The sequence below is a fragment of the Streptomyces sp. NPDC047043 genome (assembly GCF_040644055.1).
Classification (GTDB): Bacteria; Actinomycetota; Actinomycetes; order Streptomycetales; family Streptomycetaceae; genus Streptomyces.
The window spans coordinates 113282-169689 of record NZ_JBEYVO010000019.1 but is presented as its reverse complement, the minus strand read 5'-3'; the positions used below and the strand labels follow the sequence as shown (position 1 = coordinate 169689).

Annotated in this window: 49 protein-coding genes and 3 pseudogenes (1 of these 52 cut by a window edge); 23 read left to right on the top strand and 29 right to left on the bottom strand. The window is 70.5% G+C overall.

Features of this window, described 5'->3' with window-relative positions:
* Positions 1 to 22 precede the first annotated feature (22 nt).
* From ABZ880_RS28875 to ABZ880_RS28865, 3 genes and pseudogenes are all read left to right on the top strand, one after another.
* Positions 23 to 769 carry an alpha/beta hydrolase gene (locus ABZ880_RS28875; RefSeq protein ID WP_361268267.1) on the top strand — a complete coding sequence of 249 codons (747 nt, stop codon included), beginning with the start codon at positions 23 to 25 and terminating at the stop codon, positions 767 to 769.
* A gap of 35 nt (positions 770 to 804) precedes the next feature.
* A complete protein-coding gene (locus ABZ880_RS28870) occupies positions 805 to 1797 on the top strand; it encodes an endonuclease/exonuclease/phosphatase family protein (protein WP_361268265.1) in 993 nt (330 codons plus the stop codon).
* Between the two features lie 20 nt (positions 1798 to 1817).
* Positions 1818 to 2123: pseudogene (locus ABZ880_RS28865) on the top strand (FUSC family protein); the annotation flags it as partial.
* Positions 2124 to 2183: 60 nt separating this feature from the next.
* Here ABZ880_RS28865 and snpA read toward each other — a convergent pair.
* A complete protein-coding gene (snpA, locus tag ABZ880_RS28860; RefSeq protein ID WP_361268263.1) occupies positions 2184 to 2867 on the bottom strand; it encodes a snapalysin in 684 nt (227 codons plus the stop codon).
* Between the two features lie 213 nt (positions 2868 to 3080).
* Here snpA and ABZ880_RS28855 point away from each other — a divergent pair, with 213 nt between their 5' ends.
* Complete coding sequence (locus ABZ880_RS28855; RefSeq protein ID WP_361268260.1) at positions 3081 to 4040, top strand: LysR family transcriptional regulator; 960 nt, start codon at positions 3081 to 3083, stop codon at positions 4038 to 4040.
* 16 nt (positions 4041 to 4056) lie between these two features.
* Here the strand turns inward: ABZ880_RS28855 and ABZ880_RS28850 are convergent, their stop codons facing one another.
* The gene (locus ABZ880_RS28850; protein WP_361268258.1) at positions 4057 to 6123 is read right to left on the bottom strand and encodes a PhoX family protein; all 2067 of its coding nucleotides are present in this window, start codon (positions 6121 to 6123) and stop codon (positions 4057 to 4059) included.
* Between the two features lie 232 nt (positions 6124 to 6355).
* Between ABZ880_RS28850 and ABZ880_RS28845 the strand changes: the two genes are divergently transcribed.
* Complete coding sequence (locus ABZ880_RS28845) at positions 6356 to 7900, top strand: VWA domain-containing protein (RefSeq protein ID WP_361268255.1); 1545 nt, start codon at positions 6356 to 6358, stop codon at positions 7898 to 7900.
* 131 nt (positions 7901 to 8031) lie between these two features.
* On the top strand, positions 8032 to 9747 hold the full coding sequence (gene metG / locus ABZ880_RS28840; protein WP_361268252.1) for a methionine--tRNA ligase: 1716 nt from the start codon (positions 8032 to 8034) through the stop codon (positions 9745 to 9747).
* 53 nt (positions 9748 to 9800) lie between these two features.
* Here metG and ABZ880_RS28835 read toward each other — a convergent pair whose 3' ends face one another.
* The 5 genes from ABZ880_RS28835 to aspS form a co-directional block, all read right to left on the bottom strand.
* Positions 9801 to 11150 carry a polysaccharide lyase family 1 protein gene (locus ABZ880_RS28835; protein WP_361268250.1) on the bottom strand — a complete coding sequence of 450 codons (1350 nt, stop codon included), beginning with the start codon at positions 11148 to 11150 and terminating at the stop codon, positions 9801 to 9803.
* Between the two features lie 154 nt (positions 11151 to 11304).
* The gene (locus tag ABZ880_RS28830; RefSeq protein ID WP_361268247.1) at positions 11305 to 12267 is read right to left on the bottom strand and encodes a dioxygenase; all 963 of its coding nucleotides are present in this window, start codon (positions 12265 to 12267) and stop codon (positions 11305 to 11307) included.
* A 65-nt stretch (positions 12268 to 12332) separates the two neighbouring features.
* Positions 12333 to 12818 carry a hypothetical protein gene (locus ABZ880_RS28825; protein WP_361268244.1) on the bottom strand — a complete coding sequence of 162 codons (486 nt, stop codon included), beginning with the start codon at positions 12816 to 12818 and terminating at the stop codon, positions 12333 to 12335.
* A 46-nt stretch (positions 12819 to 12864) separates the two neighbouring features.
* Positions 12865 to 13104, bottom strand: coding sequence for a hypothetical protein (locus ABZ880_RS28820; protein WP_361268241.1), 240 nt, complete (start codon positions 13102 to 13104; stop codon positions 12865 to 12867).
* An 83-nt stretch (positions 13105 to 13187) separates the two neighbouring features.
* Positions 13188 to 14951, bottom strand: coding sequence for an aspartate--tRNA ligase (aspS, locus tag ABZ880_RS28815; RefSeq protein WP_361268239.1), 1764 nt, complete (start codon positions 14949 to 14951; stop codon positions 13188 to 13190).
* Between the two features lie 144 nt (positions 14952 to 15095).
* On the opposite strand from aspS, the gene ABZ880_RS28810 reads away from it, so the two are divergent.
* Entirely contained in the window at positions 15096 to 17231 is a 2136-nt protein-coding gene (locus tag ABZ880_RS28810; RefSeq protein ID WP_361268236.1) for a SpoIIE family protein phosphatase, read from the top strand.
* On the opposite strand, the gene ABZ880_RS28805 is transcribed toward ABZ880_RS28810, so the two are convergent.
* The 4 genes from ABZ880_RS28805 to ABZ880_RS28790 all read right to left on the bottom strand — a co-directional run bounded on the left by ABZ880_RS28805 (position 17195) and on the right by ABZ880_RS28790 (position 20690).
* Positions 17195 to 18247 carry an AI-2E family transporter gene (locus ABZ880_RS28805; RefSeq protein WP_361268233.1) on the bottom strand — a complete coding sequence of 351 codons (1053 nt, stop codon included), beginning with the start codon at positions 18245 to 18247 and terminating at the stop codon, positions 17195 to 17197. The two genes, ABZ880_RS28810 and ABZ880_RS28805, sit on opposite strands and share 37 nt — an antisense overlap.
* Positions 18248 to 18337: 90 nt before the next feature.
* Entirely contained in the window at positions 18338 to 19054 is a 717-nt protein-coding gene (locus ABZ880_RS28800; RefSeq protein ID WP_361268230.1) for a hypothetical protein, read from the bottom strand.
* Between the two features lie 91 nt (positions 19055 to 19145).
* Entirely contained in the window at positions 19146 to 20117 is a 972-nt protein-coding gene (locus ABZ880_RS28795; RefSeq protein WP_361268227.1) for a pirin family protein, read from the bottom strand.
* Between the two features lie 105 nt (positions 20118 to 20222).
* A complete protein-coding gene (locus ABZ880_RS28790; protein ID WP_361268224.1) occupies positions 20223 to 20690 on the bottom strand; it encodes an SseB family protein in 468 nt (155 codons plus the stop codon).
* 156 nt (positions 20691 to 20846) lie between these two features.
* On the opposite strand from ABZ880_RS28790, the gene ABZ880_RS28785 reads away from it, so the two are divergent.
* The 4 genes from ABZ880_RS28785 to ABZ880_RS28770 all read left to right on the top strand — a co-directional run bounded on the left by ABZ880_RS28785 (position 20847) and on the right by ABZ880_RS28770 (position 26177).
* Positions 20847 to 22673: an acyl-CoA dehydrogenase gene (locus ABZ880_RS28785; RefSeq protein WP_361268221.1), complete on the top strand. Its 1827-nt coding sequence runs from the start codon at positions 20847 to 20849 to the stop codon at positions 22671 to 22673.
* Positions 22674 to 22771: 98 nt separating this feature from the next.
* Positions 22772 to 24064, top strand: coding sequence for a M18 family aminopeptidase (locus tag ABZ880_RS28780; RefSeq protein WP_361268218.1), 1293 nt, complete (start codon positions 22772 to 22774; stop codon positions 24062 to 24064).
* Between the two features lie 118 nt (positions 24065 to 24182).
* Positions 24183 to 25814: a hypothetical protein gene (locus ABZ880_RS28775; protein ID WP_361268215.1), complete on the top strand. Its 1632-nt coding sequence runs from the start codon at positions 24183 to 24185 to the stop codon at positions 25812 to 25814.
* 111 nt (positions 25815 to 25925) lie between these two features.
* Complete coding sequence (locus ABZ880_RS28770) at positions 25926 to 26177, top strand: DUF6458 family protein (RefSeq protein ID WP_361268213.1); 252 nt, start codon at positions 25926 to 25928, stop codon at positions 26175 to 26177.
* Here ABZ880_RS28770 and ABZ880_RS28765 read toward each other — a convergent pair.
* The 3 genes from ABZ880_RS28765 to ABZ880_RS28755 form a co-directional block, all read right to left on the bottom strand.
* On the bottom strand, positions 26165 to 28015 hold the full coding sequence (locus ABZ880_RS28765; protein ID WP_361268210.1) for a thioredoxin-like domain-containing protein: 1851 nt from the start codon (positions 28013 to 28015) through the stop codon (positions 26165 to 26167). The genes ABZ880_RS28770 and ABZ880_RS28765 overlap by 13 nt on opposite strands.
* An 82-nt stretch (positions 28016 to 28097) precedes the next feature.
* Entirely contained in the window at positions 28098 to 28958 is an 861-nt protein-coding gene (locus tag ABZ880_RS28760) for a calcium-binding protein (RefSeq protein WP_361268207.1), read from the bottom strand.
* Between the two features lie 148 nt (positions 28959 to 29106).
* Positions 29107 to 29499, bottom strand: coding sequence for a cupin domain-containing protein (locus ABZ880_RS28755; RefSeq protein WP_361268205.1), 393 nt, complete (start codon positions 29497 to 29499; stop codon positions 29107 to 29109).
* A 52-nt stretch (positions 29500 to 29551) separates the two neighbouring features.
* Here ABZ880_RS28755 and ABZ880_RS28750 point away from each other — a divergent pair, with 52 nt between their 5' ends.
* Together ABZ880_RS28750 and ABZ880_RS28745 are read left to right on the top strand one after the other, a co-directional pair.
* Entirely contained in the window at positions 29552 to 30532 is a 981-nt protein-coding gene (locus ABZ880_RS28750) for a helix-turn-helix domain-containing protein (protein ID WP_361268202.1), read from the top strand.
* A 115-nt stretch (positions 30533 to 30647) separates the two neighbouring features.
* Positions 30648 to 31142: an LURP-one-related family protein gene (locus ABZ880_RS28745; RefSeq protein WP_361268200.1), complete on the top strand. Its 495-nt coding sequence runs from the start codon at positions 30648 to 30650 to the stop codon at positions 31140 to 31142.
* Between the two features lie 25 nt (positions 31143 to 31167).
* Here the strand turns inward: ABZ880_RS28745 and ABZ880_RS28740 are convergent, their stop codons facing one another.
* The gene (locus ABZ880_RS28740) at positions 31168 to 31962 is read right to left on the bottom strand and encodes a carbon-nitrogen family hydrolase (protein WP_361268197.1); all 795 of its coding nucleotides are present in this window, start codon (positions 31960 to 31962) and stop codon (positions 31168 to 31170) included.
* Positions 31963 to 32143: 181 nt separating this feature from the next.
* Between ABZ880_RS28740 and ABZ880_RS28735 the strand changes: the two genes are divergently transcribed.
* Entirely contained in the window at positions 32144 to 32968 is an 825-nt protein-coding gene (locus ABZ880_RS28735) for a maleylpyruvate isomerase family mycothiol-dependent enzyme (protein ID WP_361268195.1), read from the top strand.
* A gap of 13 nt (positions 32969 to 32981) precedes the next feature.
* On the opposite strand, the gene ABZ880_RS28730 is transcribed toward ABZ880_RS28735, so the two are convergent.
* From ABZ880_RS28730 to ABZ880_RS28720, 3 genes are all read right to left on the bottom strand, one after another.
* On the bottom strand, positions 32982 to 33758 hold the full coding sequence (locus tag ABZ880_RS28730) for a hypothetical protein (protein ID WP_361268192.1): 777 nt from the start codon (positions 33756 to 33758) through the stop codon (positions 32982 to 32984).
* Positions 33759 to 33914: 156 nt separating this feature from the next.
* Complete coding sequence (locus tag ABZ880_RS28725; RefSeq protein ID WP_361268189.1) at positions 33915 to 35210, bottom strand: MFS transporter; 1296 nt, start codon at positions 35208 to 35210, stop codon at positions 33915 to 33917.
* Complete coding sequence (locus ABZ880_RS28720) at positions 35207 to 35869, bottom strand: GntR family transcriptional regulator (protein WP_361268187.1); 663 nt, start codon at positions 35867 to 35869, stop codon at positions 35207 to 35209. The genes ABZ880_RS28725 and ABZ880_RS28720 overlap by 4 nt, the downstream gene beginning before the upstream one ends.
* Before the next feature lie 208 nt (positions 35870 to 36077).
* On the opposite strand from ABZ880_RS28720, the gene ABZ880_RS28715 reads away from it, so the two are divergent.
* The 4 genes and pseudogenes from ABZ880_RS28715 to ABZ880_RS28700 all read left to right on the top strand — a co-directional run.
* Positions 36078 to 36977, top strand: a complete 900-nt coding sequence (locus tag ABZ880_RS28715) for a serine hydrolase (RefSeq protein WP_361268184.1) — start codon at positions 36078 to 36080, stop codon at positions 36975 to 36977.
* Between the two features lie 275 nt (positions 36978 to 37252).
* Entirely contained in the window at positions 37253 to 37612 is a 360-nt protein-coding gene (locus tag ABZ880_RS28710; protein ID WP_361268181.1) for a GNAT family N-acetyltransferase, read from the top strand.
* Between the two features lie 10 nt (positions 37613 to 37622).
* Positions 37623 to 37766, top strand: a pseudogene (locus ABZ880_RS28705) (SAM-dependent methyltransferase); the annotation flags it as partial.
* A 303-nt stretch (positions 37767 to 38069) separates the two neighbouring features.
* Positions 38070 to 38585 (top strand): annotated as a pseudogene (locus tag ABZ880_RS28700) (class I SAM-dependent methyltransferase); the annotation flags it as partial.
* Between the two features lie 73 nt (positions 38586 to 38658).
* Here the strand turns inward: ABZ880_RS28700 and ABZ880_RS28695 are convergent.
* The 3 genes from ABZ880_RS28695 to pdhA are packed head-to-tail and all read right to left on the bottom strand — an operon-like array spanning position 38659 to position 42236.
* The gene (locus tag ABZ880_RS28695; protein WP_361268178.1) at positions 38659 to 40068 is read right to left on the bottom strand and encodes a dihydrolipoamide acetyltransferase family protein; all 1410 of its coding nucleotides are present in this window, start codon (positions 40066 to 40068) and stop codon (positions 38659 to 38661) included.
* Positions 40069 to 40078: 10 nt separating this feature from the next.
* Positions 40079 to 41056, bottom strand: a complete 978-nt coding sequence (locus tag ABZ880_RS28690; RefSeq protein ID WP_361268175.1) for an alpha-ketoacid dehydrogenase subunit beta — start codon at positions 41054 to 41056, stop codon at positions 40079 to 40081.
* A 1-nt stretch (position 41057) separates the two neighbouring features.
* Complete coding sequence (gene pdhA, locus ABZ880_RS28685; protein ID WP_361268172.1) at positions 41058 to 42236, bottom strand: pyruvate dehydrogenase (acetyl-transferring) E1 component subunit alpha; 1179 nt, start codon at positions 42234 to 42236, stop codon at positions 41058 to 41060.
* A 528-nt stretch (positions 42237 to 42764) separates the two neighbouring features.
* Here pdhA and ABZ880_RS28680 point away from each other — a divergent pair.
* Positions 42765 to 43778 (top strand): phosphotransferase, encoded by a 1014-nt coding sequence (locus ABZ880_RS28680; protein WP_361268420.1) that lies wholly within the window; start codon positions 42765 to 42767, stop codon positions 43776 to 43778.
* 79 nt (positions 43779 to 43857) lie between these two features.
* Here ABZ880_RS28680 and ABZ880_RS28675 read toward each other — a convergent pair whose 3' ends face one another.
* Positions 43858 to 45423 (bottom strand): protein kinase, encoded by a 1566-nt coding sequence (locus ABZ880_RS28675; protein WP_361268170.1) that lies wholly within the window; start codon positions 45421 to 45423, stop codon positions 43858 to 43860.
* A gap of 337 nt (positions 45424 to 45760) precedes the next feature.
* On the opposite strand from ABZ880_RS28675, the gene ABZ880_RS28670 reads away from it, so the two are divergent.
* Complete coding sequence (locus ABZ880_RS28670; protein WP_361268167.1) at positions 45761 to 47383, top strand: protein kinase; 1623 nt, start codon at positions 45761 to 45763, stop codon at positions 47381 to 47383.
* Between the two features lie 88 nt (positions 47384 to 47471).
* Here the strand turns inward: ABZ880_RS28670 and ABZ880_RS28665 are convergent, their stop codons facing one another.
* The gene (locus ABZ880_RS28665) at positions 47472 to 48011 is read right to left on the bottom strand and encodes a bacterial proteasome activator family protein (protein WP_361268165.1); all 540 of its coding nucleotides are present in this window, start codon (positions 48009 to 48011) and stop codon (positions 47472 to 47474) included.
* An 86-nt stretch (positions 48012 to 48097) separates the two neighbouring features.
* Positions 48098 to 48649, bottom strand: coding sequence for a PadR family transcriptional regulator (locus ABZ880_RS28660; protein WP_361268162.1), 552 nt, complete (start codon positions 48647 to 48649; stop codon positions 48098 to 48100).
* A gap of 138 nt (positions 48650 to 48787) precedes the next feature.
* Here ABZ880_RS28660 and ABZ880_RS28655 point away from each other — a divergent pair, with 138 nt between their 5' ends.
* A complete protein-coding gene (locus ABZ880_RS28655; protein ID WP_361268159.1) occupies positions 48788 to 49315 on the top strand; it encodes a hypothetical protein in 528 nt (175 codons plus the stop codon).
* Between the two features lie 133 nt (positions 49316 to 49448).
* Here the strand turns inward: ABZ880_RS28655 and ABZ880_RS28650 are convergent, their stop codons facing one another.
* Positions 49449 to 50429, bottom strand: a complete 981-nt coding sequence (locus tag ABZ880_RS28650) for an NAD(P)H-quinone oxidoreductase (protein WP_361268156.1) — start codon at positions 50427 to 50429, stop codon at positions 49449 to 49451.
* A 163-nt stretch (positions 50430 to 50592) separates the two neighbouring features.
* Between ABZ880_RS28650 and ABZ880_RS28645 the strand changes: the two genes are divergently transcribed.
* Positions 50593 to 51588, top strand: coding sequence for an ATP-binding cassette domain-containing protein (locus ABZ880_RS28645; RefSeq protein ID WP_361268154.1), 996 nt, complete (start codon positions 50593 to 50595; stop codon positions 51586 to 51588).
* Positions 51585 to 52433 carry an ABC transporter permease gene (locus ABZ880_RS28640; protein ID WP_361268151.1) on the top strand — a complete coding sequence of 283 codons (849 nt, stop codon included), beginning with the start codon at positions 51585 to 51587 and terminating at the stop codon, positions 52431 to 52433. Before ABZ880_RS28645 ends, ABZ880_RS28640 begins: the two co-directional genes overlap by 4 nt.
* Positions 52434 to 52436: 3 nt before the next feature.
* Here the strand turns inward: ABZ880_RS28640 and ABZ880_RS28635 are convergent, their stop codons facing one another.
* The 4 genes from ABZ880_RS28635 to ABZ880_RS28620 all read right to left on the bottom strand — a co-directional run.
* Complete coding sequence (locus ABZ880_RS28635; RefSeq protein ID WP_361268147.1) at positions 52437 to 53534, bottom strand: potassium channel family protein; 1098 nt, start codon at positions 53532 to 53534, stop codon at positions 52437 to 52439.
* Entirely contained in the window at positions 53531 to 54904 is a 1374-nt protein-coding gene (locus tag ABZ880_RS28630; RefSeq protein ID WP_361268144.1) for a molybdopterin molybdotransferase MoeA, read from the bottom strand. Before ABZ880_RS28630 ends, ABZ880_RS28635 begins: the two co-directional genes overlap by 4 nt.
* Positions 54901 to 55809, bottom strand: coding sequence for an NTP transferase domain-containing protein (locus ABZ880_RS28625; RefSeq protein WP_361268141.1), 909 nt, complete (start codon positions 55807 to 55809; stop codon positions 54901 to 54903). The genes ABZ880_RS28630 and ABZ880_RS28625 overlap by 4 nt, the downstream gene beginning before the upstream one ends.
* A gap of 63 nt (positions 55810 to 55872) precedes the next feature.
* A protein-coding gene (locus ABZ880_RS28620) for a dihydrolipoamide acetyltransferase family protein (RefSeq protein WP_361268139.1) crosses the window boundary here: on the bottom strand, positions 55873 to 56408 show its 3' portion. It continues 775 nt past the right edge of the window; 536 of the gene's 1311 nt are visible here — the last part of the coding sequence; its start codon lies beyond the right edge, outside the window; the stop codon is at positions 55873 to 55875.

Sequence of the window (56408 nt, the reverse complement as noted above, 5' to 3'; positions counted from 1 at the left end):
GGACCGCCCTAGGGTCGCGTCCATGGCAGCCCCCCTTGTCCTGGTCCACGGCCACCCCTTCGACCACACCATGTGGAACCCGCAGATCGAGGCCTTCTCCCCCGCCCGCCGTGTCATCGCGCCCGACCTGCGCGGCTACGGCGCCTCCCCCGAGGCCCCGCCCGTCGCGGCCTTCGAGCAGTTCGCGCAGGACGTCGTGGCCCTGCTGGACGGCCTCGGTGTGGAGACCTTCGTGCTCGCCGGCCTCTCCATGGGCGGCCAGATCGCGATGGACTGCTGTCGGCAGTTCCCGGACCGCATCCGCGGACTGGTCCTCGCCGACACCTTCCCGGCGGCCGAGACCCCCGAGGGCGTCCGCACCCGCCACGCCATGGCGGACCGCCTGCTGGCGGAGGGCATGCGCGGATACGCCGACGAGGTGCTGGAGAAGATGGTCGCCCCGACCGCGGATCCCCGGGTCAAGGCCCACGTCCACCGCATGATGACGGCCACCCGCCCCGAGTCCGCCGCAGCCGCCCTCCGCGCCCGGGCCGCCCGCCCCGACTACCGCGAACTGCTGACCCGCGTCACGGTCCCGGCCCTGGTGGTCGTGGGCGCCGACGACACCTACACGCCTGTGGCGTATGCCGAGGCCATGCACGCGGCGCTCCCCCACTCGACCCTGCACGTCATCCGGGGCGCCGCCCACATGCCGAACCTGGAGAGGCCGGAGGAGTTCAACGAGGCTCTGGGGAAGTTCCTGGCGGGAATCGACCGCTCCGAGGGATGATTCGGGCATCCCACCCGCGAGTGGAAGGCCGGGACTTGGACACCGCTGCCGCCGAGTGGACCGTCGAGGACGAGCCCGTACGACGGACCGGACGGAGCTTCGCCTCCTGGTGCGCGGGGCTGCTGCTGGCCGGAGTGAGTGCGGTCGTCGGGTGCCGGATCGCCGACAGCGACGGCGTCACACCGATCCCCCAGGTCCTCGCGTTCCTCCCCTGGCTGCTCGCGCCCGCCGGACTGGCGCTGCTGCTCGCTCTGCTCGGGCGGTGGCGGGTCGGGATGGTGTGGTCGCTCGTCGTGCTCGGCCTGCTGGCGTGGTTCATCGAGCCGTACGGGAAGACCGACGAGCCCGGCGGCACTCCGCTCGCCGAGTTCAAGGTGCTGACCTCGAACGTCGAGTTCGGGCGGGGCGCGCCCGCCCTGGTCCCCGTCATCCGCGCCGACAAGCCCGACATCGTGTTTGTGGAGGAGTGCGAGTACACCTGCCAGGACCGGCTGAAGCAGGAGTTCTCCGCCGAGTACCCGTACCGGCAGGCCGTGGAGGCCGGCGGTTCCGAGGGGTCGGTCGTCCTCAGCCGCTTCCCCCTCAAGGGCACGGACGGCGTGCACGGCACCATGGGCATGCCCGGCGCCGTCGCCGACGTGCAGGGTCATGCCGTACGGCTCCAGCTCGCGCACCCCATGCCCCCGCTGCCGGGCCAGGTCGGCGTCTGGCGCCGGGAGCTCGGCCGGCTGCGGGACGCTGCCGCCGCCGCGCGCACGCCGATGATCCTGGCCGGTGACTTCAACGCCTCCCAGGACCACGCCGCCTTCCGCCGCATCCTCGACACCGGCCTGAGCGACGCCGCCCGTCTCGCGGGCCACGACCGCACCCCGAGCTGGCCGGCCCGGACCGCTCCGACGATCGGCGCCCAGATCGACCACGTGCTCGTCTCCCGGGACTTCTCCGCGAGCAGCGCCCGGTTCCTGGACGTGGCCGGCAGCGACCATCGCGCGCTCCTCGTGGACATCACGCTTCACCAGCGCGGATGACAGGAACGCGGGTGAACACGCGCGCCCTGACCGAGCCGCCGCCGACCGCCCGCCGGGCCGCAGCCTGGTGGCCGCTGGTCGTCGCCGTGGAGCGAATGGTCGACGCGACGACGGCGGCCGCGGTGCGGGTACGGCACGGGGCGGCCCCGCCGTCGGGCGCCGAGGTCGGCCACGTCGCCCTGCAGCTCGGCGAGTTGGCCGAGGGTCTGCGGGACACGGAGGTCCTGTACCCGGTCCGCACGGACCTCGCCGGACCGGCCGGCAGCGTGCTGGAGCCGCTGCGACAGGAGGTGGCGGCGGCGCGGGCGATCGCGTCACCGCACTGAACGCAGGTGGGTGCGGGCCGCCTTGTGCAGGAAGGCGACCCGCACCGGTGGGGGGTGGGGTCAGCTCTTGTGGAGCGCCTTGTCGCTCAGCGCCTTGTCGAGGGCCGCGGCGAACCCGTTCGCCCACAACTGGTCCACGCGGGCCCGCTCGTTGGCGTCGGGCTGGGAGTTGGTGCAGGACGTGCCGGGCCCGCCGCCCGACATCAGCTCGCTGCACGGGCCCTCGTAGTGGTCGGGCAGCCCGAGGACGTGCCCGGTCTCGTGGGCGGTCACGCGTGTGGAGTCGTACTCCTTGTTCTGCGCGTAGTCGAGGAAGACGTACCCGCCGCCGTGGCCGTCGGTCGAGGCGTACGAGCCGCGGGAGTCGTTGCCCTCGCGGTAGGAGAAGTCGGCGCCCGACGACCCCGACTGGAGCTTCACGTTCGACACCGAGCTGTTCCATATCTCGGCGCTGCGGGCTATCTGCGCGCTGAACGTGGGCGCACCCGAGGCGTCGTAGGTGACCGTGACGGCGGCCGCGCTGCCGGGGTGGGCGGCGCGCTTCTCGGCGACGGACTTCAGGACCGCCCGGAAGAACGCCTGGTTTGCCTTGGCCTCCGCGGGAGAACCGGTGTAGCCGGAGTACGAGGAGGGAGCCGGGGCCGCGGCGGCGGGCACCGCCGTGCCGAGACCGAAGGCCGCGAGGCTCAGGCCGACCGCGGCCGCGGTGAGGGTGGATGTGGACATGGATGTGCGCTTGCGCATCGATGACTCCTAGGTGGGGGGTGAGTCAGTCGTCATCGGTGAGTGTCGGCGCCTGTGGGACGGCTGTGATGATGGCAACCGGCGATAGCACGGCCCTATCGCCGATCTGCCGCACCAACCGGTGAGCATGTGCGGGGACGGCCCAATTCGCGTGTGCTGGGCAGGGTTTGTGCGTCTGGTGAAACCTTTGATTCCGCTTTACGCTCCGAGGGCATGGACCTCGAGGTGAGACACCTCCGCGCGCTGTGCGCCATAGCCGACACCGGCAGTCTGCACCGCGCGGCGCGCCAACTGGGCGTTGCCCAGCCGTCGTTGAGCACACAGCTGCGCCGTATCGAACAGGAGCTGGGCGGCGCGCTGTTCGTCCGCGCCCGCACCGGCTGCCGCCCCACCCCGCTGGGCAGCCTGGTGCTGAGCCGCGCCCGCCCCCTGGTGGCCGAGATGCGCTCCCTGGTCAGCGAGGCGAGAGCCGCGGCCACCGGCGGCCAGGAACTGCGCGTCGGCTCCACCGCGAGCAAGGCCCTGGCGGGCTGGCTGCGCAGGCTGCGCGCCCGCGGCCAGGACCCCACCCTCCACATGAACGTCTCCCCGAACGCCCTGCTGCGCATGGTCGCCGACGGCCAGCTCGACGTCGCCTTCGTGCACGAGGTCGAGGGCTGCCCGCTGCGCATCCCCGAGGGCCTTCGGCTGCGCACCCTGGTCGAGCGCGAGCCGCAGTTCGTGTACGTGTCGGCCGACCACCCCGCGACGGCGCACCCCGTGGTGCAGGTCTCCGAACTGGCCGACGACCGCTGGATGATCGACCCCACGGTGGACGGCGAATGGGACGCCGTCCAGCGCATGTTCCGCACGGCAGGCATCAACCCCCATGTCCTGCACGGCGATTACCACACGGCCGCGGCCCTCGTCGCGACGGGCGAGGTCGTCACCGTCTGCCAGCCGACCGCCCTCTCCCGCCCCGACATGGCGGTCCGCCGCCTGCACGGCGACCCCCTCGGCGTACGCCTGCTCCTCGCGGCCCGCACCGAGACGGACCTCGACGGCGCACTGCCCGCACTGGAGGAGGCGTACTGGGAGTCGGCGCGACAGTCACCGGCGTACCGGGAGTGGCTGGAACGCGAGGGCGCGCGAGGCGCCCAGGGCACTCGGACCCCGGTTCCAGCCCTCCCGTAGACGACTTTCGGACGTCTCAGACCCCGATGTCGCCGCCGTCCTTCTTCCATACGGCGACGACGGCCGGGCGGGTGATCCTGCCGGGCCCGTCGGGCCAGGTGCTGGCGGGCTTCTCGACGGAGGCCCCGTCGATCTCGCCCGGATGCTGTACGGCGACGAGCACGCGCCGCTCCTGGATCACGGGCCCGCAGGTCTCGGCACCGGTGGGCACGGTCAGGAACTGCTTGAGCTCACCCCGCCGCTCCCCTCGCGTGGCCACCCCGAACAGCCCGTCGTGGGAGCCGAGTTGGTTGCCGTCGGTGGAGATCCACAGATTGCCGTACGGGTCGAAGGCCACGTTGTCCGGGCAGGAGATCGGGCTGACGTCGTCCTTGGGGAACCCGGCGAAGTAGGTGGCGGGGTCGTCGGGGTCACCGGCGACGAGGAACAGCGACCAGGCGAAGGTCCTGCTCTCGGGCCGGTTCCGGCGTTCGGTCAGCTCCAGAACATGCCCGTGCTTGTTGGCGTTGCGCGGGTTGGCCTCGTCGGCCTTGGCGTTCGTACCGACACCGCGGTTGGTGTTGTTGGTGAGGGCGACGTACACCTTGCCCGTGAGCGGGGAGGGCTGGATGTCCTCGGGCCGGTCCATCTTGGTGGCGCCGGCCTTGTCGCCGGCGAGGCGCGTGAAGACGAACACCTCCTCGGCGGACATCCCCTCGACGTGCGAGACGGCACCGTCGGCGGTGGCGGTGGCGAGCGGAATCCACTCACCACTGCCGTCGAACTCGCCGTCGGCGGGCAGCTTGCCGGTGCCGTCGATCTCCATGGCGGGCGAGTCACCGGTGAGCTTGGCGACGTACAGGGTCCCCTCGTCGAGGAGGGAGAGGTTGTGCTCGCGCACGGCCCTGCCCGAGCCCTTCTTCATCCGCTTGCTGCTGACGAACTTGTAGAAGTAGTCGAACCGCTCGTCGTCACCGGAGTACACGACGGGCCGCCCGTCGGCGGTCAGCCGCACGGTGGCGGCCTCGTGCTTGAACCGCCCGAGGGCGGTGTGCTTGCGGGGCGTGGAGGAGGGGTCGTACGGGTCGAACTCGACGACGTACCCGAACCGATGCACCTCGTTGGGCTCCTGGGCGACGTCGAACCGCTTGTCGAACCGCTCCCACTTGCGCTCGGTGGCCCCGGTGCCGATGCCGTACCGCTTGTCCGTGGTCCGGCTGCTGTTGGCGAAGTACTGGTTGAAGTTCTCCTCGCCGTGGAGGGTGGTGCCCCACGGGGTGGTGCCGCCGGAGCAGTTGTTGAGGGTGCCGAGGACCTTGGTGCCGGTCGGGTCGGCGGAGGTCTTCAGGAGGTCGGACCCGGCGGCGGGCCCGGTCAGCCGGAACTCGGTGGTGGCGGTGACGCGCCGGTTGAGCGGATGCCGGGGCACGGCGAGAAGCTTCCCGGTCTTCCGGTCCCCCTCCACGACGACGGCGGCAAGACCGTGCGCGGCCCAGGCGACCTCGACCTGCTGCCGGGTCGGGTTGGCGGGGTCGTACCCACGGAACATGAGCACTTCGTCGGTGTACTCGTGATTCGCGACGAGCAGCTGCCGGTCCCGCTCGCCGGGCAGCGGGAGGAGGGCCAGGAAGTCGTTGTTGTACCCGAACTGCCCGGCCTGCGCGGCGGCGGTCTGGTTCTCCGGGTCGAAGGCCGGGGCACCGCGCAGGATGGGCTCGCCCCAGCGGATGACGACGTTCTGTGCGTACCCGTCGGGGGTGACGACCGCGTCGGTGGTGTTGGGGGCGACGGAGCTGTACCGCAGGCCACGGGCGCCCTTGCCGCCCGGTTTCGGCTTCCCGTACGACTGCGCGGCGGCCGCGGGGCGGGCCCCTGCCACGGCGGCCGAGCCGGCCGCGGCGGCCACGGTGACGACGGCGGCGGCCCGCATCATCGAACGGCGCCCGAGGGCACCGGCGATGACGTCGCCCACGTACTCGTTCTCGCTGGTGTTGGGCACCTCGTGGAAACAGGCGTCACCACACCGGTAGCGACAGGTGAGGGCGGATCGCCCGCCGGGATGCGAGGTGGACGGCGTCCCGATGATCGGCAGCAGCTTGCGCACTTTACTCTCCCCTTGCGTGCCCTTGGTGTGGACGTGACGGTAGGGGCACGTCTGTGCGAGGACGCTGCCGCTGGGTGAACGAAGGGTGAACCCGGGGAATCCGTGGGGGCGTTGACACGAAGCCCGTTTCTGCTCCCTGCCCCTCCCCAAGATCGCCATCTGGGGCCGCTAACCTTACGTGTCCGTCCTGGCCAGGGATTGACGGGATCAACTCACGCGAAGGGTTGCGCACATGGGCATTCTCACTCTCCTGCGGAACGCATTCGGCAGGTCACGCAAGGGGCGTGCCACCGAAGCAGAGGGTGCGGACCTCACCCCTTCGCAGTCACCGGAACCGACGGTCCCGTCGCCGTCTCCGGAACCGCAGCCGACCGCGTCGGTGCAGGTCCCGGAGCCGCGGCAGTCCTCGACGGAGGACACGGAGGACAAGGACGAGCACGACCTGGTGTCGGCGGCGTTCGACAACGTGACGGTCCCCAAGCCGTCGGAGCCGGTGGACGAGCCGACGACTGCGAAGCGGGTGGCCGAGCCGACGGCTGCAGAGCCGGTGGCGGTGGCCGAGGAGCCCGAGCCGGTGGCGGAGGTCGAACCGGAGCCGGTGGCCGAGGAGCCCGTGGCCGAGGTCGCGCCGGAGCCCGAGCCGGTCGCCGAGGTTGCACCCGAGCCGGAGGCTGCCGAGGAGCCGGAGCCGGTGGCTGAGGAGCCCGAGCCGGTGGCGGAGGTCGCGCCTGAGCCGGTTGCCGAGGAGCCGGTGGCCGAGGTCGCGCCGGAGCCCGAGCCGGTCGCCGAGGTTGCTCCCGAGCCGGAGCCGGAGCCGATCATCGAGCCTGAGTCTGAGCCGGTGGCGGAAGCGGAGCCTGAGCCCGTCGTGGTGACGGAGCCCGAGCCGGAAGCAGTCGCCGAGCCGGAGCCTGCCGTGGCGGAGGCGGTCGAGCCCGAGCCGGAGGCGAAGGTCGAACCGGAGCCCGAGGTTGTCGCTCCCGAGCCGGAAGCTGTCGAGGAGCCGGAGCCCGAGCCGGTGGCTGCCGCGGTGGACGAACCCGCGGCCGCCGACGGCGGGGAAGCACCGCAGGGGCCACCCGCAGTCGACGACGAAAGTGTCACGGGTGGTGCGGGTGGGAGCACCGAGGCCGAAGGCGGAGCCGAGGCCCTGACGGGGGCCGACGCCCCGGCCGCCGCCCTGGCAAAGGCCGGCCTCACGACCGCCCGCGCCAAGGTCTACCTCGTCCTCGACCGCTCCGCGAGCATGCGCCCGTACTACAAGGACGGCTCCGCCCAGGCCCTCGCCGACCAGACCCTCGCCCTCGCCGAGCACCTGGACCCCGCCGCCCCGGACACGTCCGTGCACGTCGTCTTCTTCTCCACCGAGGTCGACGGCACCACCGACCTCACGCAGGCCTCCGCCGAAACCGCCGTCGACGACGCCCACGCCGGCCTCGGCCGCATGGGCCGTACCAGCTATCACGCCGCCGTGGAAGCCGTCCTCGCCCACTACGACAAGAACGTCACCCCCGGCACCCCCGCCCTCGTCGTCTTCCAGACCGACGGCGCCCCCGACGCCAAGACCCCGGCCACCCAGTCCCTCACCGACGCCGCGAAGTCCCACCCCTCGGTGTTCTTCTCGTTCGTCGCGTTCGGCGACCACGACAACAAGGCCTTCGACTACCTCCGCAAACTGAAGACCGACAACACGGCCTTCTTCCACGCGGGCCCGACCCCCCTGGAACTCACGGACGCGGAGCTCTACGACGGCGTACTGATCGACTGGCGCCCCTGACCCGCCCCCGAACCCGGGCCGCCCCTTCCCACCCCTCAAAACGGGAAGCGGGCGGCCCACCCATGTCGGCTACGATTTCAAGGTTCGCAAAGAACCAAGAACCCCGAATTCCGACCTGGGAGCAGCCCCCGATGGCTCGACACCTCATCACCAGCGCCCTTCCGTACATCAACGGAATCAAGCACCTGGGCAACATGGTGGGGTCCATGCTCCCGGCGGACGTGTACTCCCGCTACCTCCGCCAGCGCGGCCACGACGTCCTGTACATCTGCGCGACGGACGAGCACGGCACCCCGGCCGAACTGGCGGCCAAGGAGCAGGGCCTGCCCGTGGACGAATTCTGTGCGCAGGCGCACGACGCCCAGAAGGCGGTCTACGACGGCTTCGCGCTGGCCTTCGACTACTTCGGCCGCAGCTCCAGCCCGCAGAACGTCGAGATCACGCAGCACTTCGCGCGCCGCCTCAACGAGAACGGCTTCATCGAAGAGCGCGCGATCCGCCAGGTCTACAGCCCCGCCGACGGCCGCTTCCTCCCGGACCGCTACGTCGAGGGCACCTGCCCGCACTGCGGCTACGACAAGGCCCGCGGCGACCAGTGCGAGAACTGCACGCGCGTACTGGACCCCACTGACCTCATCAACCCCAGGTCCGCGATCTCGGGCTCCACGGACCTGGAGGTCCGCGAGACCAAGCATCTCTTCCTCCTCCAGTCGAAGCTGGAGAACGAGGTCCGCGAGTGGGTCGCCCGCCACGACAAGGACTGGCCGCAGCTGGCCTCCTCCATCGCCCACAAGTGGCTGACCGAGGGCCTGCACGACCGCGCGATCACCCGCGACCTGGACTGGGGCGTCCCGGTCCCCGCCGACACCTGGCCGGAGCTGGCGGCCGAGGGCAAGGTCTTCTACGTCTGGTTCGACGCCCCGATCGAGTACATCGGCGCGACGAAGGAGTGGTCGGACCTGGATCCGGAGAACCGGGACTGGAAGTCCTGGTGGTACGACGTGGACACCACCGTCCGCTACACGGAGTTCATGGCGAAGGACAACGTCCCCTTCCACACCGTGATGTTCCCGGCCACCGAGCTCGGCGTCCGTGAGCCGTGGAAGAAGGTCGACTTCGTCAAGGCCTTCAACTGGCTGACGTACTACGGCGGAAAGTTCTCCACGAGCCAGAAGCGGGGCGTCTTCACCGACCAGGCCCTGGAGATCCTCCCCGCCGACTACTGGCGCTACTTCCTCATCGCGAACGCCCCCGAGTCGGACGACTCGTCCTTCACCTGGGAGCACTTCACGGCCACGGTGAACAAGGACCTGGCCGACACCCTCGGCAACTTCGTCAACCGTGTCCTGTCCTTCTCCCGGAAGCGCTTCGGCGACGACGTCCCGGCGGGCGGCGAGCCCGGTGAGGCGGAGGCGAAGCTGGGCGAGCAGATCGCCGAGCTGCTCGCCGAGTACGAGGGCCACCTGGAGTCCCTCCAGTTCCGCAAGGCGGCGGCAGCCCTGCGCGCCCTGTGGTCCGCGGGCAACTCCTACCTCGAGGAGAAGGCCCCCTGGCTGGAGATCAAGACGGACAAGGACGGCGCGGCCCTCACCCTCCGTACGGCGATGAACCTGATCCACCTCTACGCGGTGGTCTCGGAGCCGTTCATCCCGACCACGGCGAAGACGATGCGCGAGGCGTTCACGCTGACCGACGACACGGCGACCTGGATCACGCCCGACGAGGCGAAGTCCCTGACCTCCGTCCCCGCCGGCACCCCCTTCACGGTCCCCCCGGTCCTCTTCGCCAAGCTGACGGACGAGGACCTGGAGAACTACAAGGAACGCTTCGGCGGCGAAGCGGCCTGAGCGCACAGGCAAGGGCCCGGGAAGCCGATCGCTTCCCGGGCCCTTCGCCGTGACTAGGAAAGAACCCCGGCGCCCGTCGTCGTCGCCAGCTCCGTCGGCAGGTTCTTCGCCGACTTCTCCAGGCCCGCCGTCAGCGTCGGTGTCCAGTTCACCGTCGTCTTCAGCTTCTTCGAGCTCGCGGCGTTGTACGCGGCCACCAGGTCGGTCGCGGTGCCGTTGACGAGGTTGCCGGTGGCGGCCACCGAGCCCGTGCCGTCGCCGCTCAGCAGCTTGGAGATCTTCTGGGAGGTGGAGGTCCTCCAGTAGTTGTCCTCCGCCACGACCTGCGCCTTGGCCCGGGAGTTGATGCTGTACTGCAGCGCGTAGCCGTTCAGCGTCGTCGTGTCGTAGAGATTGTTGTAGATGTGGATCTGGCCGATGCGGGCCAGCGGAGCGCGCTGGACGATGCCCTTCCAGACGTTGTGGTGGATGGAGACGCGCAGCTTCCCGGTGCTGTCGGTGTCGCTGCTGCCGATCAGCATCGTCTTGTCGTGGTTGGTGAACTGGTTCCGCTCGACGGTCACCAGGTCGGAGCCCTTGGTGATGTCGAGGGCGCCGTCGTGGATCTGGTACTCGCGGCCGTAGTACTTCGGGTTGGCGCTGTCGAAGTGCGCCGCGTCGGTGAAGCTGTTGTGGTCCGCCCAGACGTGGCTCGCACCGCGCAGCGTGACCGAGTCGTACTGCGAGTTCCAGTTCCCCTCGTCGCCGTCCGTGGGGTCCCACTGCGGGAAGCAGTCCTCGGTGGCGGAGAAGGCCAGGTTCCGGACGATGACGTTGCCGACGTTCTGGATCTGGAGCATGCCGCCGGTGATCCCGGCCTTCGTCCCCGGTACGCCGACGATGCTGGTGTTGGCCGGCACCTTGAAGACGATGTTCGCCGCCTGCTTCTTCTGCGCGGCGGCACGGGCCTTCTCCTGGGTGCCCGACGGCAGCTTCGAGCGGCCGTAGGTGGCGGGGTCGTAGGCCTTGAGGTACGCCGCGAGCGAGTAGCCCGTCCCCGACGCGTAGTCGGCGCAGGTCAGCTTCTTGCCGGAGTTGTCGGTGTTCGCGTCGATGGTGCCCTTGATCTTGATGATCCGCGGAGTGGTGTCCGAGACGGAGCCCAGCGCCTTCACCAGCTGCGCGCGGGTGGAAACGGTGAACGTGTGCGCGGAGTCGGCCTTGGCACCACCGGTCGTACCGGATCCGGACGACGCCCAGCCGTCCTTGGCGGCGAGCGTCTGGTGGTACAGGTCGACGCTCGTCGTCCCGGCGTTCGCGTTCATCACGAGCACACCGGCACCGACACCGGCGGCCACGACGGCGGCGGAGACGACCAGGGTACGGCGCTTGCGGAGGGACCGGCGGTGGGAGGCAGAGGCCACGGGGATTCCTTACGCGGTTGCGGGGACGTGCTGTTCGTGAAGCCCCGGTGAAGGAGCTTGCGTCCCCAAGTCGCCGCCGGAATCGAAGGAGTTGCCGCGGGGCGGCCGGATTTTTCTCCGCCCGCCCCACACCAGGACTACGGCTTGCCGAGGACTACGACGATGCCGACGCGCTCGGCTGGGTGTCCGTGCTGTCGTGCGTCTCGTCCGGCGCGACGCCCATGGTCAGGTGGGCGCGCACCCCCTTGGCGATGTTCTTCTTGTTGTACTTCAGATAGAGCAGACCGCCCTCGTGACCGTTGTCCGGGTAGATCGTGTCCTCGTCGAGGGTGGTGCGGGTCGTGGTGTTCGTGGAGTACGGCTCCACCTCCGCCGACAGCAGCACCGACTTCTCGTCGAAGAACAGCTGACCCGTGTGGCAGGTGTGACCGCCCTCGTAACCGGCGTCGGTCCACTCGCCGTCCACGTGCACCTTGACGTGGATGTGCACACAGCGGCCCTGGTACCAGCCCGGGAAGACCGTCTTGAAGGTGACGTAACCGCGCTTGTCGGTCTTCCAGGTGCCGCGCAGATAGCGCTCGTCGTCGGTCGGCTCGGAGTGGCCACCGCCCGTGCCGCCGGAGGGGGCACCGGACGGGGGCTCGCCCGTCGGGGTGCCCGAGGGCGTGTCGGTCGGGGTGCCGGACGGGGCGTCCGTCGGGGCGCCGCCACCGCCGCCGCTGCCCATGGCCTCGTAACCGGAGTAGACGCCGAGCGCGGTGCAGTGCCAGATGTCGACGGCCGCGTTCTTCACCGGCTTGCAGGTCTCGGCGTCGATGACCTTGAGGGTGAGGGTGAGGGGGATGCCGTCCTGGTCCTCGGTGATGTCCTGGCGGATCTTGTCGGCGTCGATGTAGTACGGCCCCTCGGTGGTCTCCGAGGTGAGCGTGTAGCACGTGTCGGCCGTGCTGGACGCGCTCGCCGATGCGCTCGTTGCCGACTCGTCCGCGGAGGCGGTGAGGGCGAGGCCGCCGCCCACGCCCACCGCTGCCACCGCGCCCGCGCCCACCGCGACGACCTTGCGGCGCGTCAGGTCCTTCTTGTGTTTCGGCTCTTGGGCCGTCTGCTTTCCCGTCATGGTCGGCGAAGCTAGGAGTGCCGCCTGTCAGGAGCGTGGGAAAGCACTGTGGAACCCATGAATCCTTAAAGCCTGGCTGAAATCACCATCGGTTTCGCGCCTTTGTTCAGCAAAGGCTCTTGAAAGGCTTGCCTTGCCTGCGGAGCCGCTTCGGCTTGCGGCAGCGGCTCGGCAGCGGTGGCGACGGGCTCCGACTCCGCCGCCAGGCCCAGCGCCTCCCGCGCCGCCCCGACGTGCCGCAGCCCCTCCTGTGCCATCCGCGTCACGCGCTCGTACTCCGCCGCCGTCCGGGCGTCCGCGAGCAGGACCCGGGCGGCGTGGTGGCACTCGGCGGCCTCCGTCAGCGCGTGCCCCGCCGCCTTGCCGTTGCTCGCCCAGGCACTCGCACCCGGCGGCATCAGGCTGCCGCCGAGCCGGATCAGCCACCGGTTGGCCTCGGCCTCCGCATCCAGTTCGGTGGTCCCCCGCTCGGCCGGCGACCGCCGCAGTGCGACGACCGCGCCCACCGCTCCGGCGATCAACAGCGCCGAGAGCGCGATCGCGTACCCCATGGCTTCCTCCTTGGCCGACAGGCCCTCAGGGGCCCGATGTCACTCCCTATGACACGACAGGCTTCTGTGCTCCTCCCTCGGGATTGCTGTGTGCCTCCGGTGAGGTTTCCAAGTCGGTGTCCGCGGCGCCCGGGGTGGTGTCGGCCGCCCGCGCGGCGCGGACGAACCACGCCCCCGCCACCGCGAGCAGCGAGGCCGTGGACAGGGTGCACAGACCGCCGGTCGTGCTGCCCGTCGTGTCCTTGAGGTAGCCGAAGAGGAAGGGGGAAGCACCTGGCAGAAACATCGGAAAGAGCTGTGAATCAGGGTGCGCAAGCGAAAGGGCTCGAAACCGTCGGTCGGTTTCGAGCCCCTGTCACTCCGACTTGCCTACTTCGGCTGCGGCTTGCGCACCGTCAGGTGCAGCTCCTTCAGCCGCGCCTCCTCCAGCTCCGTCGGCGCGCCCATCATCAGGTCCTGGGCGTTGCCGTTGAGCGGGAAGGCGATGGTCTCGCGGATGTTCGGCTCATCCGCGAGCAGCATGACGATGCGGTCGACGCCGGGGGCGATGCCGCCGTGCGGCGGGGCGCCGAAGCGGAAGGCGCGCAGCATGCCGGCGAACTTCTCCTCGACGGTCTCGCGGTCGTAGCCGGCGATCTCGAAGGCCTTCAGCATGATCTCCGGCTCGTGGTTCCGGATCGCGCCGGAGGACAGCTCGACGCCGTTGCAGACGATGTCGTACTGCCAGCCCAGGATGTCCAGCGGGTCCTGGGTCTCCAGGGCCTCGAGGCCGCCCTGCGGCATGGAGAAGGGGTTGTGCGAGAAGTCGATCGCGCCGGTGTCCTCGTCCTTCTCGTACATCGGGAAGTCGACGATCCAGCAGAACCGGAAGACGCCCTCCTCGAAGTGCCCGGCGCGCTTGGCGGCCTCGACGCGGACCGCGCCCATGATCTTCGAGACCTCGTCGAACTCGCCCGCGCCGAAGAACACGGCGTGACCGGCGGCCAGCGACAGCCTCTTGGTCAGCTCGGCGACGTTCTCCTCGGTGAGGAACTTCGCGATCGGGCCGGTCAGCGAACCGTCCTCGGCGACACGCACCCAGGCCAGGCCCTTGGCGCCCTGCGAGACCGCGAAGTCACCGAGCTGGTCGAAGAACTTCCGCGGCTGCGCGGAGACGTCCGGCACCGGCAGCGCACGCACGTGCTTGCCGGCGAAGGCCTTGAACTCCGAGCCCTCGAAGACGTCGGTGATGTCGACGAGCTCCAGCTGGGCGCGCAGGTCCGGCTTGTCGGAGCCGTACTTCAGCATCGCCTCGCGGAACGGGATCCGCGGGAAGGGCGAGGTGACGTGCCGGCCGTTGCCGAACTCCTCGAACAGCTCCGTCATGAGCTGCTCGATCGGGCGGAACACGTCCTCCTGCTCGACGAAGCTCATCTCGACGTCGAGCTGATAGAACTCGCCCGGCGAGCGGTCCGCGCGCGCGTCCTCGTCGCGGAAGCAGGGCGCGATCTGGAAGTAGCGGTCGAAGCCGGAGATCATCAGCAGCTGCTTGAACTGCTGCGGCGCCTGCGGGAGGGCGTAGAACTTGCCCGGGTTCAGCCGGGACGGCACGACGAAGTCACGCGCGCCCTCGGGGGAGGTGGCGGACAGGATCGGGGTCGCCATCTCGTTGAAGCCCAGCGCCGTCATCTTGTGCCGGATGGCCGAGATGACCGCCGTCCGCAGCATGATGTTGCGGTGCATGCGCTCGCGGCGCAGGTCCAGGAAGCGGTACTCCAGGCGCCGCTCCTCGTTGACCCCGTCCTCGGTGTTGATCGTGAAGGGCAGCGGGGCGGCCGCGCCGAGCAGCTCGACCTCGCCGACCTCGACCTCGATCTCACCGGTCGGCAGCTCCGGGTTGATGTTCTCGGCGCCGCGGGAGACGACCTTGCCGTCGACGCGGACGGTCGACTCCTTGGTGACCTTGTCGAGGGCCTCGTAGGCGGGCGTGCCGGGGCGGGCGACGAGCTGCGTGATGCCGTAGTGGTCGCGCAGATCGATGAAGAGGATGCCGCCCAGGTCGCGCCGATTGTGCAGCCAGCCACTCAGCCGGACGTCGGTGCCGACGTCAGAGGAGCGGAGCTCGCCGCAGGTGTGGGACCTGTACCGATGCATCGTCGTTCATCCAGTCTTCGCGGATCGGGGGGCACGTTTCACGTGAAACAACCCCAGCGTACCGGGCACCCCAAGATCGGCTCCCCACCATTAAGACGTGGCAATCGGTGGCACTCCTCGATCACCTCTCCATAAAGTGGGGCAATGCGCACTGGTGAGCCTCTGCCCGCCGTGGGGGAGGTTCTCGCCGCCCTCGCGACCGGCCTGTGGCACTGGGACACCGCCACCGAACTGGTCACGGTCGATGCCGAGGCGGCTCGGCTCCTCGGCCTGCCGCCCGTACAGACGACCCTCACGGAGGCCAAGGCACGGGCCCGCCTCCATCCGGTCGACTGGAACGAGATCATCGCCGTCGTCGGGCTCGCCGTCGCCGAGGGCACGCTGGCCGAGGTGCGGATCCGGGTCATGGACGAGCAGGGACGGGTGATCCGTGTCGTCCGGTCCCGGTCCAAGCCCTCGTTCGACCCCGACAACAAGTCCTTCCAGCTGATCGGCACCCTCCAGGAGGTCACCGAACCGACTCCGGGCACCCCTGCCGGGCGCGTCGCCGTCACCGGTGACTGGCGGCGCTCGCGGGAGGCGTTCCTGCTGGACGCGGGCCGGGCGCTGGCCGAGGCGCGGTCGACGGAGGAGGTGCTGCGGGTCACGGGCGCCCTGTCGATGCCGGGGTTCACGCCGGACGGGCTCGCGGTGTTCGGCGTGGAGGGCGACCGGCTGACGATCATCGGTCACCACGGGCACCAGCCCGGCGACGACGGCCCCTTCTCGCACATGTCCCTGGACACGGACTACCCGGCCGCCGAGGTGGTCCGCACCGGACGCGCCGTCTACATCTCCACGCCCGAGCAGTACAAGTCGCGCTATCCGGCGGCGTGGCCGCTGGCCGCGTCCTTCAACCGCCATTCCTGGGCGTTCCTGCCGCTGACCGTGGCCGGCCGCACGATAGGGACCTGGATGGCGGCCTTCGCCTACCCGGTCACGTTCAATCCGGACGAGCGGTCCGTGCTGACGACGGTGGCCCGCATGCTCGCCCAGGCCCTGTCCCGGGCCGGCGCCGCCGAGACCGAGCGCGCGCTGACCGACGGCCTCCAGCGCTCGATGCTGCCGACGCTCGGCCCGCAGATACCGGGCATGAGCGTGGCCGCGCGCTACGTACCCACCGGCGGCGGCCTCCAGGTCGGCGGCGACTGGTACGACATGATCCCGCTGCCCAACGGCCGTATCGCCCTGGTCATCGGCGACGTCCAGGGCCATGACGTGCGGGCGGCCGGTCTGATGGGCCAGCTGCGCATCGCCCTGCGTGCATACGCCTCCGAGGGCCACCGCCCGGACGCGGTACTCTCGCGCGCCTCGCGCTTCCTGCACGGCATGACGGACGGCGCCCTCGACGAGGAGGCCCTGTCGGACCTGCGCTTCGCGACCTGTCTGTACGTCGAGGCCGACCCGGCCACCGGCACCCTCGACATCGCCCGCGCCGGCCACCCGGACCCGGCGATCCGGATGGCCGACGGCACGGTGCTGGCGCGGCCGACGGCGGGCGGACTGCCGCTCGGCATCGACCCGGACGCCGACTACCCGACCACCCGGATCACCCTCGAGCCCGGCGAGACCATGCTGATCTGCACCGACGGTCTGATCGAGACCGGCGGCCACGATCTGGAGAGCGGCTGGCAGCGGCTCCGCACGATCCTCGAGGAGCACAAGGGCGACCTGGAGGAGCTCGCCGACGCCCTGGTCCAGGGCGTGCACGGCCCCTCCTCCCACCACACCACCGGCCCGCTCGCCGACCGGCGCGAGGACGACATAGCCGTACTGCTGCTGTGCCGGCCGGGGGAGGGCTGCGGCGAGACGCTGTTCGTGCCGCAGCCGGTGCGCCGCACCATGCTGTCCGTCGCGCAGGCCGAGCCGGAGCGGGTGGCGGTGGCCCGCCAGCAGCTGCGCGAGCTGCTGCACGACTGGGGTTCGCAGGACCAGATCGACTCGGCGGTGCTGCTGCTGTCCGAGATGCTCACCAACGTCCTGGTGCACACGGACGCCGACGCGCTGCTGCTGGCCGAGGTGCGGGGCGAGACGGGGGAGCGCCGGATGCGCGTGGAGGTCACCGACACCAGCGACGACCTCCCGCACAAGCGCCGCCCCGGCGAACTGGCCTCCTCCGGCCGCGGCCTGGTCCTCATCGAGCTGCTCGCCGACGCCTGGGGCGTGGCCCCGCAGGGCGAGGGCAAGAGCATCTGGTTCGAGCTCTACGAGTCCGAGGATTTGGCCGCCGACTCCGGGTAGCGCGCCCGCAGTTCGTGCACGACGCCGGAGGCGGCCGCGGTCAGGGGCAGCGCCAGCAGCATGCCGAGGACGCCGGCGACGGACGCCCCGGCGGTGATCGCGACCATCACGACCGCCGGGTGCATCTGCACGGTGCGGCTCTGGATCGCCGGCTGCAGCACATGCCCCTCCAGCACCTGCACGGCGAGCACGACGCCCAGGGCCCACAGCGCGATCACGAACCCCCGGTCGGCGAGCGCGACGAGCACGGCGACGGCGCCGGAGACGAAGGCGCCCAGGTAGGGGACGTAGGCGCCCACGAAGACCAGCGCGCCCAGCCCCACCGCGCCCGGCACATCGAGGACGAGCAGCCCGACGGTGATGCAGACGGCGTCGATGAGGGCGATGAGGGTGGTCCCCCGCATGAACCCCTCGACGGCCTCGAAGGCCCGCCGGGCCATGGCCTCCAGGGTGTCGCCGCTCTGCCCCGGAGCGACGCCCCGGATCAGACCGGCGGCCTTGTGCGAGTCGCGCAGGAAGAAGAAGACGAGCAGCAGCGCCAGCACGGCCATGGCGATGCCCTCCCCGACGACGCTCACCCCGCTGATGACGTTGGAGGCGGCCGTCCCCCCGAACCTGGTGAGCAGCTCCTTGGCATTGGACGCGAGATCGTCGAGCGAGGTCCCCGCGGCCCCGAAATGATCGGCGACCCCCTGCGCCGCGTCCTTCAGCGAGGCGACGATCTGGTCCCCGGTGTCGATGAGCGCGGCCACGACGATGTACACGGCCCCGCCGACCACTGCCACCACCGCGACACAGGTGAGCCCGGCGGCCACGGACCGATTGACCTTCGCCTTCACCAGCCGCCGGTACAGCGGCCCCAGCAGCGCGGTCCCGAGCAGGGCGAGCAGCACCGGCGTCACGGCCGTACGGAACTCGGAGCACAGCAGCACCCCGACGTACACCACCCCGGCGACCAGCAGCACGACGGCACACCAGGCGGCAAGCCGTCGTACGGGATCGGGAAGCAGCTGCACGGCTCAAGGCGACCACGGGCGGCCGCGCCTGTCCTGCGCGGACGGCCGCCCGGGTGACGCAGCGTCAGGATCTGTTCGCGGGCTCTCGGCTCACGCCCGCGGCCCCGCGGGCACTCTCGGCGGCTCGGTCGGTGCCACGGACGGCTCGGCGGGTGCCGTCGTGGGCCTCTCCGCCGCTGCGGCCGGAGGGCGCAACACCAGCAGCAGCCCCGCCGCGAGCGTCCACACCGCCATGAGAAGTGGGGTGATCCAGGCGGTGAACGGGCCCGCGAGGGAGCCCAGCGCGATGATGAGCGCCGGCCAGCCCAGCCACTGCGGCACGGCGTCGGTCGTCCGGGACACCCGCCACATCGCGAACAGCAGCACGGCGGCCGCGCCCATGGCGCCGATGAGCGCGCCGTAGGCCAGGTCGATCAGCAGCATGGCCAGCAGCGCCGTCCCCGGGATCACCAGGAACGTGTCGTCGTACTTGGCCGAGATCGCGAAGATGCCGGAGATCAGTCCCGCGGCCATCACGAGCACGGCAAAGGCGATGCCACCCGCAAGGACAAGCTGCGACCGCTTCCCGGCGACGCGGGTGAGGGCACCCAGGAAGAACAGGAACAGCACGCACGAGCTGAGCAGCAGCAGGGTCGTGGTCTCGAGCAGATCGAGGTTGCTGTCCTTGAGGTAGAAGCTGAGGGTGCGGGTCAGACCCCTCTTTCCGCTGTCGTCCGGGGTGTTGCTGTCCAGGATGATCATGGCGGTGAGCATGATCACCCCGGACGCCACACCGGCAACACCGGGCCAGTACAGTCGCTTCGTCATCTCGGCCTCCTCGCGACGAATTCCCGCGAGGGTCCCGATTCAGGACTCTTTTCCTATTCTGCCCCTCTTATCCCCTGTTTACATTCCGGGCTCAGAGGCCGCCCTCGGTCATGCCGTGCACCGCCGGGATCGTCCCCAGACGGCCCTTCTGGAAGTCCTCGAAGGCCTGCTGGAGCTCCTCGCGGGTGTTCATGACGAACGGGCCGTAGTGGGCCATGGGCTCACGGATCGGCTGTCCGCCCAGGAGCACGACCTCCAGGTCCGGCGTGTGGGAGTCCTGCTTCTCGTCCGCACGGACGGTCAGCGAGGAGCCCGCGCCGAACACCGCGGTCTGGCCCAGCTGGACCGGGCGACGCTCGGCGCCGACCGAGCCCCGGCCCGCGAGGACGTACGCCAGCCCGTTGAAGTCCTCGCGCCACGGCAGCGTGATCTCCGCGCCCGGCGCCAGCGTCGCGTGGATCATCGTGATCGGCGTGTGCGTGACGCCGGGACCCTGGTGGCCGTCGAGCTCACCGGCGATGACGCGGAGCAGGGCACCGCCGTCGGGGGTGGTGAGCAGCTGGACGTTGCCGCCGCGGATGTCCTGGTAGCGCGGGGCCATCATCTTGTCCCTGGCCGGGAGGTTCACCCACAGCTGCAGGCCGTGGAAGAGGCCGCCGGACATCACCAGCGACTCCGGCGGGGCCTCGATGTGCAGCAGGCCCGAACCCGCGGTCATCCACTGGGTGTCGCCGTTGGTGATGGTGCCGCCGCCACCCTGCGAGTCCTGGTGGTCGAAGATCCCGTCGATGATGTACGTGACGGTCTCGAAGCCACGGTGCGGGTGCCAGGGGGTGCCCTTGGGCTCGCCCGGCGCGTACTCCACCTCGCCCATCTGGTCCATCATGATGAACGGGTCGAGGTGCTTGTAGTTGATCCCCGCGAACGCCCGGCGCACCGGGAAGCCCTCGCCCTCGAAACCGCTCGGCGCGGTCGTGACGGCGAGCACGGGACGTGCCACGGCGTCGGCCGGCGCGGCCACGCGGGGCAGGGTCAGCGGGTTCTCGACGGTCACTGCAGGCATGTCGGTACCTCCTTGTGCGGCCAGTTTAGTTGAGCATTGAACTTTCTGCTACCCGTAACGGAGAAAGCCCGGAGGGCATTCCCTCCGGGCTCTCGTAGGTAGATGTCAGCCGTACATCCTGCGCATCGCGAACTCGACCATCTGCTCGACCGCCTTCGCGTCGAACACCATGCGGTGCTCGCCCTCCATGTCGAGGACGAAGCCGTAGCCGGTGGGCAGCAGGTCGATGACCTCGGCGCCCGTGATCACGAAGTACTTGGACTCCTTGCCCGCGTACCGGCGCAGCTCCTTGAGCGAGGTGAACATCGGGATCACCGGCTGCTGGGTGTTGTGCAGGGCGAGGAAACCGGGGTTGTCGCCGCGCGGGCAGTAGACCTTCGAGGTCGCGAAGACCTGCTGGAAGTCCTCCGCGGACATCTGGCCGGTGGTGAAGGCCCGTACCGCGTCCGCGAGCGACGGCGGGGACGGCTCGGGATACAGCGGCGGCTGCTGCCCGTAGCCGCCCGGGCCCGCTTGCTGCTGGGCGTACTGCTGCTGAGCACCCGCACCCACGTTCTGGTCGTAGCCGTACATGAGCGCAAGAGTACTGAGTCACAGATGACCCAATCGGGGTTGCTTCTTATTACCGGCGGGTAGCATCATCGTAGCTACTTGTTGGTACGTGAACTAGAAGCAGCGCGAGGATCCACAAACAGTGCCTCGCCGATATCTCTCAACGGAGCCGTCGCCATGGGGCACTACAAGTCGAATCTCCGCGACATCGAGTTCAACCTGTTCGAAGTCCTCGGACGGGACAAGGTGTACGGCGCCGGTCCGTTCGAGGAGATGGACACCGAGACCGCGAAGAGCATCCTCGAGGAGCTGACCCGTCTCGCGGAGAACGAGCTGGCGGAGTCCTTCGCGGACGCCGACCGCAACCCGCCGGTCTTCGACCCGGAGACGAACACCGCTCCGGTCCCGGCGTCGTTCAAGAAGAGCTACAAGGCCTTCATGGACTCGGAGTACTGGCGGCTCGGCCTGCCCGAGGAGATCGGCGGCACCACCTCGCCCCGCTCCCTGATCTGGGCCTTCGCCGAGCTGATCCTGGGCGCCAACCCGGCCGTCTGGATGTACTCCTCGGGCCCCGCGTTCGCCGGCATCCTCTTCGAGGAGGGCAACGAGGTCCAGAAGCACATCGCCAAGGTCGCCGTGGAGAAGCAGTGGGGCTCCACGATGGTCCTCACCGAGCCGGACGCCGGTTCGGACGTGGGCGCCGGCCGCACCAAGGCGGTCCGGCAGGAGGACGGCTCCTGGCACATCGAGGGCGTGAAGCGCTTCATCACGTCCGGTGAGCACGACATGGAGGAGAACATCCTCCACTACGTCCTCGCCCGCCCCGAGGGCGCCGGCCCCGGTACCAAGGGCCTGTCCCTCTTCCTCGTCCCGAAGTACCTCTTCGACTTCGAGACCGGCGAGCTGGGCGAGCGCAACGGCGTGTACGCGACGAACGTCGAGCACAAGATGGGCCTGAAGGCCTCCAACACCTGCGAGATGACGTTCGGCGACCAGCACCCCGCCAAGGGCTGGCTGATCGGCGACAAGCACGACGGCATCCGCCAGATGTTCCGCATCATCGAGTTCGCCCGGATGATGGTCGGCACGAAGGCGATCTCCACGCTGTCCACGGGCTACCTCAACGCCCTCGAGTACGCCAAGGAGCGCGTCCAGGGCCCGGACCTCGCGAACTTCATGGACAAGACCGCGCCCAAGGTCACCATCACGCACCACCCGGACGTGCGCCGCTCGCTGATGACGCAGAAGGCGTACGCGGAGGGCATGCGCGCCCTGGTGCTGTACACGGCCTCCATCCAGGACGAGATCCAGGTCAAGGAGGCGGCGGGCGAGGACGTCAAGGCGCTGGAGGCGCTGAACGACCTGCTCCTGCCGATCGTGAAGGGCTACGGCTCCGAGAAGGGCTACGAGCAGCTCGCCCAGTCGCTGCAGACCTTCGGCGGCTCCGGCTTCCTGCAGGAGTACCCGATCGAGCAGTACATCCGCGACGCCAAGATCGACACCCTGTACGAGGGCACCACCGCGATCCAGGGCCAGGACTTCTTCTTCCGGAAGATCGTCCGCAACCAGGGCGCGGCGCTGAACTCGCTGGCCGAGGACATCAAGAAGTTCCTGGCGCTCGGCACCGGCGGCGAGGAGCTGGCCGGCGCCCGCGAGCACCTCGCGAAGGCCGCCGTCGAGCTGGAGGCCATCGTCGGCCTGATGCTGACCGACCTCGCGGCGACCGAGCAGGACGTCAAGAACATCTACAAGGTGGGCCTGAACACCACCCGCCTGCTGCTGGCCTCCGGTGACGTGGTCGTCGGATACCTGCTGCTCAAGGGTGCCGCGGTCGCCGCCGAGAAGCTGGAGACGGCCTCCGCCAAGGACAAGGCGTTCTACCAGGGCAAGATCGCGGCGGCGAAGTTCTTCGCGGCGAGCGTCCTGCCCGGTGTCACCGGCGCCCGCAAGCTCGCCGAGGGCGTCGACCTGGACCTGATGGAGCTGGACGAAGCCGCGTTCTAGCCTCCTCGGTTCTGGGTAGCCAAAACTCCACATCGCCCTCACGAGGGCCCGCTCCCACGACGAGGAGCGGGCCCTCGTACGTCGTTAAGGTGAACCCCATGAGCGAACCCCCCCGCTTCGACCGCGGCCACACCGACGACCTCATGTCCTTCCTGACGGCCAGCCCGTCGCCGTACCACGCGGTGGCGAGCGCCGCCGAGCGGCTGGAGAAGGCAGGGTTCCGGCAGGTCGCGGAGACGGACGCCTGGGACGGGACGACCGGCGGCAGGTATGTGCTGCGCGGCGGTGCGATCGTGGCCTGGTACGTCCCCGAGGGCGCGGCGCCCCACACGCCGTTCCGCATCGTCGGCGCGCACACCGACTCCCCCAACCTGCGGGTCAAGCCGCTGCCCGACACCGGGGCGCACGGCTGGCGCCAGGTGGCGGTGGAGATCTACGGCGGACCGCTGCTCAACTCCTGGCTCGACCGCGACCTGGGCCTGGCGGGCCGGCTGACCCTGCGGGACGGCTCGACGCGCCTGGTGAACGTGGACCGGCCGCTGCTGCGCGTCCCGCAGCTCGCCATCCACCTGGACCGTTCGGTCTCGGCGGAGGGCCTCAAGCTCGACAAGCAGCGCCATCTGACGCCCATTTGGGGTCTCGGCAACGATGTGCGGGACGGCGACCTGATCGCCTTCCTGGAGGAGAGTGCGGGGCTGCCGTCGGGCGAGGTCACCGGCTGGGACCTGATGACGCACTCGGTGGAGCCGCCGGCATACCTGGGCCGCGACAAGGAACTGCTCGCCGGACCGCGCATGGACAACCTGCTGTCCGTGCACGCGGGCGTGGCCGCGCTCGCGGCGGTGGCCGGGGGCAAGCCGCCCTACATCCCCGTACTGGCCGCGTTCGACCACGAGGAGAACGGCTCGCAGTCGGACACCGGCGCGGACGGGCCGCTGCTCGGCAGTGTGCTGGAGCGCTCGGTGTTCGCGCGCGGTGGTTCCTTCGAGGACCGGGCGAGAGCCTTCGCGGGCACGGTCTGTCTGTCGTCGGACACGGGCCACGCCGTCCACCCCAACTACGCGGAACGCCACGACCCGACGCACCACCCCCGGGTCAACGGCGGTCCGATCCTGAAGGTCAACGTCAACAACCGCTACGCCACGGACGGTTCGGGCCGCGCGGTCTTCGCCGCCGCCTGCGAGAAGGCGGACGTCCCCTTCCAGTCCTTCGTCTCCAACAACTCCATGCCGTGCGGCACGACGATCGGCCCGATCACGGCGGCCCGGCACGGCATCAAGACGGTCGACATCGGCGTGGCGATCCTGTCGATGCACAGCGCCCGCGAGCTGTGCGGTGTGGACGACCCGCATCTGCTGGCGAGTGCGCTGGTGGCGTTCCTGGAGGGGTGAGTCCCGGGAAGTCTTTGTCCCCCCATGGGCAACCTTTTTGAACCTGTTCAAGGTGAGTTCGGGCGGCGTACGATGCGCTCACTCTTGAACGATCTTCAGTCTCGTGGGGGGACTACACATGCGAGGAAGGTTGGCGCTCGCCTGCGCTTCCGTGGCGGCGGGCCTGCTGCTCGGCCCGGTGCCGGCGGCGCACGCGGCGGTGGCGCCGGTGCTGTACGGGGTCGGCAGCGGTGACCACCCGGGCGAGGGCCTGGTGTGGGTGTCCGCCTCCTCCGACACCGCCATCACCTCGATCACCGCGCACCTCTACGCGCCGGGCTCCGCCGCCGACGCCCAGGAGGTCACCGAGGTCAGCGACTTCACACCGGACTCCAGCACCGGCTTCGCGAACACCTGGCGCACCACCGCCCCGCTGCGCCTGGCCGACCTCGGCACCTACCGCGTCGTGGTCGATCTGACGGATGCCGACGGTGACACCACCACGGCCGAGAGCACCTACCAGTACGAGCTCGAGGCGAACCTGACGGATCTGCAGGCCACACCGCAGAGCCCGGACTACGAGCACCAGGACGTCACCGTCTCCGGCGGCTTCACGGTCACCGACCCGCGCACCGGCGAGACGACGCCGGCGGCGGGCGCGGAGGTGGACCTGGAGATCTCCAACGGGGACGACAAGACGACCACGACCGGCACCGACGGCCGTTTCACCACCGCCTACGCCGTGGACGACCCGTCCAGCGGCACCGTCAACGCCTGGCTGCGGCCGGCCGAGCCCTGGTACCAGTCCAGGGCCAACGAGAGCGTCGAGGTCCGGGCCGTGCAGTCGGACACCCGCGTGACCCTCGACGCCACCGAGCTGGACGTCGAGGAAGGGCAGGCGGCGACGGTCTCCGGCACGGCCGAGGTGTACCTCGACGGGGCGTGGCAGCCGCTCGCCGGGGCCGACGTCGACGAGATCTGGCAGAGCGACATCGGTCACGCGGGTGCCCACCCGGTCACGGACGCCGACGGCCGTTTCTCCGGGCAGCTGACCATGTCGAGCACCGGCTCGGTCGAGGTGCAGGTCCGCAGCGGCACCTTTCTGAAGTGGAGCCCGCTGCAGACGGTCAAGGTGTACGTCGCGAAGAAGACGTCCCTCACCGACTTCACCGCGACGCTGAACAAGTACTCCGAGCTGACCGCCAAGGGCATGCTGCACACGGGCTCCAGCGTTCCCGCGGGTGTGGACAACAAGGTCGAGCTGCAGTACTCGGCCGACGGGAAGACCGGCTGGACGACGATGAAGACCGTCACCCCGGGCAGCTCCGACCCCGAGTCCGGCGCTTCGTTCAAGGGCACGTTCGACGCGCCTTACAAGGGCTACTACCGGGCCCACTTCAAGGGCGGCCGCTCCTGGCAGGAGTCGTACAGCCCGGTGGTGTACGTGAAGCGCACGCCGACCCGCATCGTCGACGGCAACGCCTCGCCGGAGCCGGTCCGCAAGGGCCGCACGATCACCTACAAGGGCAAGCTGCAGCACTACACCTCGGGCGCCTGGAAGGCCTACGGCGGCCAGAAGGTGAAGATCCTCTTCCGGCCCAAGGGTGCCAGCACCTGGTACGACATGGGCAACACCTACACCCATTCCGACGGCACCTTCAGCAAGGGCTTCACGGCCTCGAAGGACGGCACGTGGGTCGCGGTGCTGCTCTACCCGAACAGCACCCACCTGGTGAGCTCCGGCCGCGAGGACTACGTCGACGTGACGTGAGGCAGGTCGACGTGACGTGAGCGACGGCCTCCGCATGGGCAACGGACGTGCGGGTACCCGGAGTCGGCCGGAAGACCGGCACATCCGGGACCGCACAGGGAGGCGACACTCATGGGCCTCGGCGGATGCATCATCCTCATCGCCGTGGGAGCCATCCTCACGTTCGCGACCGACTGGCACATGAAGGGGGTCAACCTCGACCTGGTAGGCATCATCCTCATGATCGTCGGACTGATCGGCGTCAGCACCTTCAGCAGCATCGCCCGCCGCCGGCGCGTGGTGGTGCCACCCACGACGCCGGTGATCGACGAGGAACGGCCGCACCACCGGCGGGACGGCTACAGCGACGGTTACGGCGTCTGATCGTCCATCCCCGCCAGGACCAACGGGAGGCGGTCCGTCCCCTCGACGGAGAGGCGGACGGGCACGCCCCAGTCCTGCTGGTGGACGTGGCAGGCCGGGTACTCGTTCGCCGGGCCCGCGGCGGAGCCGCTGTCGGATGCTGTGTCGCAGGAGGCGGCCATCGCCGATATGTGCAGGACTCCCTCCTCGATCTCCGGGTTGAGCTCCAGGGTGCGGGACAGGTCCGTGTCCGCGCCCTCGCCGGCGAGCAGCAGCCCGGGCGGGGTCGAGGACACCAGCAGGCGGGTCGAGGGGCCGTAGCGGGTGTCGAGCTTCTGGCCGGCCGGGGCCTGGAAGATCACGTCCAACCGGAGCTTGCCGGGGGCGACTTCGGTGGCGGCGCGCTGCGTGCGATGCGCCACCGAGTCCACCTTCACGGCCTCTTCCGGCAGGCGCAGCCGGGTCAGACGGTGGCGGGCCGACTCGACGACCACGATGTCCTCGCCGACCAGGACGGCGTCGCTCGGCTCTCTCAAGTCCGTGGCCAGGGTGGTGACTTCGCCCGTCGCCGGGTCGTACCGGCGCAGGGCGTGGTTGTAGGTGTCGCTGACGGCCACCGAACCGTCCGGCAGTGCGGTGACGCCCAACGGGTGCTGGAGCAGGGCCTGTTCGGCGGAGCCGTCGCGGTGGCCGAAGTCGAACAGGCCCGTCCCGACGGCGGTGTGGACGACGCCGTCGAGGTCCACCCAGCGCAGGGCCGAGGTCTCGGAGTCGGCGAGCCAGAGCCGGTCGGCGGTGGCGGCGAGCCCGGAGGGCTGCGCGAACCAGGCCTCGGCGCCGGGACCGTCGACCAGGCCCTCGTTGGTGGTGCCGGCGGTGACGGCGACGGTCTTGTCCGCCGGGTCGCAGGCCCACAGCTGGTGGACGCCGGCCATGGCGATCCAGACCTTGTCGCCGAAGACCGCCACGTCCCACGGTGAGGAGAGGTCGATCTCACGGGCGGGCCCGGCCGTGGGCGAGCCCTGCCACCACTGCCTGCCCGTGCCCGCGAGGGTGGTGACCTCGCCGGTCGCGAGGTCGAGCCGCCGCAGGGCGTGGTTCACGGTGTCGGCCACGACCACCGAGCCCTCGTCGAGCAGGGCCAGGCCCTGCGGCTCGCTGAACGCGGCCGTGTCCGCCGTACCGTCCTCGAATCCGCGCGCACCGGCACCGATCCGCCGTACGACCGTCTCCCCGTCCGGCTCCAGCTCCACCAGCTGATGCCGGGTGGTGTCGCTGACCAGGAAGTTCCCGGACGGCAGGACGAGGGCCCTGCCCGGGAAGCGCAGGGTGGTCGGCTCCGGCTCCGGCGCCACATACGGGCCGTCGCCGCGCCGCAGCGTGCCCTTCGCCCCGTGCTCCGCCTCCAGCTCCGTCACCAGCCGCTCGATGGCGTGCACATGGCCTTCGCCGGCGTGCTGCGCGACGACGTACCCCTCGGGGTCGATCACCACGAGCGTGGGCCACGCGCGCACGGCGTACTGCTTCCAGGTCGCGAGCTCCGGGTCGTCCAGGACCGGGTGCTCCACGCCGTACCGCTCGACGGCGTCGGCCACGGCCGCGTGCTCCGCCTCGTGCACGAACTTGGGCGAGTGCACGCCGACGACCACGACCGTGTCCGAGTGCCTTCTCTCCAGCTCCCGCAGCTCGTCCAGGACATGCAGGCAGTTGATGCAGCAGAACGTCCAGAAGTCGAGCACGACGATGCGTCCTCGCAGGTCGGCGAGGGTGTACTGCTGGTCGCCCGTGTTCAGCCAGCCGCCCTTGCCCACCAGCTCGGGGGCGCGGACGCGGACGCGTCGGGGAGTGGAAGCGGTCATGGATCAAGAGTGCCACCCGCCACTGACAACCGCCCCGGCGCCCGCCCTCGGGCCCGCACCCGCCCCGATCCCGTGGGTCCCGTCAGCCCTGGCGGACCACATCGGTGCCGGGGCCGCCGGAGAGTGTGTCGCTGCCCGCGCCGCCGTACAGCTTGTCGTTCCCGCTGTTCCCGTACAGCCTGTCGTTGCCGCTGTTGCCGTACAGGACGTCGTCGCCCTTGCCGCCGTAGAGGCTGTCGTTGCCGGTTCCGCCGGTGATCGTGTCCTTGCCGTCGTCGCCGGACAGGTACTGGGCCCCGTTGCCGCCGTGCAGCGTGTCGTTGCCCTTGCCGCCCTGCACGATGTTGTCGCCGCCGCTCGCGGTGATCGTGTCGTTGCCGTCCTCGCCCCAGGCCAGGCCCTCCGCGCCCACGGTGATGGTGTCGTCACCCGCGCCGCCCGAGACGTAGGCGCCGTCGAGGCGGCCGGAGTCGGTCGCCCTGTCGTTGCCGGCGCCGAGCGAGATCTGGGCGTAGGTGTACACCTGGTCGGTGTTGTTGGTGTACGTGAGCGTGTCGTTGCCGTCGCCGAGGTCCGTGATCAGGCCGGGGTACGGGTCCTGGCTGTCCACGAAGGTGACCGTGCAGGAGACCTTCGTGTGGTCCGAGCCGACGGGGTGGGCACAGTCGTGGCCCGCGGTGATCGGGACGACGTCGTCGATCAGGTAGGTGATGCCCGTCCTGTCGGCGGTGAGCGAGGCGGTGACGGTGGCCTTGTTGGTCTGGCCGGCGGCGGCCTTGTAGGTGAGCTGCCAGTCGTACTGGTTGACGGCGGCGGTGGCCGGCGCCGTCGCGGCGCCGGCGGTACCGGCCAGGGCGAGCGGTACGGCCAGGGCCGTACCGAGGAGCAGCGTGGCCGCCGAGACGGCGCGTATCAACGGGCGGCGGGCGGGACGAGAGGGCATGGCGAAACCTCCGAGACGGATGTGCGGCGCTGTGCGCCTTGTTGCAAGATCCGACTCGGGTCCCGCCCGTTTGGTTGGTCAACTTCCTTGTGCGTACGTGAAGTTCAACTGCGGGACACCTCTTGGACCGGTGGATTCCGGTTGCGGGTCAGGCAAGGGCGTGGCCGGTCGTCGCGTCCACGTGGCCGGGCACCTCGTCGTGCCGGTCGCCGACCGTGAGGGTGCCGGTGGGCTCGAGGAGCAGGATCTCGGCGGGCACGGGCGCGTAGGGCTTGTGTTCGGTGCCGCGCGGGACGGTGAACACCGAGCCCTTGGGGAGGACGACCGTGCGTTCGCCGTCCGGTTCGCGCAGGGCGATGTGCAGCTCGCCCTCCAGGACCAGGAAGAACTCGTCGGTGTGGTCGTGGACGTGCCAGAGGTGCTCGCCCTCGACCTTCGCCACGCGTACGTCGTAGTCGTTGACGCTCGTGACGATGCGGGGGCTCCAGCGGTCGGTGAAGGAGGCGAGGGCCTGGGCGAGGGCGATGGGTTCGTTCGGCATGGCCTCATCGTGCGGGGTGTCGGACACGCCGTACGAGTGCTAGGAATCGCATATGCCGCAAGGATCCTCTCAGCAATGCCGCCCGCACCGGGTCGCGGTGATCGTCGACGAAGGCACCAACCCCTTCGAGGTCGGGGTGGCGACGGAACTGTTCGGGCTGCCGCGGCCCGAACTCGGGCTGCCCGGGCCGCTGTACGAGGTGACGCTGTGCACGCCGACGCCCGAAGTGCGCATGAACCACGGCTTCTTCACGCTGACCGGGGTGCCGGGGCTGGACGCCGTGGACGATGCGGACACCCTCGTCGTGCCCGGCCGGCCCGACAACGTCGTCCCGCGCGGTGCCGCCGTACTGGACGCGATTCGCCGCACGCACGCGCGTGGCGCCCGCGTACTGAGCTTCTGCACCGGCAGCTTCGCCCTCGCCGAGGCCGGTCTGCTCGACGGGCGGCGGGCCACCACGCACTGGCGCTGGGCGGACCTCTTCCGCCGGCTGCACCCCGAGGTCCTGCTGGAGCCGGACGTGCTGTTCGTCGACGAGGGCGACCTGCTCACGGCGTCCGGCAGCGCGGCCGCGCTCGACCTCGGGCTGCACATCTGGCGCCGGGACCACGGGGCGGAGCTCGCCAACGCCGTCTCCCGGCGGCTGGTCTTCGCCTCCCACCGGGACGGCGGGCAGCGGCAGTTCGTGGAGCGGCCACTGCCCGAAGTGCCGGACGAGTCGCTGGGGCCGTTGCTGGCCTGGGCGCAGGAGCGGCTGGGGGAGCCGCTGACGGTGGCCGACCTGGCGGCCCGCGCGGCCGTCTCCCCCGCCACGCTCCACCGGCGCTTCCGGGTGCAGCTCGGCACGACTCCGCTGGCCTGGCTGACGGGGGAGCGGGTGGCGCTCGCCTGCCGGCTCATCGAGCGGGGGGAGGAACGGCTGGACGTGGTGGCGGCACGGTGCGGCCTCGGGACCGCGGCCAACCTACGCGCGCGCTTGCGGCGCGAGACGGGTCTCAGTCCGTCGGCCTACCGGCGGCGTTTCGGCCCGTGAGGGCACGGGTCGCGCGCCGAGCACGCGCGCGTACCCGGTCGGGCCTCACCGCTTCTTCCCTCCGTCGGCGTACCCCGCTGCGTCCCGGCCCGCTCCGCGGGGAAGCCGTAACGGCATGAGATTCCTCGTACGCGACCGGCTCCTCGGCTTCGGTGACGACTACTGGATCGAGGACGAGCACGGCAACAAGGCGTTCCTCGTCGACGGCAAGGCCATCCGCCTTCGGGACACCTTCGAGCTGAAGGACACCCAAGGGCGCGTCCTGATCGACATCCACCAGAAGATGTTCGCCCTGCGCGACACCATGGTGATCGAACGGGACGGCGACACCCTCGCCCGCATCAAGCGCAAACGCCTGTCCCTGCTGCGCAACCACTACCGGGTGTCCCTGGTCGACGGCACCGAACTCGACGTCAGCGGCAAGATCCTCGACCGCGAGTTCGCCGTCGAGTACGACGGCGAACTCCTCGCCGTGATCTCCCGCCGCCGGCTGCACGTCCGGGAGACCTACGGCGTCGACGTCGTGCGCGAGGACGCTGATCCGGCGCTGCTGATCGCGGTGGCGGTATGCGTGATCCACCTGGCGGAGAAGGAGCGGGAGGAGGACTGACCCGCTCCTTTTCGGCACGCCGGGTTCAGCGGCGCGGGGGCTCCAGGCCCAGCATCCTGTCCTTCAGCGCCGGGAACAGCTCACGCGTCGACGTGACCCTCGCCGGGTCGAACTCCACGGTGAGGATCTCCTCGTCCCCGCCCGCCTCCGCGAGCACCTCGCCCCAGGGATCCACCACGATCGAGTGACCCGCCTGCGGAACTCCCGCATGCGTCCCGGCCGTTCCACAGGCAAGCACGAACGCCTGGTTCTCGACCGCCCGCGCCTGGGCCAGCAGCGTCCAGTGCGCCCGGCGGCGCTCCGGCCAGCCCGCCGGAATCACCAGCGTCTCGGCACCGGCGTCGACGAGACCGCGGAAGAGTTCGGGGAATCGGAGGTCGTAGCAGGTGGCCACGCCGAGGATCGTGTCGGGCAGCGGGACCGTCACCAGTTCCCGCCCCGCACCCATCAGCACGGCCTCGCCCTTGTCGAACCCGAAGCGGTGGATCTTGCGATACGCCGCGACCAGATCACCCGAAGGAGAGAAGACGAGAGACGTGTTGTAGAGCGGACCGTCGGGGTCCCGTTCGGGGATCGAGCCCGCGTGCAGCCATACGCCCGCGTCACTGGCGGCCTTCGCCATCACCTCGTACGTCGGCCCCTCGAGCGGCTCGGCCTCACTCCCGAACTCCTGGTACGCGAAGGCGCCGGTGGTCCACAGCTCCGGCAGCACGACGAGATCGACCCCGCCCTGCTCCCGCACCAGCGAAGCCACCCGCCGCCGACGCGATTCGACCGATTCGCCCTCGTCTACGGCGATCTGGATGAGAGAGGCGCGCACGCTACCACCGTCCTGGCATTCGAGTCGTCCATACGGCCTACGATCGTCACACGAAAGCACTGCCGGGGTGCCTCACAGCAGCGTAACTTAGCGTCTCAAGACACCCGCCGAGTGCAGCCACCTCCCGCTGGCAACGCTGCCACCAACCGCCCGAGTACCGACCGCCGAGGGGTCCCGTTCCGTGAGTCTGCATCCCACCCTCCAGCCCTACGCCGACGCCTGGACCCATTCCATCGAAGCGATATCCGAGCTGGTGGGGCCGCTGGTGGAGGGAGAGTGGAACCGGCGCACCCCGTGCCCCGGCTGGTCGGTCCGGGACATCGTCTCCCATGTCATCGGCCTGGACTGCGAGATGCTCGGCGACCCGCGCCCCATCCACACCCTGCCGCGCGACCTCTACCACGTCACCAACGACAACCAGCGCTATATGGAGATGCAGGTCGACGTCCGCCGCCACCACACGGCGCCGGAGATGACCTCCGAGCTGGAGTACGTGATCATCCGCCGCAACCGCCAGCTGCGGAACGAGTCGCGGGACCCGGGCACCAAGGTGCGCGCCCCGCTCGGCACCGAGCTCACCCTCGAAGAGTCCATGCGCGGCCATGCGTTCAACGTGTGGGTGCACGAGCAGGATCTGCGCGCCGCCCTCGGGCGCCCCGGCAACCTCGACTCCCCCGGCGCGCACATCGCCCGTGACGTGCTGCTCGGCGCGCTCCCGGAGGTCGTCGCCGACAAGGCGGACGCGCCGCGCAGTTCGGCGATCGTCTTCGACGTGCACGGCCCGATCGAGTTCCTGCGCACCATCCGCGTCGACATCCAGGGCCGCGGCACCCTCGAAACCGCCCCTGCCCTCGGTCCCGCCGCCACCTTCACCCTCGACTGGGAGACGTTCGTGCGCCTGGCCTGCGGCCGGGTGACACCGGACGCGGCGGCGGACCGGGTGAAGGCGGAGGGCGATCCGGAGCTCACGGCGGGGATCCTGCGGAACTTCGCGGTGACGTCGTAGGGCGTCGGTCGGCTCAGTGGTCCTCGGTCACCGAGGTCGCGACCCCGTTCGCGATCACGACCTTGGCCGAGACGCCCTTCTTCGCGGCGGCCTCCAGCTGGTCGAGCGTGCAGGTGGACACCGAGTTCGGGCTGCCGCAGATGGTGCCCGCGCCCTTCACCACGGTGTCGTCGGCGACGTAGAACGCCTGCTCGACGCCCTTCATGTCGGAGACGGTGAACTTGCCCGGTGCGAGGTAGGAGACGTTGCCGAGCCAGGTCCCGTTGACGCCCTTCGAGCCGGAGCCACCGTTCCCGGTGCCGTGGCGCTCGCGGACGACGGTGGCGACGCCCTTGCTGATCGTCACGTCGGCGGTGACGGCGGCCTTCCTGGTCGCCGTCTCCAGCTGGTCGAGAGTGCAGCGCGAGCTGCCGCAGATGGTGCCGGCGCCGTAGACCGCGGTGTCGTCGGCGACGAAGAACGCCTGGTCGGTCTTGCCGGGCACGGACACGATGTACTTGCCGGGGGCGAGGTAACTGACCTTGCCGCCGGCGAAGGTGCCGTTGACGCCCTGCTTGGAGCTCGCCGCGTTCTGCGCGGCCGTACCGGAACCCTGCTTGCCCGAAGAGCCGGACGACTTGGAGTGCTTGGACGTCTTCGAGGTCGACCCGTGCTGGGAGCCGGTGCTGCTCTTGGAGCCGCTGCTCGAGGAGCTGCTGTTCGTGGAGCCGTTCTGACACGCCGTCATCAGCAGGCCGGCGGTGACCGCAGCGGTGACGACGACGGCCTTGCGCAGGTGGCGGTTCAACACGGATGTCCCTTCGGAGGCGGGTACTGCGTTCGATCACTATGAGGTCCCGAAGACCCCGCAGGTCACGCCCGTCCTCGCTTCACGACACCGCTGTCACACGCCTATGACACAGCAACACCTGTGCTGTGAAGGCCGGTTGGAGTGAACCGCCCCGTCTCACGCCGGCACGTGCACCGTCTCCACCCGGCTCGCCACCAGCCGCTCCCGCTCCCGCCGGGCGACCCGTCCGCGCAGCCGCAGGATCTGGCTGATGCCGAGTGCCTGCAGCACGAACACCGCGGAGAACGCGACGCTGTAGTTGTCGCCCGTCGCGTCCAGCAGCACGCCGATCAGGAACAGCGTGGTCATCGACGCGACGAAGCCGCCCATGTTGGTGATGCCGGACGCCGTGCCCTGCCGCTCCGGCGGGTTGGCCGGGCGGGCGAAGTCGAAGCCGATCATCGACGCCGGGCCGCAGGCACCGAGCACCGTGCACAGCACGACCAGCAGCCACATCGGCGCGTGCTCGCCGGGGTAGGCCAGCGTCACCGCCCACATCAGCGCAGTCGCGCCCACCGTGCCGAGCGCCAGCGGCAGCCGGGCCGCGTGGTGCCGGGCGACGATCTGGCCGTAGACGAGACCCACGACCATGTTCGAGAGGACGACCAGCGTCAGCAGCTCCCCCGCCGTGGCCCTGGACAGGCCCTGGGCCTGGACCAGGAACGGCAGGCCCCACAGCAGCAGGAACACCATCGCCGGGAACTGGGTGGTGAAGTGCACCCACAGCCCGAGCCGGGTCCCCGGCTCACGCCAGGAGGCCGCGATCTGCCGCCGGACGTAGGCGGCGCCCTGGTGCGGGAAGGGCTCCGGCTCGTGGCCCTCGGGGTGGTCCTTGAGGAACAGCAGCATCAGTACGAGGACCACGACACCCGCGAGCGCGCTGCCCGCGAACGCCGCCGTCCAGCCGACGCCGTGCAGCAGCCGGGCCAGCACCAGCGTGGAGACCAGGTTGCCCGCCATCCCGACGAGGCCCGCGAGTTGTGCGACCAGCGGCCCTCGGCGCGCCGGGAACCAGCGGGTGCCGAGCCGCAGCACGCTGATGAACGTCATCGCGTCACCGCAGCCCAGCAGCGCGCGGGAGGCGAGGGCCGTGCCGTACGAGGGCGAGAAGGCGAAGCCGAGCTGACCCGCCGTGAACAGCACGACGCCGATGGTCAGGACCTTCTTGGTGCCGAGGCTGTCGACCAGCAGGCCGACGGGTATCTGCATTCCGGCGTACACCAGCAGTTGCAGGATCGAGAAGGTCGACAGCGCCGAGGCGTTCACATGGAAGCGGTCGGCCGCGTCGAGGCCGGCGACGCCCAGGGACGTACGGAAGATGACGGCGACGAAGTAGACCGAGACGCCGATTCCCCAGACCGCCATCGCGCGCCGGCCGCCGGGCGGGTCACCCGGCAGAGTGGTGCTGCTCATCGGACCTCACCCCGGGCGAGGTGGGAGAACCAGCCGACGTGCCGGTTGACGACCCCGACCGCGGCCTCGGCGTCCCCCGAGCGCAACGCCTCCAGGATCTCCTCGTGCTCGACGAGGGTCTTGGCGATCCGGTCGGGATGGGAGTGCAGGACGGCGACGCCCATGCGCAGCTGCCGGTCGCGGAGTTGGTCGTAGAGGCGGGAGAGGATCTCATTGCCGCCGCTGCGGACGATCTCGGCGTGGAAGCAGCGGTCCGTGACGGCGGCCCCGGCGAGGTCCCCGGCGGCGGCCTGCTGCTTCTGCTTGGCCAGCAGCTCCTCGAGCCGCTCGATGAGCCCGGCCGGAGCGGGTACGGCCTTGCGCGCCGCGTGCTCCTCGACCAGCAGCCGGGTCTCCACGACGTCGGCGATCTCCTGGGCGGAGACCGGCAGTACGAGCGCGCCCTTCTTCGGGTAGAGCTTGATCAGCCCCTCCACCTCGAGCCGCAGCAGCGCCTCGCGCACCGGCGTGCGCGACACCCCGACGGCATCGGCGAGCTCGCCCTCGGTGAGGAGGGTCCCACCCTCGTAACGGCGCTCCAGGACGCCCTGCTTGACGTGGGCGTAGACACGGTCGGCGGCCGGTGGTTGCTTGACGGACAGGGTCCCCGGGGTGGTCATGCGAACAGCATAGATACAACACGTACGCATGAGGGAGCGGGTCCAGGATCCGGACGGTTTGCTGTCCAACGGCTGTCCAATCGGAACCCGCCTCAGCAACCACACAACCATCTGTGCTAGTTACGTGTCACACACGTGCGGCCCCACTTTCTTCCCCCTCCATTCCGGCCGCACATCTGGGGCATTCAACGTATTCGGGGTATTTGAGTTGACAACCGCCACCAAGGGCTTCCGTGTCCGCAGAGCCGCAGCCGTCGCCATCACGACCGGCGCAGTGCTCGCCACCGGAGCTCTCACCGCGGCTCCGGCGCAGGCCGTCACGACGCCCACCATCACCGCCAAGGGCGGATTCCTGATGAACAGCGCCACCGGCAAGACCCTCTTCACCAAGGCCGCCGACACGAAGCGGCTCACCGCCTCCACCACGAAGGTCATGACCGCCAAGGTCGTGCTCTCGCAGTCGAACCTGAACCTGGACGCCAAGGTCACGATCAAGAAGGCGTACAGCGACTACATCGTCTCCAAGGGCGCCTCGTCGGCCCACCTGATCGTCGGTGACAAGGTCACCGTCCGTCAGCTGCTGTACGGGATGATGCTGCCGTCCGGCTGCGACGCCGCGATGGCTCTCGCGGACAAGTTCGGTTCCGGCACCACCGTCTCGGCTCGCACCAAGAACTTCATCGGCAAGATGAACACGATGGCCAAGAGCCTCGGCATGACGAACACGCACTTCGACTCGTTCGACGGCATCAGCAACGGCTCCAACTACTCGACGCCGCGCGACCTGACGAAGGTCGCCCGCAGCGTGATGAAGAGCTCCACGTTCAAGACCGTCGTGAAGACCAAGTCCTACACGGCGAAGACGATCACGAGCTCCGGTTCCACGCGCACGATGGGGACGTGGAGCAACACCAACACCCTGCTCGGCTGGAACGGCACGCTCGGCATCAAGACCGGCTCGGGCACCGACGCCAAGTACTGCCTCGTCTTCGCCGCCACGCTGAACGGCGAGTCGGTCATGGGCGCCGTCATGACCGCCCCCTCCGCGACCGACCGCACGTCGGACGTGAAGAAGCTCATCAACTACGGCTACGCCAAGATCAGCTGACGCCGGTCGACACACATGGCTGAAGGGGCCCGCCGCCCACCCGCGGCCGGCCCCTTCGTCATGCCAAGAGGCAACGGCCGGAACCGTCTTCCGCACCCCTGGCGCCACCCGCACCATGGCGACCTCCCCGATCTCCTTGCGCCCCGCCACCCTCGACGACCTGGACACCGTGACGGACATCCACACCGGGCCCGCGCCGCCTACTACCGGGCCGGCGGGCGCCCGGCGGACGCGGAGCTGACCTCTCCCGAGGCGCGTGCGGACCGGCGGCAGGCGTGGCTGCGGGCGATCGAGCGCGACGACCGGACGGTGCGGTACGCGAGGGCGCGGTGGCGGGCGTGCTGTCGATGGGCCCGCCGTACGAGGACGACGTCGATCCCGCGAAGACCGGCCAGCTGTACCAGATCCATGTCCGGCCGGGCAGTTGGGGCGAGGGCATCGGCAGCCTGCTGCACGAGGCCTTCGTCCGCTTCCTCCGCGAGAGGCCGCTGACCGAGGGCGTGCTGGAGGCGTGGCAGCGCAACAGCCGGGCCCAGGCCTTCTACGCCCGCCACGGATGGCGGCGGGACGGCCACAGCCGCCCGGGCCCGGGCGAGGCCGAATACGTGTGTCTGCGGCTGGAGTTGGACCACTAGAGTCGCCCGGGTGACGCTGGAAGCCTCCTACCTCACCGCCGTCCGGGAGTCGTACGACACCGTCGCCGCCGACTATGCCGAGCAGGTCAAGCGACCGACGCAACTGGACCCGCTGTCCCGCGCATTGCTGGCCACGTTCGCGGAGTCCGTACGGGAGGGCGGGGGCGGCCCGCTCGGTGGCGTCCCGCCGAGTGGTGTAGCGACGATCGTGATGGAGTCGCAGGCCACGAGCCGAATTCCGCGATCACCGATCCCGCTCGCCTGACGGGGTGTCAGGTGATGGCGCCGTCGACGTGATGCTGCCGATCCTTGGCCAGGTCGCCCCACGGGCCCGCCGGGGGTAGCCGTTCCGAGCTGACGAGGAGTCAGGCAGCTACCAGCGCCGGGCGGGAGGCTGCGTGCGCGACCTGCCCCTTCGCCACGATCGCTGCTACACCACTCGGCGGGGCACCATCGCCCGCTCGCAGACCTGGGCTGCGGACCGGGCCATGTGACGGCCCACCTGGCCGGGTTCGGGCTGTCCGTCCTCGGCGTCGACGTGTCACCGCGGATGGTGGAGCAGGCCCGGCGGGCCCATCCCGGGCTGACCTTCCGGGTGGGCTCGATGACCGCACTGGACATCGAGGACGGCACCCTCGGCGGCGTCCTCGCCTACTACTCCACCCACCACACCCCACCGGAGCTACTGCCCCGCATCTACGCCGAGTTCCGCCGGACGCTCGCACCCGGCGGCCGCCTGATGCTGGCCGGCCATGTCGGAGACGGCGAGCGGCTGCGGCCTGCGCAGGCCTACGGCGGCCATCCGGTGTCGTACGAGTCGTATCTGCAACCGGCGGACCGGCTGGCCGAGTTGCTGGGTGAGGCCGGGCTCGAGGTCACCGCGCGGGTGGTGCAGGAGCCCGAGGCGGGGAGGAAGTGGCCGATCGCCACGCTGCTGGCGCGGAGGCCCGCGTCCGGGGTCGGCGGGAAGTGACCCGGCGGCCCCCGCACGCAACCGGGGGGCCGCCTCTCGGATCACGCCTGGCCGATCAGCCGTTCGAAGGCGCTCACGCCCAGGTGATCAACCGCTTCGGCTGTTCCAGGATCGCCGCCACGTCGGCCAGGACCTTGGAGCCCAACTCCCCGTCCACCAGCCGGTGGTCGAAGGACAGGGCCAGTGTCGTCACCTGGCGGGGCTTCACCTTGCCCTTGTGCACCCACGGCTGGAGCTTGATCGCACCGATCGCGAGGATCGCAGACTCGCCGGGGTTGAGGATCGGCGTGCCCGTGTCGACGCCGAAGACGCCGACGTTGGTGATCGTCACCGTGCCGCCCTGCATGGCCGCGGGAGACGTCTTGCCCTCTCGCGCCGTGGACACCAACTCACCCAGGGACTCGGCCAGTTGCGGCAGCGTCTTGGTGTGCGCGTCCTTGATGTTCGGCACGATCAGCCCGCGCGGGGTGGCCGCCGCGATGCCCAGGTTCACGTAGTGCTTGAGCACGATCTCCTGGGCCGCCTCGTCCCAGGACGCGTTGACGTCCGGGTTGCGCTTGATCGCGACCAGCAGCGCCTTGGCGACCAGCAGCAGGGGGTTCACCCGCAGGCCCTGCAGCTCCTTGTCCTGCTTGAGCTCCTCGACCAGCTTCATCGTGCGGGTCACGTCCACCGTCACGAACTCGGTGACATGCGGCGCCGTGAACGCCGAACCGACCATCGCCGCCGCCGTGGCCTTGCGCACGCCCTTGACGGGGATACGGGTCTCGCGCGCCGTGTCGTACGTGGCCGGCGCGGCGGCCGGAACCGCAGCCGGGGCCACGGGCACCGGCTCGGGAGCCACGGGTGCCGTGGGCGCGACCGCCGCGTGGACGTCCTCGCGCGTGATGATGCCGTCCGGGCCGGACGGAACCACCGTCGCCAGATCCACGCCCAGGTCCTTGGCCAGCTTGCGCACCGGCGGCTTGGCCAGCGGGCGGGGCTTCTCGACCGCGGCAGCCGGGGCGGTCGTCCCGTGTCCGTTCAGCTCCTTCTGGACCGCCGCGGACGCCTGGGAGACCACGACCTCCGGGCCCTTGCGCGGGCGGCGCTTGGTGGAGGACGCCGCCACGCCGTAGCCGACCAGCACCGGCTGGCGGCCCGAGCCCTCGGGCTTCTTCTCCTCGGGAGCCTCGGCGGCCGCGGGAACCTCGGCCGGTGCCTCGGCGGGAGCCGCGGTACCGCCCGACACGTCCACCGCGATGATCGGCGTGCCCACGTCGACCGTGGTGCCCTCGGGGAAATGCAGATCGCGGACGACACCGTCGTAGGGGATGGGCAGCTCCACGGCCGCCTTCGCCGTCTCGACCTCGCACACCACCTGGCCGTCGGTGACCGTGTCGCCGGGCTGGACGTACCACTTGAGGATCTCGGCCTCGGTGAGCCCCTCACCGACGTCCGGCATCTTGAACTCGCGTACGGACGCTTCCGTCATCGTCGTCACGACCCTCTCCTCAGTACGCCAGGGCGCGGTCGACGGCATCGAGTACCCGGTCCAGGCCCGGCAGGTACTCCTCCTCAAGGCGGGCCGGCGGATACGGGGCGTGGTAGCCGCCGACCCTGAGGACCGGGGCCTCCAGGTGGTAGAAGCAGCGCTCCGTGATCCGGGCGGCGATCTCCCCGCCCGAGCCGAAGAACACCGGCGCCTCGTGGACCACGACCAGGCGGCGCGTCTTCTCCACCGACGCCTGGATGGAGTCGAAGTCGAGCGGGGACACCGAGCGCAGGTCCAGGACCTCCAGGGACTTGCCCTCCTCGGCGGCCGCGGCGGCGACCTCCTGGCAGAGCTTCACCATCGGGCCGTACGCGACCAGCGTCAGGTCGGTGCCCTCGCGGACCACCTGCGCCTTGTGCAGCGGGCCGGGGATGGCCTCGGTGTTGACCTCGGCCTTGTCCCAGTAGCGCCGCTTCGGCTCGAAGAAGATCACCGGGTCGTCGCTCTGGATGGCCTGCTGCATCATCCAGTACGCGTCCGACGCGTTGGAGGGGCTGACCACCTTCAGGCCCGACACGTGCGCGAAGAGCGCCTCGGGGGACTCCGAGTGGTGCTCCACCGCGCCGATGCCGCCGCCGTAGGGGATGCGGACGACGACCGGGAGCTTGACCTTGCCCAGCGAGCGCGCGTGCATCTTCGCGAGCTGCGTGACGATCTGGTCGTAGGCCGGGAAGACGAAACCGTCGAACTGGATCTCCACCACCGGCCGGTAGCCGCGCAGCGCCAGACCGATGGCCGTACCGACAATGCCGGACTCGGCGAGCGGGGTGTCGATGACCCGGCTCTCGCCGAAGTCCTTCTGCAGTCCGTCCGTCACCCGGAACACGCCGCCGAGCTTGCCGACGTCCTCGCCCATGACGAGGACCTTGGGGTCGGACTCAAGGGCGTGGCGCAGCGACTCGTTGATCGCCTTGGCGAGAGCCATCTTCTCGGCCATCTCAGTGACCCCCCTCATCCGCGAACGACGCCTGGTAGGCGGCGAACTGGGCTCGCTCCTCGTCGACGAGCGCATGCCCGTCCGCGTACACGTTCTCGAAGATGGCGAAGTGGTCCGGGTCCGGCATGGCGCGGACCGCCTCGCGCACTCGTTTGCCCAACGCCTCGCTCTCGGCCTCGAGTTCCGCGAAGAATCCCTCGTCCGCGTGGTTTGAGGCCTCCAGGTACCGGCGAAGGCGCAGGATCGGGTCCTTCGCCTCCCAGGCCAGCCGCTCCTCGTCGCCCCGGTAGCGGGTGGGGTCGTCGGAGGTGGTGTGGGCGCCCATGCGGTACGTGTACGCCTCGACGAGCGTCGGTCCCTCGCCGCTGCGGGCGCGCTCCAGGGCCCACTTCGTCACCGCGAGACAGGCCAGCACGTCGTTGCCGTCGACGCGGACGCCCGGGAAGCCGTAGCCCTGCGCGCGCTGGTAGAGCGGGACGCGGGTCTGCTTCTCGGTCGGCTCGGAGATCGCCCACTGGTTGTTCTGGCAGAAGAAGACGACCGGGGCGTTGTAGACCGCGGAGAAGGTGAAGGACTCGGCGACGTCGCCCTGGCTGCTCGCGCCGTCGCCGAAGTAGGCGATCACCGCGCTGTCCGCGCCGTCCTTGGCGATGCCCATCGCGTAGCCGGTGGCGTGCAGCGTCTGGGAGCCGATGACGATCGTGTAGAGGTGGAAGTTGTTGCTGTTGGGGTCCCAGCCGCCGTTGTTCACGCCGCGGAACATGCCGAGCAGGTTGGTCGGGTCGACCCCGCGGCACCAGGCGACGCCGTGCTCGCGGTAGGTCGGAAAGACGTAGTCGTCCTCGCGGGTGGCCCGGCCCGAGCCGATCTGGGCGGCCTCCTGGCCGAGCAGCGAGGCCCACAGGCCCAGCTCGCCCTGGCGCTGCAGCGAGGTGGCCTCGGCGTCGAAGCGGCGCGTGAGCACCATGTCGCGGTACAGACCGCGGAGATCGTCAGGGGTGATGCCGGCGACGTACTTGTCGTACTCGGCGTTCTTCAGGCGCTCGCCCTCGGGCGTCAGCAGCTGTACGAGCGCGGGGTCGGTGCCCGGCTCGTTTCTTGCGGTCGTGCGCTTGCCGGCCGTGCTCTTGGTTCCGGCGCTGCGTCGCGGTTTGCGCGCGGCAGTGCTCTCCACGGTCACGTGTGCTCCTCCGTCGGTCCGGCATCCCGGGTTCGCCGGGTGCCAGTGCGGCTCACCTGCACCCCTACGGACGCACAGGGTGGGTGCGGCTCGGTCGGGACAGGCGTGACAGGTGCCCCGGCGAGCGCCCTGCAATAGGCACGTTACCCAGTGCTCCACATTTCTGTGAAACCCCTCCTGACCTGCGATTTTGCTTGGATTTCCAAGTAAATCGCGAAAGTCGGGAACATCTCCTGGTCACAGCCTTGCAGGGGGCCGGAACAACGGCACGTTATCCCGGTGACCCAGGTCACGGGAAGAGTCCACCTCGGGCGGGTCCGTCCGCCCTGGGTGAAGGCGAGGCCGGCACGGGGGCCGACGCGATGGGTACGGATTCCGGCCACCCGGCCCGACGTCGCAGTGCGCCACTTCCGGCACATGCCGTGACCGAAAGCGACTGCCGACGACTGCCTGTGACAACGCCCAGCTCACCGGCCCGGCTTGTGCCCTAGCATCTGGCGCGTGCCGCGCTCCTCCGTACCACCCCTCGTGCCTCACGCGCCCCCGCTGGGCGCCCTGCTGCGCCAGTACACCGCCGGTTGTGCCGTCACCTGCGAGCCCGTCGAGCAGGGCCTGCTCAACCGTGGCTACCGCCTGTCCACCACCCGAGGCCGCTACTTCCTCAAGCACCACTTCGACCCCGAGACCGCCGACCCGGCCGCGATCGCCCGCCAGCACCGCGCCACCCAGCGCCTGGCCGACCTGGGCGTCCCGGTCGCGCCGCCGCTGGCCGGCCGGGACGGGCGCACGGTCGCCGTGGTCGGCGGGCATGCGTACGCACTGCACCCGTGGGTCGACGGACGGCACCGCCACGGCGGGCAGCTCACCACCGGGCAGTGCGAGCGGCTCGGGGCGCTCCTGGGCGTCGTACACGCGAGTCTGGAGCGTGTGATGCCGCCGCACACGCGGGCGCGCGCAACACCCGCGGCGCCCGCCGTCAGCGCCGATCCCGCCGACACCTTCACCCTCATCGACGACCTGCTCGGCCGGGTACGCCGTCACCGCCCCGCCGACTCCTTCGACGAACTGGCCCGCCACCGCCTCCTGGAGCGGCGCGCGCTCCTGGAGCAGCACGCCGACAGGCGTCCCGCGCAAGGGGGTTCGGTGGGCTGGGTGCACGGGGACTTCCACCCGTTCAACCTGCTCTACAAAGGGGACGCGCCCGCCGCCATCGTCGACTGGGACCGGCTCGGCCTGCGCCCCCGCGCCGAGGAGGCCGTCCGCGCCGCCGCGATCTTCTTCGTACGGCCCGTCGGCGCGCTCGACCTGCCGAAGGTACGGGCGTACGCGCGCGCGTACCGGCGCACGGCCGGCGCCTCGCCCTCCCAACTCGCCGCGGCCGTGCACCGCGTGTGGTGGGAGCGCCTCAACGACTTCTGGATGCTGCGCTGGCACTACGAACGCGGCGACACCCGCGCGGACCCGCAGTTCCCGGCGGCCTCGGCGCTGGCGGTGTGGTGGACGCGGGAGTACGACGCGGTGTGCGAGGCGTTCGCGGAGTGACGCGGGGCGGCGCAAACAGCAACGCGCGCGTGGGCCGCAATAGGCGCCACGCGCGCGTGGAGGCTGTCTCGCCGTCCGGTCAGCCGGTCAGGCCACCGTCCGCGGGGTCCGTTCCGCCTCCGCCCGTCGGGTCCGTCGGCGGGTCCGTGGGCTCCGTCGGCTCGGCGGTCGTCGGCGCGGCCGTCGTCGGCTTGGCCGTCGTCGGCTGGCTCGTGGGCTCGCTGCTCTCGGTCGGGGACGGCGTGTACGACGGCGTGGCCGACGGGGTGTAGTCCCCGGACCCGCCGCTCGTCGAGCCGTCGTCCGTGGACGTGTCCGTCGTCTCGTCGGTCGGCTCGTCGCTCGGTGTCGCGGAGGACGTGTCGTCCTTCGTGGACTTCGTCGAGGTCGGCGACTGCGAGGTGCCCGTACCGCCGCCGCCCCCACCGGTGTTGTGCAGCGCCAGCGCGACACCGGCCGCGATGGCGATCACCGCGAGGACGGCGAGGATCCACAGCTTGCCGCGGCCGCTGCCCCGGTTGCCGTGCCCCTCGAAGCCGCTGTCGTCGCCGTTGCCGTAACCGGCGGGCAGGATCGGCTGCGGGATCTGCGTCGTACCGGAGGAGTCACCGGGGTGCGGCAGCACCTGCGTGCCCGCGAAACCGGCGGCCGGGGTGTGCCGGCCCTCGTGCATGTCGACCGGGCCGGTGTTCCAGGTGCCGGTGTGGCCGCCCTGGTCGTACAGCATCTGCAGCCCGTACTGGACCAGCCCGCGCATCTCCTCGGCGGTCTGGAAGCGGTCGTCCGGCTCCTTGGCGAGGGAGCGCATGACGAGGCCGTCGAGCTCCGGCGGGGCCTCGCCGGACGAGATCTGCGACGGCGGGACCGGGATGTCCTGGACGTGCTGGTAGACCACCGACAGCGGGGTCTCGCCGACGAACGGGGGCCGCAGCGCGAGGAGTTCGTAGAGCAGGCAGCCCGTCGCGTACAGGTCGGAGCGGTGGTCGACGGCCTTGCCGAGGGCCTGCTCCGGGGAGAGGTACTGCGGCGTGCCCATGACCATGCCGGTCTGCGTCATCGTCGACTGCGCGCCGTGCAGGGCACGCGCGATGCCGAAGTCCATCACCTTCACCGCACCGGTGTGCGTGATGATGACGTTCGCCGGCTTGATGTCGCGGTGCACGATGCCGTGCTGGTGCGAGTAGGCGAGCGCCTCCAGGACGCCGGAGACGATGATCAGGGCCTGCTCGGGGCCCGGCGCCTCGGCGTTGATCAACAGGTCGCGGATCGTGCGGCCTTCGACGATCTCCATGACGATGTACGGCACGGACTGACCGCCCACGAAGTCCTCGCCGGAGTCGTACACGGCGACGATCGCGTGGTGGTTGAGACCGGCCACCGACTGGGCCTCGCGCGTGAAGCGGGCCTTGGAGACCGGGTCCTCGGCGAGGTCGGCACGGAGCAGCTTGACCGCGACGGTGCGCCCGAGGCGCACGTCCTCGGCGGCGAACACCTCTGCCATGCCGCCCCGGCCGAGTCTGCGGGTCAGCCGGTACCGGCCGTCCCCGACTAGCCCGCCGTTACCCCACATTTCCGGCGCATCTGACATACCGCCGCCAGTCGCCTCGGGGTCGGACGGGCCCTGAGCGCGCTGCTGCTGTGCCATCAGTCCTCGCCGTCGTTTCTGCCCGCGGTACGCGCGGTGTTGTTACGGTCTCCGTCGGCCACGCTACAGCCTCAACGCAAGCCGCCGGTCCGAGAAGGGGGCCGGAACCGGCACAGGACGGACCGGCCATCAAACCGTCATCTTGTGTCCTCGTGCAAATTCTGTGTACCGCCCGTACAACCTCTGTAACGCTCCCGAGACGCTTCTTTCGCGTACGGTCACGGAACGGGCACCGAGCTTGACGTGTCACTGCCCTGGGGCAGACTTGGCCGGGAATGAGCTATTCGATCAACTACAGCCGGGCCGGCGCCTGAAGGCCGATGGGGGACGCGGAAACATGAGCCAGGACGGCGCACACGGCCGGTATGCGGGACGCGCGGTCGCCGGTGGGCGCTATCAGCTGCGCGACCTGCTCGGCGAGGGCGGCATGGCCTCGGTGCACCTCGCGTACGACTCCGTGCTCGACCGCCAGGTCGCGATCAAGACGCTGCACACCGATCTCGGCCGGGAACAGGCCTTCCGCGAGCGCTTCCGCCGCGAGGCGCAGGCCGTGGCCAAGCTCACGCACACCAATATCGTCTCGGTCTTCGACACCGGCGAGGACACCCTCGACGGGATGACGACGCCGTACATCGTCATGGAGTACATCGAGGGCCGCCCGCTGGGCTCGGTGCTCGACGAGGACGTACGGCAGTTCGGTGCGATGCCCGCCGACAAGGCGCTGAAGATCACCGCGGACGTGCTGGCGGCGCTGGAGATCAGCCATGAGATGGGCCTGGTCCACCGGGACATCAAGCCGGGCAACGTGATGATGACCAAGCGCGGCGTCGTCAAGGTGATGGACTTCGGCATCGCGCGCGCCATGCAGTCCGGTGTCACGTCCATGACGCAGACCGGCATGGTCGTCGGCACCCCGCAGTACCTCTCGCCCGAGCAGGCCCTCGGCCGCGGCGTCGACGCCCGTTCCGACCTGTACTCGGTCGGCATCATGCTGTTCCAACTGGTCACCGGGCGGCTGCCGTTCGAGGCGGACTCCCCGCTGGCGATCGCGTACGCGCATGTGCAGGAGGAGCCGGTGGCTCCTTCCTCGGTCAACCGGTCCCTGCCGCCCGCGGTGGACGCGCTGGTCGCCCGCGCGCTGAAGAAGAACCCGAACGAGCGTTTCCCGAGCTCCGAGTCCATGCGCGACGAGTGCCTGCGCGTGGCCGCGTCCTTCCAGGCCGCCCCGCCGAGCATCGTCCCGGGCGCGCAGACCTCGAGCGGTGCCGGCGTCGGCTCCGCGGTGTTCCCGCCGGTCGACCAGGCCACCCCGGCGCCGACGGGCCCCGTACAGACGCCGTACCAGCCGGTCCCGAACCCGTACGGCACACCGTCGCCCACTCCTTCTCCGGCGTACGGCTACCCGCAGCAGGGCGGCTACCAGACGCCCTCCCCGTACGCGCAGCCGCAGACCCCACCGCCGTACAACATCACGCCCCAGCCCGCCACGCCGCCCGCGGGCGGCGGCGGCAAGAACAACAAGCCGCTGGTCGTCGGCTCGGTCATCGTCTCGCTCATCGCCGTCACCGTCCTGCTCGCAGCCATCCTGCTCAACAACGGCGGCAGCAACGACAACGCCCAGAACACCGGCTCCAGCGCGAGCGCGTCGGCGACGAAGGCGGCGGGCTACCGGGGTCCGGACACCTCGAAGAAGATCGAGACGTCCGCGTGCACGGAACCGGAGGAGTCGTACAACGACCCCAAGAAGATCCGGCTGCCGGACTTCCGGTTCAAGTACATCCAGTCGGTCAAGGCGTGCTTCCAGGCCGCCGGCTGGCAGCTGAAGATCAAGAACGTCGACGAGAACACGTACGGCCAGGGCGCGGTCATCGACCAGTTCCCCTCGGCCGACACGGACGTCTCCGAGAAGGACATGCCGGAGATCGAGCTGAGCGTCTCGACGGGCAACCCGCCGTCCTGATCCGGAACACGGGAAGGGCCGGGCAGCTGCTCAGCTGCCCGGCCCTTCGCGCGTTCGTCCAGAGGTACGGCGTCCAGAGGTACGGCGTCTAGAGGTACGGTCCGCCCGAGCGGCCGCCGGTGTGTCCGTCCTCGCCCGTCTCGTGGCCGCCCACGCCCGGCGGGAGGGCGCGGCGCATCTGCTCCAGCTGGGCCCGCGCGGCCATCTGCTGGGCGAACAGCGTGGTCTGGATCCCGTGGAAGAGGCCCTCCAGCCAGCCCACCAACTGGGCCTGCGCGATGCGCAGTTCGGCGTCGCTGGGGGTGCCGTCGTCCGTGAAGGGCAAAGAGAGCCGCTCCAGCTCCTCGACCAGCTCCGGCGCCAGGCCGTCCTCCAGCTCCTTCACCGAGCTCCGGTGGATCTCCTTGAGCCGGACCCGGCTCGCCTCGTCCAGGGGAGCGACGCGCACCTCCTCCAGGAGCTGCTTGATCATGCTGCCGATCCGCATCACCTTGGCCGGCTGCTCGACCTGCTCCGTCACCGGAATCTCGCGGGAGTCGTCGTCACCACCGCCGATTGCCATGCCGTCCTGGCCCACGACCAGGATCTGGGGGGTCTCCGACGACCGTTCGTTCCTCGGCATCTCCATGCCGCCATTCTCTCGCACCCGTGCATCTCATCACCGTGGTGCCCCCTGTGGAGGGTGATCCACCGTTTACGCTGCGGGGGTTTGCGTCAGTCGCCGCCCTCGCGCGCGATGGTCATCCGCAGCAGACGGGCCTCGCAGTGGTCGAGCCAGCGGATCTCGGCCTCCGCATGGCAGATGAGCTGCTCCAGGACCAGCAGCCGCGCCAGCTCGTCCGGATGCCCGGGCGCCCGGCCCAGCGCCTGCGCCCGCTGCCGTACGTACTCGTGCAGAGCCTGGGCCACATGCCGGCGCTGTGCCTCGACGACCTGCCGCACGTCGACGCCGGGTGCGCCGACGGCGAGCACCAGCTTGATCGCCAGCTCGTCGCGTGGCGGGCTGTCCCGCTCCACGGGCCGCGCGAACCAGGCCCGCAGCTCTGCCCGGCCCGCGTCCGTGAGCGCGTACAGCACCCGCGCGGCCTCGTCCACGCCGTCCTGCGCGACCATGCCGTCCCGCTCCAGCCGGCCGAGCGTCGTGTAGACCTGCCCGATGTTCAGGGGCCAGGTGCCACCGGTGCGCGCCTCGAACTCGGTGCGCAGCCGTGAGCCGTACCGGGGGCCTTGTTCCAGGAGCGCCAGCAGCCCGTGACGTATCGACATACCCGGATTGTGCAGCGGGTTCGGTATTTCGGCGGAACACGGAATGCCGGAAGTGCGGGGCGATGTGAGGCTTGGGGCGTGAATCCATGGCTGCGGTCTTTGCGAGGGGCGGGACTGGTGGTGGGCGTGGGGGCCGGCGTGATCGTGTTTCCGCCGGGCGGGAGTGTTGCGTCGTACGGCGCCGTGTCGTCGTACGGCCCCGTATCGACGTACGCAGCGGTACCGACGGACGACTCCACGCGTACGCCCGCTCTCGTCCCCCGGGCGACCGAGTCCGCGGCGGCCTCCTCCGCCGCCTCCCACGAGCCGCCCGAGCCTTCGCGGGCCGGGAGCGTGGCCGGTGAGGGGCGGGAGCGGCCTGGGCGGCGGGACACGGCGGACAACTCCACGGGCGGCCCCTCGGACGAGGGAGACGGCGACGGAGGCGTGGACACGGCGAACTCGGAGGGCCAGGCCGATACGGACCCGGCCGTGTCCGCGTCGCCGCCCGCGGAAGCCGGCCTGCTCCCGCCGAGGCCCTCACCGCACCCCGCGAAGTCGGCCGCCGCGCAGGCCGAAGGCCCCACGGAGCCCGTCCTGCGGATCCTCCCGCTGGGCGGCGGCCTGGTCCTGATCGGACTCGGCCTGGGCCTCGCCTTCGTCGGCCTGCGGCTGCGGCGCGGCTAGGTCCTGCCAGGCGGATCAGGCCGACTCTGGCCATCGGTGCCTTGTCAGCCCCGGTGAGCAGGGTCAGATGCGCGTGCCAGACCCCGCGACGTCGGCATGATCCGCCGGACAGGCCCTGGTCCCGTCAGGTGCCTCAGGGCACGACCAGCAGCACCTTGCCCACGTGACCGCTCTCCTCCACGACCCGGTGGGCTGCTGCCGCGTCGCTCATGGGGATCTCGCGGTCGACGATCGGGCGGACGTGGCCGCCGTCGAGCAGCGGCCAGACGTGTTCGCGTACGGCCGCGACGATGGCCGCCTTCTCGGCGAGCGGGCGGGCGCGCAGCGTGGTCGCGCTGATGGCGGCCCGCTTGTTCAGGAGCGTGGCGATGGTCAGCTCGCCCTTGATGCCGCCCTGCATGCCGATGATCGCGAGGCGGCCGTTGACGGCGAGGGTCTGGACGTTGCGGTCCAGGTACTTGGCGCCCATGTTGTCGAGGATGACGTCGGCGCCCGCGCCGTCCGTGGCCTTCTTGACCTCGGCGACGAAGTCCTGCTCCCGGTAGTTGACGAGGATGTCGGCGCCCAGCTCGGCGCAGCGCTCCAGCTTCTCCTTGGTGCCCGCCGTGACGGCGACCTTGGCGCCGATCGCCTTGGCGAGCTGGATGGCCATGGTGCCGATGCCGCTGGAGCCGCCGTGCACGAGCAGCGTCTCGCCGGGGCGCAGATGGGCGATCATGAACACGTTCGACCAGACCGTGCAGACCACTTCGGGCAGCGCGGCCGCCTGCTTGAGGTCGATGCCCTTGGGGACGGGCAGCAGCTGCCCGGCCGGGACCGCGACCTTCTCCGCGTAACCGCCGCCCGTGAGCAGCGCGCACACCTCGTCGCCGACGGCCCAGCCGGAGACGCCGGGGCCTACCGCGGCGATCCGGCCCGAGCACTCCAGGCCGGGGTAGGGGGACGTGCCGGACGGCGGGTCGTAGAAGCCCTGCCGCTGCAGGATGTCGGCGCGGTTGACGGCACCGGCCACCACCTCGACCAGCACCTCGCCCTCACCGGCCACGGGATCCGGGACCTCGTCCCACACCAGCGCCTCGGGCCCACCAGGTTCGGGAATCGTGATCGCATGCATGAGGGGGACGCTACTCCTTGCGTCCGCGTCCCCCGCGGCGGCGGGGCGCGCACCGGCCAGGGCCGTGTGAGCGCGGGAAAAAAAGTGTGCGATCACCGATGAGTTCGCGCGACGGTAAAGGTCTCCCCATGCGTAACCCAAGTGCGCGGAAGGACACCCCACCATGAGCCAGCACACGTCCGGCCTGGCCATCGAGACCGCGGGACTGGTGAAGACGTTCGGTGAGACCCGGGCCGTCGACGGCGTCGACCTCGCCGTCCCGGCCGGCACGGTCTACGGCGTCCTCGGCCCGAACGGCGCCGGCAAGACGACCACCGTGAAGATGCTCGCCACCCTGCTGCGGCCCGACGCCGGCGAGGCGCACGTCTTCGGCCACGACGTGGTGCGCGAGGCCGACGAGGTCCGCAGCCGTGTCAGCCTCACCGGCCAGTACGCCTCCGTCGACGAGGACCTCACCGGCAGCGAGAACCTGGTCCTGCTGGGCCGCCTCCTCGGCCACGGCAAGAAGGCCGCGCTGGTGCGTGCCGGGCAGCTGCTGGAGGCCTTCGGGCTGACGGAGGCCGCCGCGAAGCAGGTCAAGCACTACTCGGGCGGCATGCGGCGCCGTATCGACATCGCCGCTTCCATCCTCAACACCCCCGACCTGCTGTTTCTCGACGAGCCGACGACCGGGCTCGACCCGCGCAGCCGCAACCAGGTCTGGGACATCGTGCGCGCGGTCGTCGCCCAGGGCACGACGGTGCTGCTGACCACGCAGTACCTGGACGAGGCCGACCAGCTGGCCTCCCGGATCGCCGTCATCGACCACGGCATGGTCATCGCCGAGGGCACCAAGGGCGAGCTGAAGGCGTCCGTCGGCGCCGGTTCCGTACATCTGCGGCTGCGGGACGCCGAGCAGCGGCCCGAGGCGGCCGAGGTGCTGCGGCGGACCCTGGACGCTCAGGTGCAGCTGGAGCCCGACCCGGTCGCGCTGACGGCCCGTGTCGGTACGGCGACCAGCGGCATCGCCGCCGAACAGGCCGCCCGGGCGCTCGGCGAGTTGGCCCGCGCCGGCGTCGTCGTGGACAACTTCTCGCTGGGGCAGCCCAGCCTGGACGAGGTGTTCCTCGCCCTCACCGGACATGACACCCACAGCCCGAAGGACGAGGTGGCGGCATGAGCACCGCGACAACCACCGACGCCCAGGACCTGGCCCCCGTCAGCGCCGAGTCGCTCGCCGCGCTGCTGATCGCCGGGGAGCGGCCGCCGCGCCCGAGCGCGCTGTCGGCCTCGCTGACCTTCGGCTGGCGGGCGATCCTCAAGATCAAGCATGTCCCGGAGCAGCTCTTCGACGTCACCGCGTTCCCGATCATGATGGTGCTGATGTACACGTACCTGTTCGGGGGCGCCCTGGCCGGGTCGCCGAAGGAGTACATCCAGTTCCTGCTGCCGGGCATCCTCGTCATGTCGGTCGTGATGATCACGATGTACACCGGGGTCTCGGTCAACACGGACATCGAGAAGGGCGTCTTCGACCGCTTCCGCTCGCTGCCCATCTGGCGGCCGTCGACGATGGTCGGCTATCTGCTGGGCGACGCCCTGCGCTACACGATCGCGTCCGTCGTGATGCTCACCGTCGGCGTGATCCTCGGCTACCGCCCGGACGGCGGGGTCGGCGGTGTGCTCGCCGGGATCGCGCTGCTGGTCGTGTTCTCGTTCGCGTTCTCGTGGATCTGGACCATGTTCGGGCTGCTGCTGCGCACCGAGAAGTCGGTGATGGGCGTCAGCATGATGGTGATCTTCCCGCTGACCTTCCTGTCCAACGTCTTCGTCGACCCGAGGACCATGCCGGGCTGGCTGCAGGCGTTCGTCAACAACAGCCCGATCACCCATCTGTCGTCCGCGGTACGGGGGTTGATGGCCGGTGACTGGCCGGCGGACGAGGTCGCCTGGTCGCTGGGCTGGGCGGGCCTGTTCGTGCTGGTCTTCGGGCCGGTCACGATGCGGCTCTACAACCGCAAGTAGGACTCAGTTCTGTCGGAGGGGCCGGACGTCCGGGGCGACCTGGGCGCCCGGCGTCGCCCGCACGATCGTGATCAGCCGGTCCGTCAACTGCAGTGTCCCGACGGCCGGATCGTCGTATCCGAGCACCCGATGCCCTCGTACGACGCTCACCACCAGGTCGTCCGTCTCGCGCGGCTTCTTGCCCACCTCGGCCTTTATGACCGGGCGTTCGACGATGTCGAGCCCGCTGCCCTGCTGGATGAGGTCCTCCATCACCATGCCGGCCGCAGGGCTGAGCACGGACAGACCGAGCAGGCGTCCGGCCGCGCTGGCGCTGGTGATGACCGCGTCGGCGCCGGACTGCTGGAGCAGCGGTGCGTTCTCCTCCTCGCGCACCGCGGCCACGATCTTCGCCCCGCGGTTGAGCTGCCGTGCCGTCAGTGTGACGAGTACGGCGGTGTCGTCGCGCTGGGTCGCGATGATGATCTGCCGTGCCCTGTGCACCTCGGCCCGCTTCAGCACCTCGCTGCGCGTCGCGTCCCCGATGACACCGACGTAGCCCTCGGCAGTCGCGGCGTCGATCACCTTGGAGCTGGGGTCGACCACGACGACCTGCTCCTTCTTCAGCCCCGTGGCACAGACGGTCTGGATCGCCGAGCGCCCCTTCGTCCCGAAGCCGACGACGACGGTGTGATCGCGCAAGGCGGACCTCCAGCGGTTCAGGCGCCATTCCTCCCGGGTGCGTTCGGTGAGGACCTCGAGGGTGGTGCCGACCAGGATGATCAGGAAGAGCACGCGCAGGGGCGTGATGACGAAGATGTTGGTGAGCCGGGCAGCGTCGCTGACCGGGGTGATGTCGCCGTATCCGGTGGTGGAGAGGGTGACGGTCGCGTAGTAGAAGGCGTCGAGGAGGTCGACGGAGCCGTCGGAGTTGTCGTTGTAGCCGTCGTGGTCGGCGTAGACGATGAAGGCGGTCGCGACCAGCACCAGCAGGGCCAGCAGCAGCCGTTTGCCGACCTGTCGGATCGGTCGCTCGACCACCTTCTTCGGGAGTTTCACCCTGTGGGTCACGAGATGTTCGTCCGCCTGGCGGGCGATCGCGTCATGGCCCGGAAGTTTCACGTGAAACACACCCCGATTCCGGCGGACGCCCAGGGCAGATCGAGGAGCTCCAGCTCCTGACCCGCACGGGCGCCGCCCGGTGGTACGACGGCGAGCGCGTCGGCCACCGCGATGCCGCGCAGCATGGCCGGGCCGTTGTAGTGCAACGGCACGGCACCCTCGCCGCGCAGCACGACGGGGATGAGCCGGGTGTCGTGCGGATGCCCGTGGGCCGTGGCCTGGATCGGCAGGGTGTACGGCTCCGGGGCGGGCCGCGCGGCGAGGGTGCGCAGCAGGGGTTCGGCGAGGGTGAGCAGGCCGGAGACGGCGGCGAGCGGGTTGCCGGGGAGGCCGACGAGGTGCTGGTTCTCCTTGGTGCGGGCCAGCAGCATGGGGTGGCCGGGGCGCACCTTCACCCCGTCGACCAGGAGTTCCGCGCCGATCCGCTCCAGGATGGGGTGGACATGGTCGACAGGTCCGGAGGCGGTGCCGCCGGTGGTGACGATCAGGTCGGCGTCGGAGGCGTTGAGTGCCTTGCGCAGGGCCTTCGCGTCGTCGCCGAGCCTGCGTACGGCGGTGACCTCGGCGCCGAGCGCGCGCAGCCAGGGCGGCAGCATCGGGCCGAGGGCGTCCCTGATCAGGCCGTCGTGCGGCCGGCCCTCGGTGAGCAACTCGTCTCCCAGGACGAGGACTTGGACGCGGGGGCGGGGAACGGCGGTGAGGCTGTCGTAGCCGGCGGCCGCGGCGAGCCCGAGCACGGCGGGGGTCACGAGGGTGCCGACGGGCAGGAGTTGGTCGCCGGAGCGGCATTCCTGGCCGCGGGGGCGGATGTCCTGGCCGTGCTGCATCTCGCGGTTGGCGTGCAGACGGCCCTTGTCGTCGATGCGGCCGTGCTCGCTGCGCAGGACGGCGGTGGTGTCCGCGGGGATGCGGGCGCCGGTGGCGATACGGACGGCCTCGCCGTCCGTGAGGGGCTCCGGCTCGGCGTGTCCGGCGAGGACGCCCTCGTCGCGTACGTCCCAGGGGCCGGGTCCCGCGACCGCCCAGCCGTCCATCGCCGAGGTGTCGAAGGACGGCAGGTCGGTGAGGGCGGGGAGGGGCGCGGCGAGGGTGAGGCCGAGAGCGCCGTCGAGGGTGACGGAGACGGGGGCATGGCGGGTGGCGGACCGGCCGGCGCGGGCGGCGATCGCTCGGGCCTCGGGCCAGTGGGTGGCCCTGTGGTGGAGGTCGGGCCGATGGGCGGTGGCGGGCTGGGCACTGGGTGCGGGCGGCGTGGATGCGGGTGCGGGGTCGCCCGGTGTGCGGCCGCCGTGGTCGTTCACCAGGGCGAGCACCTCCTCGACGTCGAGGTCCTCGGCGTCCTGACCGGTCCGGGTGGGGTGGGCGGTCATCCTGCGTCCGTGTCGGGCTTGGCGTCGGGGTTGTCCTCCTGCGCCCAGCGCAGGGCGAGGGCCACGGCCTTGCGGGCGGCCTCGGCGACGGCTTCGGGGCCACCGCCGGCCTGGGCGGCCGCGTAGCCGACGAGGAAGGTGGTCAGTGGTGCCGCGGGCCTGGCCACACCGTGGGCGGCGTCGCGGGCGAGGTCGAGCAGGACGCCGGTGTCGACGTCGAGGTCGATGCCCAGCTCGTCCTTGGCTGCGGAAATCCATTCATCCAACACGTGCCCATGCTCCCTGATACGTGCCCTGGCGGTGGCGATGTCGTCCCAGGTGTCGCAGTCGAAGGATGCGACGGGGTCGGGGACGCGGGTGAGTTCGAGGGCGGCGGTGAGCCTGCGCAGCGGCAGGCCGGTGAGGCCGTCGTGCTCGGTGGAGAGTGCGGCGAGTTCGCGGTGCAGCGCGGGTGTGCGGTACGCGGCGACGAGCGGTTGGTCGCGGCCGTCGGCGTCGGTGAGCAGGACGCCGTCGGCGACGCTTGCACGCAGGGCGCTCAGCAGTCGCCCCACCGTCTGCGCGCCGAGGAAGGGCAGGTCGGCGGAGAGGACGACGACCTGCTCCGCCGTGGTGTGCCGCAGCCCGGCGCCGAGCGCCGCCAGGGGGCCTCCGCCGGGTGGGTCCTCGCGGGCCCAGCGCACCGGGCGGGCGGTGGGCCGGGCGTCGGCGACGACGACGGTGGTGCGGGCGTCGGCGCAGGCGGTCAGGACCCGGTCGAGCAGGGCCCGGCCGCCCACGCGCAGGCCGGGCTTGTCCGCGCCGCCCAGCCGCCGCGCGGCGCCACCGGCGAGGACGACGGCGTCATACGCGACGGACCCGGCGTCGGCGGCGCCCTGTGCGTCCGTCGGCTCGTACGAGGTCACCCCCCGAGTATGCGTGCCGCCGCGATCACAGGGAACGCGGGGGAGACCGCCGATCCGGCGGGATCAGAGTGTGCGCAGCAGCACCGCCGGCTGTTCCACGCAGTCCGCCACGTACCGCAGGAAGCCACCCGCCGTGCCGCCGTCGCAGACCCGGTGGTCGAAGGTGAGCGAGAGCTGGACGACCTGCCGCACCGCGAGTTCGCCCTCGTGCACCCACGGCTTGGGGACGATGCGGCCGACGCCGAGCATGGCCGCCTCGGGGTGGTTGATGATCGGCGTGGAGCCGTCGACGCCGAACACTCCGTAGTTGTTCAACGTGAAGGTCCCGCCGGTGAGTTCCCCGGGTGTGAGGGTTCCCGCGCGGGCCGCCTCGGTCAGGCGGGCGAACTCGGCGGTCAGCAGTTCGGCGTCCCGCGCATGGGCGTCCCGGACGACCGGTACGACCAGGCCCCGCTCGGTCTGCGCGGCGAAGCCGAGGTGCACGTGGTCGAGCTGGACGACCTCCCTGGCCTCCGTGTCGACCTGCGAGTTGAGCTCGGGGAAGCGGGCGAGGGCGGCGGTGCAGATCCTTGCCAGGAGGGCGAGCAGGGAGATCTTGC

Excerpts from the sequence above, each read along its gene's own strand:
- aspS (WP_361268239.1), bottom strand. The coding sequence starts at position 14,951 with ATGCATCGGTACAGGTCCCACACCTGCGGCGAGCTCCGCTCCTCTGAC.
- ABZ880_RS28825 (WP_361268244.1), bottom strand. The coding sequence starts at position 12,818 with ATGGGGTACGCGATCGCGCTCTCGGCGCTGTTGATCGCCGGAGCGGTG.
- ABZ880_RS28820 (WP_361268241.1), bottom strand. The coding sequence starts at position 13,104 with ATGTTTCTGCCAGGTGCTTCCCCCTTCCTCTTCGGCTACCTCAAGGAC.
- ABZ880_RS28755 (WP_361268205.1), bottom strand. The coding sequence starts at position 29,499 with ATGCCGAACGAACCCATCGCCCTCGCCCAGGCCCTCGCCTCCTTCACC.
- ABZ880_RS28645 (WP_361268154.1), top strand. The coding sequence starts at position 50,593 with ATGAGCCAGCACACGTCCGGCCTGGCCATCGAGACCGCGGGACTGGTG.
- ABZ880_RS28800 (WP_361268230.1), bottom strand. The coding sequence starts at position 19,054 with ATGACGAAGCGACTGTACTGGCCCGGTGTTGCCGGTGTGGCGTCCGGG.
- ABZ880_RS28725 (WP_361268189.1), bottom strand. The coding sequence starts at position 35,210 with ATGAGCAGCACCACTCTGCCGGGTGACCCGCCCGGCGGCCGGCGCGCG.
- ABZ880_RS28790 (WP_361268224.1), bottom strand. The coding sequence starts at position 20,690 with ATGTACGGCTACGACCAGAACGTGGGTGCGGGTGCTCAGCAGCAGTAC.
- ABZ880_RS28630 (WP_361268144.1), bottom strand. The coding sequence starts at position 54,904 with ATGACCGCCCACCCCACCCGGACCGGTCAGGACGCCGAGGACCTCGAC.
- ABZ880_RS28810 (WP_361268236.1), top strand. The coding sequence starts at position 15,096 with ATGCGCACTGGTGAGCCTCTGCCCGCCGTGGGGGAGGTTCTCGCCGCC.
- ABZ880_RS28855 (WP_361268260.1), top strand. The coding sequence starts at position 3,081 with ATGGACCTCGAGGTGAGACACCTCCGCGCGCTGTGCGCCATAGCCGAC.
- ABZ880_RS28670 (WP_361268167.1), top strand. The coding sequence starts at position 45,761 with ATGAGCCAGGACGGCGCACACGGCCGGTATGCGGGACGCGCGGTCGCC.
- ABZ880_RS28745 (WP_361268200.1), top strand. The coding sequence starts at position 30,648 with ATGAGATTCCTCGTACGCGACCGGCTCCTCGGCTTCGGTGACGACTAC.
- ABZ880_RS28750 (WP_361268202.1), top strand. The coding sequence starts at position 29,552 with ATGCCGCAAGGATCCTCTCAGCAATGCCGCCCGCACCGGGTCGCGGTG.
- ABZ880_RS28875 (WP_361268267.1), top strand. The coding sequence starts at position 23 with ATGGCAGCCCCCCTTGTCCTGGTCCACGGCCACCCCTTCGACCACACC.
- ABZ880_RS28760 (WP_361268207.1), bottom strand. The coding sequence starts at position 28,958 with ATGCCCTCTCGTCCCGCCCGCCGCCCGTTGATACGCGCCGTCTCGGCG.
- ABZ880_RS28785 (WP_361268221.1), top strand. The coding sequence starts at position 20,847 with ATGGGGCACTACAAGTCGAATCTCCGCGACATCGAGTTCAACCTGTTC.
- ABZ880_RS28720 (WP_361268187.1), bottom strand. The coding sequence starts at position 35,869 with ATGACCACCCCGGGGACCCTGTCCGTCAAGCAACCACCGGCCGCCGAC.
- ABZ880_RS28765 (WP_361268210.1), bottom strand. The coding sequence starts at position 28,015 with ATGACCGCTTCCACTCCCCGACGCGTCCGCGTCCGCGCCCCCGAGCTG.
- ABZ880_RS28640 (WP_361268151.1), top strand. The coding sequence starts at position 51,585 with ATGAGCACCGCGACAACCACCGACGCCCAGGACCTGGCCCCCGTCAGC.
- ABZ880_RS28665 (WP_361268165.1), bottom strand. The coding sequence starts at position 48,011 with ATGGAGATGCCGAGGAACGAACGGTCGTCGGAGACCCCCCAGATCCTG.
- ABZ880_RS28830 (WP_361268247.1), bottom strand. The coding sequence starts at position 12,267 with ATGACGGGAAAGCAGACGGCCCAAGAGCCGAAACACAAGAAGGACCTG.
- ABZ880_RS28650 (WP_361268156.1), bottom strand. The coding sequence starts at position 50,429 with ATGCATGCGATCACGATTCCCGAACCTGGTGGGCCCGAGGCGCTGGTG.
- ABZ880_RS28775 (WP_361268215.1), top strand. The coding sequence starts at position 24,183 with ATGCGAGGAAGGTTGGCGCTCGCCTGCGCTTCCGTGGCGGCGGGCCTG.
- metG (WP_361268252.1), top strand. The coding sequence starts at position 8,032 with ATGGCTCGACACCTCATCACCAGCGCCCTTCCGTACATCAACGGAATC.
- ABZ880_RS28845 (WP_361268255.1), top strand. The coding sequence starts at position 6,356 with ATGGGCATTCTCACTCTCCTGCGGAACGCATTCGGCAGGTCACGCAAG.
- ABZ880_RS28675 (WP_361268170.1), bottom strand. The coding sequence starts at position 45,423 with ATGGCACAGCAGCAGCGCGCTCAGGGCCCGTCCGACCCCGAGGCGACT.
- ABZ880_RS28780 (WP_361268218.1), top strand. The coding sequence starts at position 22,772 with ATGAGCGAACCCCCCCGCTTCGACCGCGGCCACACCGACGACCTCATG.
- ABZ880_RS28770 (WP_361268213.1), top strand. The coding sequence starts at position 25,926 with ATGGGCCTCGGCGGATGCATCATCCTCATCGCCGTGGGAGCCATCCTC.
- snpA (WP_361268263.1), bottom strand. The coding sequence starts at position 2,867 with ATGCGCAAGCGCACATCCATGTCCACATCCACCCTCACCGCGGCCGCG.
- ABZ880_RS28690 (WP_361268175.1), bottom strand. The coding sequence starts at position 41,056 with ATGGCCGAGAAGATGGCTCTCGCCAAGGCGATCAACGAGTCGCTGCGC.
- ABZ880_RS28795 (WP_361268227.1), bottom strand. The coding sequence starts at position 20,117 with ATGCCTGCAGTGACCGTCGAGAACCCGCTGACCCTGCCCCGCGTGGCC.
- ABZ880_RS28660 (WP_361268162.1), bottom strand. The coding sequence starts at position 48,649 with ATGTCGATACGTCACGGGCTGCTGGCGCTCCTGGAACAAGGCCCCCGG.